The organism is Caenimonas soli (assembly GCF_013155545.1).
Taxonomy (GTDB): Bacteria; Pseudomonadota; Gammaproteobacteria; order Burkholderiales; family Burkholderiaceae_C; genus Ramlibacter; species Ramlibacter soli.
The window spans coordinates 1-53,447 of sequence record NZ_JABJVV010000012.1; the positions used below are offsets into that span (position 1 = coordinate 1).

General features: G+C 66.2%; 61 protein-coding genes. 29 read left to right on the forward strand and 32 right to left on the reverse strand.

Annotation, left to right across the window (positions count from 1 at the left end):
* The 3 genes from HNE04_RS18370 to kefF all read right to left on the reverse strand — a co-directional run.
* Positions 1–1,340 (reverse strand): PAS domain-containing protein (locus HNE04_RS18370; RefSeq protein ID WP_172222328.1); only part of this gene is annotated, 1,340 nt, incomplete at its 3' end.
* A gap of 151 nt (positions 1,341–1,491) precedes the next feature.
* Positions 1,492–3,333 (reverse strand): glutathione-regulated potassium-efflux system protein KefC, encoded by a 1,842-nt coding sequence (gene kefC / locus HNE04_RS18375; protein WP_172222331.1) that lies wholly within the window; start codon positions 3,331–3,333, stop codon positions 1,492–1,494.
* Positions 3,333–3,971 (reverse strand): glutathione-regulated potassium-efflux system oxidoreductase KefF, encoded by a 639-nt coding sequence (gene kefF, locus HNE04_RS18380; RefSeq protein ID WP_172222333.1) that lies wholly within the window; start codon positions 3,969–3,971, stop codon positions 3,333–3,335. Before kefF ends, kefC begins: the two co-directional genes overlap by 1 nt.
* 36 nt (positions 3,972–4,007) lie before the next feature.
* On the opposite strand from kefF, the gene HNE04_RS18385 reads away from it, so the two are divergent.
* Together HNE04_RS18385 and HNE04_RS18390 are read left to right on the forward strand one after the other, a co-directional pair.
* Positions 4,008–4,625, forward strand: coding sequence for a ParA family protein (locus tag HNE04_RS18385; RefSeq protein WP_172222336.1), 618 nt, complete (start codon positions 4,008–4,010; stop codon positions 4,623–4,625).
* A gap of 29 nt (positions 4,626–4,654) precedes the next feature.
* Complete coding sequence (locus HNE04_RS18390) at positions 4,655–5,110, forward strand: MaoC family dehydratase (RefSeq protein ID WP_172222338.1); 456 nt, start codon at positions 4,655–4,657, stop codon at positions 5,108–5,110.
* Between the two features lie 28 nt (positions 5,111–5,138).
* On the opposite strand, the gene HNE04_RS18395 is transcribed toward HNE04_RS18390, so the two are convergent.
* The 6 genes from HNE04_RS18395 to HNE04_RS18420 all read right to left on the reverse strand — a co-directional run bounded on the left by HNE04_RS18395 (position 5,139) and on the right by HNE04_RS18420 (position 10,533).
* Complete coding sequence (locus tag HNE04_RS18395) at positions 5,139–5,414, reverse strand: hypothetical protein (protein WP_172222341.1); 276 nt, start codon at positions 5,412–5,414, stop codon at positions 5,139–5,141.
* An 84-nt stretch (positions 5,415–5,498) separates the two neighbouring features.
* Entirely contained in the window at positions 5,499–5,894 is a 396-nt protein-coding gene (locus tag HNE04_RS18400; protein WP_172222343.1) for a cytochrome C oxidase subunit IV family protein, read from the reverse strand.
* Between the two features lie 15 nt (positions 5,895–5,909).
* A complete protein-coding gene (locus tag HNE04_RS18405; RefSeq protein WP_172222346.1) occupies positions 5,910–6,632 on the reverse strand; it encodes a heme-copper oxidase subunit III family protein in 723 nt (240 codons plus the stop codon).
* Positions 6,633–6,666: 34 nt separating this feature from the next.
* Complete coding sequence (locus tag HNE04_RS18410; RefSeq protein ID WP_172222348.1) at positions 6,667–7,365, reverse strand: cytochrome c oxidase subunit 3; 699 nt, start codon at positions 7,363–7,365, stop codon at positions 6,667–6,669.
* The gene (locus HNE04_RS18415; RefSeq protein ID WP_172222351.1) at positions 7,362–9,167 is read right to left on the reverse strand and encodes a cytochrome c oxidase subunit I; all 1,806 of its coding nucleotides are present in this window, start codon (positions 9,165–9,167) and stop codon (positions 7,362–7,364) included. Before HNE04_RS18415 ends, HNE04_RS18410 begins: the two co-directional genes overlap by 4 nt.
* A gap of 13 nt (positions 9,168–9,180) precedes the next feature.
* Entirely contained in the window at positions 9,181–10,533 is a 1,353-nt protein-coding gene (locus HNE04_RS18420; protein ID WP_172222353.1) for a c-type cytochrome, read from the reverse strand.
* Between the two features lie 144 nt (positions 10,534–10,677).
* Between HNE04_RS18420 and HNE04_RS18425 the strand changes: the two genes are divergently transcribed.
* Entirely contained in the window at positions 10,678–11,214 is a 537-nt protein-coding gene (locus tag HNE04_RS18425) for a hypothetical protein (RefSeq protein WP_172222356.1), read from the forward strand.
* A gap of 51 nt (positions 11,215–11,265) precedes the next feature.
* Here the strand turns inward: HNE04_RS18425 and HNE04_RS18430 are convergent, their stop codons facing one another.
* The 3 genes from HNE04_RS18430 to HNE04_RS18440 all read right to left on the reverse strand — a co-directional run bounded on the left by HNE04_RS18430 (position 11,266) and on the right by HNE04_RS18440 (position 13,108).
* Positions 11,266–11,781: a DUF1269 domain-containing protein gene (locus HNE04_RS18430; RefSeq protein ID WP_172222358.1), complete on the reverse strand. Its 516-nt coding sequence runs from the start codon at positions 11,779–11,781 to the stop codon at positions 11,266–11,268.
* Positions 11,782–11,915: 134 nt separating this feature from the next.
* A complete protein-coding gene (locus HNE04_RS18435; RefSeq protein WP_172222361.1) occupies positions 11,916–12,404 on the reverse strand; it encodes a tRNA (cytidine(34)-2'-O)-methyltransferase in 489 nt (162 codons plus the stop codon).
* Positions 12,404–13,108 carry a ComF family protein gene (locus HNE04_RS18440; protein ID WP_172222363.1) on the reverse strand — a complete coding sequence of 235 codons (705 nt, stop codon included), beginning with the start codon at positions 13,106–13,108 and terminating at the stop codon, positions 12,404–12,406. The genes HNE04_RS18435 and HNE04_RS18440 overlap by 1 nt, the downstream gene beginning before the upstream one ends.
* A gap of 26 nt (positions 13,109–13,134) precedes the next feature.
* On the opposite strand from HNE04_RS18440, the gene HNE04_RS18445 reads away from it, so the two are divergent.
* From HNE04_RS18445 to HNE04_RS18475, 8 genes are all read left to right on the forward strand, one after another.
* Positions 13,135–14,028: a methyltransferase domain-containing protein gene (locus HNE04_RS18445; RefSeq protein ID WP_172222366.1), complete on the forward strand. Its 894-nt coding sequence runs from the start codon at positions 13,135–13,137 to the stop codon at positions 14,026–14,028.
* Positions 14,029–14,097: 69 nt separating this feature from the next.
* Positions 14,098–14,574, forward strand: coding sequence for a DUF2244 domain-containing protein (locus HNE04_RS18450; protein ID WP_172222369.1), 477 nt, complete (start codon positions 14,098–14,100; stop codon positions 14,572–14,574).
* A gap of 57 nt (positions 14,575–14,631) precedes the next feature.
* Positions 14,632–15,792 carry a cytochrome c oxidase subunit II gene (gene coxB / locus HNE04_RS18455; protein ID WP_172222372.1) on the forward strand — a complete coding sequence of 387 codons (1,161 nt, stop codon included), beginning with the start codon at positions 14,632–14,634 and terminating at the stop codon, positions 15,790–15,792.
* A 20-nt stretch (positions 15,793–15,812) separates the two neighbouring features.
* On the forward strand, positions 15,813–17,531 hold the full coding sequence (gene ctaD, locus HNE04_RS18460) for a cytochrome c oxidase subunit I (RefSeq protein WP_172222374.1): 1,719 nt from the start codon (positions 15,813–15,815) through the stop codon (positions 17,529–17,531).
* A gap of 18 nt (positions 17,532–17,549) precedes the next feature.
* On the forward strand, positions 17,550–17,660 hold the full coding sequence (locus HNE04_RS28130; protein ID WP_235965162.1) for a cytochrome oxidase small assembly protein: 111 nt from the start codon (positions 17,550–17,552) through the stop codon (positions 17,658–17,660).
* Between the two features lie 7 nt (positions 17,661–17,667).
* Entirely contained in the window at positions 17,668–18,237 is a 570-nt protein-coding gene (locus HNE04_RS18465; RefSeq protein WP_172222377.1) for a cytochrome c oxidase assembly protein, read from the forward strand.
* Between the two features lie 82 nt (positions 18,238–18,319).
* On the forward strand, positions 18,320–18,502 hold the full coding sequence (locus tag HNE04_RS18470) for a DUF2970 domain-containing protein (RefSeq protein WP_172222380.1): 183 nt from the start codon (positions 18,320–18,322) through the stop codon (positions 18,500–18,502).
* Positions 18,503–18,550: 48 nt separating this feature from the next.
* Positions 18,551–19,432: a cytochrome c oxidase subunit 3 gene (locus HNE04_RS18475; RefSeq protein WP_172222382.1), complete on the forward strand. Its 882-nt coding sequence runs from the start codon at positions 18,551–18,553 to the stop codon at positions 19,430–19,432.
* A gap of 51 nt (positions 19,433–19,483) precedes the next feature.
* Here HNE04_RS18475 and HNE04_RS18480 read toward each other — a convergent pair whose 3' ends face one another.
* Entirely contained in the window at positions 19,484–19,705 is a 222-nt protein-coding gene (locus HNE04_RS18480) for a twin transmembrane helix small protein (protein WP_172222385.1), read from the reverse strand.
* 15 nt (positions 19,706–19,720) lie between these two features.
* Between HNE04_RS18480 and HNE04_RS18485 the strand changes: the two genes are divergently transcribed.
* The 6 genes from HNE04_RS18485 to HNE04_RS18510 are packed head-to-tail and all read left to right on the forward strand — an operon-like array spanning position 19,721 to position 24,612.
* Positions 19,721–20,461 carry an SURF1 family protein gene (locus tag HNE04_RS18485; RefSeq protein ID WP_328700360.1) on the forward strand — a complete coding sequence of 247 codons (741 nt, stop codon included), beginning with the start codon at positions 19,721–19,723 and terminating at the stop codon, positions 20,459–20,461.
* Positions 20,454–21,146, forward strand: coding sequence for a hypothetical protein (locus tag HNE04_RS18490; protein ID WP_172222388.1), 693 nt, complete (start codon positions 20,454–20,456; stop codon positions 21,144–21,146). Before HNE04_RS18485 ends, HNE04_RS18490 begins: the two co-directional genes overlap by 8 nt.
* Before the next feature lie 2 nt (positions 21,147–21,148).
* On the forward strand, positions 21,149–22,300 hold the full coding sequence (locus tag HNE04_RS18495; protein ID WP_172222390.1) for a COX15/CtaA family protein: 1,152 nt from the start codon (positions 21,149–21,151) through the stop codon (positions 22,298–22,300).
* Positions 22,297–23,205: a heme o synthase gene (gene cyoE, locus HNE04_RS18500; protein WP_172222393.1), complete on the forward strand. Its 909-nt coding sequence runs from the start codon at positions 22,297–22,299 to the stop codon at positions 23,203–23,205. Before HNE04_RS18495 ends, cyoE begins: the two co-directional genes overlap by 4 nt.
* 2 nt (positions 23,206–23,207) lie before the next feature.
* Positions 23,208–23,792, forward strand: a complete 585-nt coding sequence (locus HNE04_RS18505; protein WP_172222395.1) for an SCO family protein — start codon at positions 23,208–23,210, stop codon at positions 23,790–23,792.
* Positions 23,793–23,799: 7 nt separating this feature from the next.
* Positions 23,800–24,612 (forward strand): DNA alkylation repair protein, encoded by an 813-nt coding sequence (locus tag HNE04_RS18510; RefSeq protein ID WP_172222398.1) that lies wholly within the window; start codon positions 23,800–23,802, stop codon positions 24,610–24,612.
* Here the strand turns inward: HNE04_RS18510 and HNE04_RS18515 are convergent.
* Genes HNE04_RS18515 through rpoH form a run of 3 tightly spaced genes read right to left on the reverse strand, consistent with a single transcriptional unit; the run spans position 24,599 to position 28,337 of the window.
* On the reverse strand, positions 24,599–25,591 hold the full coding sequence (locus HNE04_RS18515; protein ID WP_172222401.1) for a Bug family tripartite tricarboxylate transporter substrate binding protein: 993 nt from the start codon (positions 25,589–25,591) through the stop codon (positions 24,599–24,601). The genes HNE04_RS18510 and HNE04_RS18515 overlap by 14 nt on opposite strands.
* Positions 25,592–25,646: 55 nt before the next feature.
* Complete coding sequence (locus tag HNE04_RS18520; RefSeq protein WP_172222418.1) at positions 25,647–27,359, reverse strand: sensor domain-containing diguanylate cyclase; 1,713 nt, start codon at positions 27,357–27,359, stop codon at positions 25,647–25,649.
* A gap of 45 nt (positions 27,360–27,404) precedes the next feature.
* A complete protein-coding gene (gene rpoH / locus HNE04_RS18525; protein ID WP_172222420.1) occupies positions 27,405–28,337 on the reverse strand; it encodes an RNA polymerase sigma factor RpoH in 933 nt (310 codons plus the stop codon).
* A gap of 208 nt (positions 28,338–28,545) precedes the next feature.
* Here rpoH and HNE04_RS18530 point away from each other — a divergent pair, with 208 nt between their 5' ends.
* Positions 28,546–28,995 (forward strand): hypothetical protein, encoded by a 450-nt coding sequence (locus tag HNE04_RS18530; RefSeq protein WP_172222423.1) that lies wholly within the window; start codon positions 28,546–28,548, stop codon positions 28,993–28,995.
* 6 nt (positions 28,996–29,001) lie between these two features.
* On the opposite strand, the gene HNE04_RS18535 is transcribed toward HNE04_RS18530, so the two are convergent.
* Positions 29,002–29,466, reverse strand: a complete 465-nt coding sequence (locus tag HNE04_RS18535) for an Mpo1 family 2-hydroxy fatty acid dioxygenase (protein ID WP_172222425.1) — start codon at positions 29,464–29,466, stop codon at positions 29,002–29,004.
* Positions 29,467–29,519: 53 nt separating this feature from the next.
* Here HNE04_RS18535 and cutA point away from each other — a divergent pair, with 53 nt between their 5' ends.
* A complete protein-coding gene (gene cutA / locus HNE04_RS18540; protein ID WP_172222428.1) occupies positions 29,520–29,852 on the forward strand; it encodes a divalent-cation tolerance protein CutA in 333 nt (110 codons plus the stop codon).
* On the opposite strand, the gene selD is transcribed toward cutA, so the two are convergent.
* Complete coding sequence (gene selD / locus HNE04_RS18545; protein WP_172222430.1) at positions 29,849–30,928, reverse strand: selenide, water dikinase SelD; 1,080 nt, start codon at positions 30,926–30,928, stop codon at positions 29,849–29,851. The genes cutA and selD overlap by 4 nt on opposite strands.
* A complete protein-coding gene (gene senB, locus HNE04_RS18550; protein ID WP_172222433.1) occupies positions 30,925–31,920 on the reverse strand; it encodes a selenoneine biosynthesis selenosugar synthase SenB in 996 nt (331 codons plus the stop codon). The genes selD and senB overlap by 4 nt, the downstream gene beginning before the upstream one ends.
* On the opposite strand from senB, the gene senA reads away from it, so the two are divergent.
* Genes senA through phnE form a run of 5 tightly spaced genes read left to right on the forward strand, consistent with a single transcriptional unit; the run spans position 31,908 to position 36,535 of the window.
* Complete coding sequence (gene senA, locus HNE04_RS18555) at positions 31,908–33,077, forward strand: selenoneine synthase SenA (RefSeq protein WP_172222435.1); 1,170 nt, start codon at positions 31,908–31,910, stop codon at positions 33,075–33,077. The genes senB and senA overlap by 13 nt on opposite strands.
* A 60-nt stretch (positions 33,078–33,137) precedes the next feature.
* Positions 33,138–34,004 (forward strand): putative selenate ABC transporter substrate-binding protein, encoded by an 867-nt coding sequence (locus tag HNE04_RS18560; RefSeq protein ID WP_172222438.1) that lies wholly within the window; start codon positions 33,138–33,140, stop codon positions 34,002–34,004.
* Between the two features lie 24 nt (positions 34,005–34,028).
* The gene (locus HNE04_RS18565) at positions 34,029–34,859 is read left to right on the forward strand and encodes a phosphonate ABC transporter ATP-binding protein (protein WP_172222441.1); all 831 of its coding nucleotides are present in this window, start codon (positions 34,029–34,031) and stop codon (positions 34,857–34,859) included.
* Between the two features lie 4 nt (positions 34,860–34,863).
* Positions 34,864–35,697: a PhnE/PtxC family ABC transporter permease gene (locus HNE04_RS18570; RefSeq protein WP_172222443.1), complete on the forward strand. Its 834-nt coding sequence runs from the start codon at positions 34,864–34,866 to the stop codon at positions 35,695–35,697.
* Position 35,698: 1 nt separating this feature from the next.
* Entirely contained in the window at positions 35,699–36,535 is an 837-nt protein-coding gene (phnE, locus tag HNE04_RS18575; protein WP_172222445.1) for a phosphonate ABC transporter, permease protein PhnE, read from the forward strand.
* Between the two features lie 44 nt (positions 36,536–36,579).
* Here the strand turns inward: phnE and ftsY are convergent, their stop codons facing one another.
* The gene (gene ftsY, locus HNE04_RS18580) at positions 36,580–37,638 is read right to left on the reverse strand and encodes a signal recognition particle-docking protein FtsY (protein ID WP_172222447.1); all 1,059 of its coding nucleotides are present in this window, start codon (positions 37,636–37,638) and stop codon (positions 36,580–36,582) included.
* 29 nt (positions 37,639–37,667) lie between these two features.
* Here ftsY and HNE04_RS18585 point away from each other — a divergent pair, with 29 nt between their 5' ends.
* The 4 genes from HNE04_RS18585 (at position 37,668) to coaD (ending at position 41,722) form a co-directional block, all read left to right on the forward strand.
* Positions 37,668–39,071 carry a M16 family metallopeptidase gene (locus HNE04_RS18585; protein WP_172222449.1) on the forward strand — a complete coding sequence of 468 codons (1,404 nt, stop codon included), beginning with the start codon at positions 37,668–37,670 and terminating at the stop codon, positions 39,069–39,071.
* A gap of 13 nt (positions 39,072–39,084) precedes the next feature.
* Positions 39,085–40,416: a M16 family metallopeptidase gene (locus tag HNE04_RS18590; RefSeq protein ID WP_172222451.1), complete on the forward strand. Its 1,332-nt coding sequence runs from the start codon at positions 39,085–39,087 to the stop codon at positions 40,414–40,416.
* 196 nt (positions 40,417–40,612) lie between these two features.
* Positions 40,613–41,179 carry a 16S rRNA (guanine(966)-N(2))-methyltransferase RsmD gene (gene rsmD, locus HNE04_RS18595; RefSeq protein ID WP_172222453.1) on the forward strand — a complete coding sequence of 189 codons (567 nt, stop codon included), beginning with the start codon at positions 40,613–40,615 and terminating at the stop codon, positions 41,177–41,179.
* Between the two features lie 42 nt (positions 41,180–41,221).
* Positions 41,222–41,722 (forward strand): pantetheine-phosphate adenylyltransferase, encoded by a 501-nt coding sequence (gene coaD, locus HNE04_RS18600; RefSeq protein WP_172222455.1) that lies wholly within the window; start codon positions 41,222–41,224, stop codon positions 41,720–41,722.
* Here the strand turns inward: coaD and HNE04_RS18605 are convergent.
* From HNE04_RS18605 to HNE04_RS18640, 8 genes are read right to left on the reverse strand one after another with little or no spacing between them, the layout of a single operon-like run.
* On the reverse strand, positions 41,670–42,410 hold the full coding sequence (locus tag HNE04_RS18605) for an alpha/beta fold hydrolase (protein WP_172222457.1): 741 nt from the start codon (positions 42,408–42,410) through the stop codon (positions 41,670–41,672). The two genes, coaD and HNE04_RS18605, sit on opposite strands and share 53 nt — an antisense overlap.
* Positions 42,407–43,624 carry a tetratricopeptide repeat protein gene (locus HNE04_RS18610; RefSeq protein ID WP_207717625.1) on the reverse strand — a complete coding sequence of 406 codons (1,218 nt, stop codon included), beginning with the start codon at positions 43,622–43,624 and terminating at the stop codon, positions 42,407–42,409. Before HNE04_RS18610 ends, HNE04_RS18605 begins: the two co-directional genes overlap by 4 nt.
* Positions 43,614–45,044, reverse strand: a complete 1,431-nt coding sequence (locus tag HNE04_RS18615; protein WP_172222460.1) for an amidase — start codon at positions 45,042–45,044, stop codon at positions 43,614–43,616. The genes HNE04_RS18610 and HNE04_RS18615 overlap by 11 nt, the downstream gene beginning before the upstream one ends.
* The gene (locus HNE04_RS18620; protein ID WP_172222463.1) at positions 45,035–46,525 is read right to left on the reverse strand and encodes an ABC transporter substrate-binding protein; all 1,491 of its coding nucleotides are present in this window, start codon (positions 46,523–46,525) and stop codon (positions 45,035–45,037) included. Before HNE04_RS18620 ends, HNE04_RS18615 begins: the two co-directional genes overlap by 10 nt.
* Positions 46,526–46,565: 40 nt before the next feature.
* Positions 46,566–47,402: an ATP-binding cassette domain-containing protein gene (locus HNE04_RS18625; protein ID WP_172222466.1), complete on the reverse strand. Its 837-nt coding sequence runs from the start codon at positions 47,400–47,402 to the stop codon at positions 46,566–46,568.
* On the reverse strand, positions 47,399–48,394 hold the full coding sequence (locus HNE04_RS18630) for an ABC transporter ATP-binding protein (RefSeq protein ID WP_172222468.1): 996 nt from the start codon (positions 48,392–48,394) through the stop codon (positions 47,399–47,401). Before HNE04_RS18630 ends, HNE04_RS18625 begins: the two co-directional genes overlap by 4 nt.
* Positions 48,394–49,269, reverse strand: a complete 876-nt coding sequence (locus HNE04_RS18635; RefSeq protein WP_172222470.1) for an ABC transporter permease — start codon at positions 49,267–49,269, stop codon at positions 48,394–48,396. Before HNE04_RS18635 ends, HNE04_RS18630 begins: the two co-directional genes overlap by 1 nt.
* Positions 49,266–50,216: an ABC transporter permease gene (locus HNE04_RS18640; protein WP_172222472.1), complete on the reverse strand. Its 951-nt coding sequence runs from the start codon at positions 50,214–50,216 to the stop codon at positions 49,266–49,268. Before HNE04_RS18640 ends, HNE04_RS18635 begins: the two co-directional genes overlap by 4 nt.
* A gap of 56 nt (positions 50,217–50,272) precedes the next feature.
* On the opposite strand from HNE04_RS18640, the gene HNE04_RS18645 reads away from it, so the two are divergent.
* The gene (locus HNE04_RS18645) at positions 50,273–50,536 is read left to right on the forward strand and encodes a YfhL family 4Fe-4S dicluster ferredoxin (protein ID WP_172222474.1); all 264 of its coding nucleotides are present in this window, start codon (positions 50,273–50,275) and stop codon (positions 50,534–50,536) included.
* Here the strand turns inward: HNE04_RS18645 and HNE04_RS18650 are convergent.
* The 4 genes from HNE04_RS18650 to HNE04_RS18665 form a co-directional block, all read right to left on the reverse strand.
* On the reverse strand, positions 50,533–50,925 hold the full coding sequence (locus HNE04_RS18650; RefSeq protein WP_172222476.1) for a hypothetical protein: 393 nt from the start codon (positions 50,923–50,925) through the stop codon (positions 50,533–50,535). The genes HNE04_RS18645 and HNE04_RS18650 overlap by 4 nt on opposite strands.
* Positions 50,926–50,947: 22 nt before the next feature.
* Positions 50,948–51,556, reverse strand: coding sequence for an aminoacyl-tRNA hydrolase (gene pth, locus HNE04_RS18655; RefSeq protein WP_172222478.1), 609 nt, complete (start codon positions 51,554–51,556; stop codon positions 50,948–50,950).
* Positions 51,557–51,633: 77 nt separating this feature from the next.
* A complete protein-coding gene (locus tag HNE04_RS18660; protein ID WP_172222480.1) occupies positions 51,634–52,377 on the reverse strand; it encodes a 50S ribosomal protein L25/general stress protein Ctc in 744 nt (247 codons plus the stop codon).
* An 84-nt stretch (positions 52,378–52,461) separates the two neighbouring features.
* Positions 52,462–53,439, reverse strand: coding sequence for a ribose-phosphate pyrophosphokinase (locus HNE04_RS18665; protein ID WP_172222483.1), 978 nt, complete (start codon positions 53,437–53,439; stop codon positions 52,462–52,464).
* Between the last annotated feature and the right edge of the window lie 8 nt (positions 53,440–53,447).

Below are 53,447 nucleotides of genomic sequence, written 5' to 3' on the forward strand. Positions count from 1 at the left end.
CCCTTGGCATGGCTCTTCTCGCTGATCAGGTTGCCGGTGTTGTCCAGCAGCCTTTCGAGCTCGAAGTCCGTGTGCTCCAGGTCCAGCTTGCCGGCCTCGACCTTGGAGAAGTCCAGGATGTCGTTGATCACGCCCAGCAGGTGCTGGCCCGAGGTCTGGACCTTGGCGATGTAGTCGCGCTGGCGCGCCGTCAGGTCGGTCTTGAGCACCAGGTGCGACAAGCCGATGATCGCGTTCATGGGCGTGCGGATCTCGTGGCTCATGTTGGCCAGGAAGTCCGACTTCATGCGGGTCGCATCCTCCGCGATCTCCTTGGCCCGCACGATTTCGGTGATGTCGATGCGAAAGCCCACCGTGTAGCCTTCGGGCGTGCGGCGCTCGACGATGCGCAGGACTCGTCCGTTGGTCAGCCGCTGCGTCAGCTGCGACGTGGGCTGATGGTGAATCGCCATGCGCTCTGCCACCCAGGCGTCCGCGCGCCCGATCGCTGCGTCGTATTGGCCGCGCTCTGCACCGGCGCGCACGATGGCTTCGAAGGTGGTGCCGGGCACCATGAAGTCGGCACACAGTGGATACATGTCGCGGTAGCGCTGGTTGCACAGGGCCAGGCGGTCGTCCTGGTCGAACAGCGCGAACGCATCTTCCATCGTATCGATGGAGCTGCGCAAAAGTTGCGCGCTTCGGATGGCTTCGGCCTGGGTTCGCTGGACGTTCTCGTCCGCGACCGCAACGCGCCGCAGGAACAACAGTAGCGCCCCCATCGCGGCCAGGACAACGACAACCCTGAGCGCCACGGCCAACTGAAGCAGGCGCAAGGTGGAATCACGCGCCTGCTGTCCCTCGCGCCGGTCTTCGAGCAATCGTTCACTGACTTGCGCAACCAGATACTGCAGCGCCTCGATTGCTTGCGCATCGGAAACGTCCGTCGTCGCGTCGACCTGCGCCGAACCGGCCCCGTCGCCGAGCATCCGCAACGCCAGCCGGTATTTGCCGGCGTACTCAACGAAGGTCCGGCGCAACTGCAGCAGCGCCGCGCGCTCGCCCGGCGCTTGAAGCATCTGGTCGAGCCGATCCAGGTCCCGGTTCAAGTCGGTCAGGTTGCGCTCGATGAGGGGCTCATAGCGCAGCCGGTCCCGCCGCGCTATCAGATTCTTGAAATTGTGGATGAAGCCGCCGTAGCCGATGCTGTCCCTGAGCCGGGCCAGCGTCATGCTGATTTCGGCCGTGCGCTCGGCATGGGCCTTGGATCGCGCATCCACATCCTGGAAGTGCGAAATCGACGTATGGCTGTACGCCAGCACGCCCGACAGCAGCAGGGCGCCGATCAGTACGATCAGCACCGCCCGGCGACGAAAACTTCTTTTGGCGTCTGTGCCTGCCCTGTCTTGGTTTCTCATTGTCGAGTCAAAATCTCATGAGACCATCGCGAGGGTTGCGACGGTTAAGCAAATTGCTTAAGGGGACTAGGGATTTGCAGCGCAGGGCGGGGCCCTAACCGCCCCAACCACGGGGCCGCTCGGGCTCCTCGCGCCGGCGTTGCTCGCGCTCGGCGCGTTCCTGCGCCATCTGTTCCTCGAGCTGCTGGCGTCCCTGCTTGATCACGGCGATCACCTTGGCCCGGTCCCTGTGATGCGGGTACATCTGTTCGAACAGCTGGAGGTTGTGGCGCCGGAACCGCATGGCCTGGGACCGGGCCTCGTGCGGGGCGAAGCCCAGCACTTCCAGCACCGTGCGGGCGCTGCGTAGGCTGGATTCGAACACTTCGCGTTCGACCCGGGTCACGCCGCGGTCGCGCAGCGCGTTCCAGTGCACCACGTCGCGCGCTCGCGCCACCAGCTCGAGATGGGGAAAGTGTTCGCGCGCCAGGTCGACGATGGCGAGCGACTGTTCGATGTCGTCGACGGCGACGACCAGCACCTTGGCCGTTTGCGCGCCGGCGATGCGCAGCAGATCAAGCCGCGTGGCGTCGCCGTAGAACACCTTGTAGCCGAACGAACGCGCCGCCTCGATCATGTCGGCGTCGTGGTCCAGCACGGTGGCGGCGATGCCCTGCGCGTTCAGCATGCGGCCGACGATCTGGCCGTAGCGCCCGAACCCGGCGATGATGATCGGCGCGTTCTGCGGCTGGCTGATCTCGTCCAGCTGGGGCGTGTTGCAGTTGGCATAGCGGGGCAGCAGCAACTTGTCGACGGCCACCAGCAGCAAGGGGCTGAGCAGCATCGACACGGCGACGGCGCCAACGAGCAGGGAGGAGGTCTCGGGCGAAATGACCCGGGCGCCCGCAGCGGCCTGGAACACGACGAAGGCGAACTCGCCGCCTTGCGCCAGCAGCAGGATGAACACCGGCCGCTCCTGCACCGGCAAGCCGATGCCGCGCGCGACGCCCCAGATCACCAGGGCCTTGATCGCAAGAAAGGCCAGCACGACCAGCGCCATGAGCCCCGGCGACTTGAGCAGCACCCCGAAGTCGATGCTCATTCCCACGGCGATGAAGAACAGGCCCAGCAGCAGGCCCTTGAACGGCTCGATGTCGGTTTCCAGCTCGCGCCGGTACTCGCTTTCGGCCAGCAGCACGCCCGCCAGAAAGGCCCCCAGCGCCATCGACAGGCCCACCAATTGCATCAGCGCGGCGATGGCCACGACCAGCAGCAGCGACGCCGCGGTAAAGATCTCGGGCGTGTTGCTCTTGGCGATCCAGCGCAGCAGCGGGCGCAGCAGCAGGCGCCCGCCCAGCACGATGCCGCCGACGACGGCGACAATCTTGGCCGCCTCGAGCCAGAGGCTGGCAGCGGCCGTGTCGTTGGCTTCGGACACGCCGCCCAGAAGGGGCAGCAGGGCAAGAATGGGGATGGCGGCGACGTCCTGGAACAGCAGGATGGAAAAGCCGGCCTGCCCGCTGGAGGTCGGCAGCAGGTTGCGCTCGCCCATCACCTGCAAGGCGATCGCGGTCGAAGAAAGGGCCAGTCCCAGCGCGGCAACCAGGCCGATCCGCCACGGCACGCCGGCCGCGATGGCGGCCGCGCATAGCAGGACGGCGCATCCGAGCACCTGGGCGCTGCCCCAGCCGAAGATCGGCCGGCGCAGGCTCCACAGGCGGCGCGGCTCCAGTTCCAGCCCCACCAGGAACAGCATCAGCACCACGCCGAACTCGGCGAAATGCAGGATGTCCTCGACGTTGCGCACCAGGCCCAGGCCCCAGGGCCCGATGGCGATGCCCGCGGCCAGATAGCCAATGATGGAGCCCAGGCCGAGGGCGCGCGACAGCGGCACGGCGATCACCGCCGCGCTCAGATAGATCAGGCTGTTGGTCAGCCAGGCCGGCGCGTGTTCCATCAGCGGGCTCCGCCGGCGCTCGGCCTGTCGGTAGTGGGCACTTCGCACTCTGGCAATGGCTCGAGCTCGTCGAGCTCGGGCCATTGCGGATAGCTGCGCAGGCGATCCTGGAAGACTTGCACGTGGCTGGCCACGGCCTCTTCGTTGGCCCGGCGGGCCCCGTGCAGCATGAGGGGCGGCAAAAAGCGCATGCCGCACAGCGCGGCGGTCTGCTCGTACGGCGGCAGGAAGGCGTCGAAGAAGTAGCGATTGTAGCTTTGCGGGTGGTAGGAGCTCTCGGGCCCGCCGGTGGTGGCTACCAGCCAAAGGTCTTTGCCTTTCAGGGCCGTGCCGCCCTGGCCATAGGCCCAGCCATAAGTGAGCACTTCATCCAGCCAGAGTTTGAGCAGCGCGGGCATCGAATACCACTGGATCGGGTGCATCAGCACGATCAGCGGCGCGCGCGCCGCCAGCGCCTGTTCGGCGGGCACGTCGATGTCGTAGTCGGCGTACCTCGCATACAGGTCGCTGACCTGCACGCCCGGAACGCTTCGAGCCGCCTCGAGCAGGCGGCGGTTGACCCGCGACTCACGCCAATTGGGGTGCGCGGCGAGTACCAGGACACCACTGGAAAGCCCTTCTGTTGTCAACTCATCCATACCGCTAACATAGCGCAAAGTGATAGGAGCCCCATCATGCCGGTTGTGGTCGTTGCCAATCCCAAGGGCGGAGTCGGGAAATCCACCATGGCTACCAATATCGCGGGCTACTTTGCCGGCAAGGGCCATTCGGTGATGCTGGGAGACGCCGATCGCCAGCAGTCCTCGCGCCTGTGGCTGGGCCTGCGCCCGCCGGCGGCCAGGCCGCTCAGCACCTGGGACCTGGGGCAGGGCAATATCGCCAAGCCTCCGAAGGGGACGACCCATGTGGTACTGGACACCCCCGCCGGCCTGCACGGCAAGAAGTTCGAGGAAGTGATGCAGCTGGCCGACAAGGTGGTCGTGCCCTTGCAGCCGAGCATCTTCGATATTTTCGCGACCCGCGCCTTCCTGGACGAACTGGCCGAGCACCGCAAGGCCAGCAAGATGCAGGTGGGCATCGTCGGCATGCGGGTCGACCCGCGCACCATTGCCGCCGACAAGCTGCAGGAATTCGTCGACAGCCTGGGCCTGCCGGTGCTGGGCTATCTGCGCCATACCCAGAACTACATCCACCTGGCGGCCCGCGGCCTGACGGTGTTCGACGTGGCGCCCGGCCGGGTGGAGCGCGATCTGGCCCAGTGGGAAGGCGTCTGTCGCTGGCTGGACAACTGAAGTCCAGGCCGCCTTGCTACATTGGAGGCATGAAAACCCTCCAGAGTCTTGCCGAACTGCCCGCGCTGGTGGGCCATGAAGTCGCCGTCAGCGACTGGCTCACCGTCACCCAGGAACAGGTCGACCTGTTCGCCAAGGCCACGGGCGACCACCAGTGGATCCACGTGGACGTGGAAAAGGCCAAGGCCGGCCCGTTCGGCGCGCCCATTGCACACGGCTTCCTCACGCTGTCGCTGCTCCCGAGATTCTTCGAAACCTCGATGGAGATCAAAGACAGCCGCATGGGCGTCAACTACGGCCTCAACAAGGTGCGGTTCACCGCGCCGGTGCCGGTGGGCAGCCGACTGCGCGCGCGCATGAAACTGCTGGCCTGCGAGGCCATAGACAACGACGGCGTTCAGATGACCTGGCTGGTGACCGTGGAGCGCGAGGGCAGCGACAAGCCCGTGTGCATCGCGGAGTCGCTGACGCGCCGCTATCCCTAGCGGCGCGTACCTGCGAACCGGCTGCCGGTCACATTTCCCCGCGCTGGATCCGACCCTGGCGTTGTGCCTCGATCGCGGCCATCCTGACCTGCTCGCGGCTGAGGCCCGACTTGGCAACGCCAATGAAGCCGGTGCCCCCGTTGCTGATCTTGTCGGCCTGACGGGCTTGCGCCTTGACCTGCGCGGATGAACTGCTCGAACTGATGCGGAGGGCGTACTGGGAGCCGTCGGCTTCATCGGCGTGCGCCGGGATGACCGAGACGGCGCTGAGCGCGGCGATGGCGGCGAATTGCTTGGCATTCATGGGAATGTTCCTTTCATGCGGGTTGAACATGCCCTCTTTACGCGCCGCGCCGGCGGCCGGATGTGTAAAGGAATGCGCCTGGTCCTAGTGGGCAGGCGGCGCCGGCTGCTGTGCCTCGGGGGCGAAGAACGTGCCGCGCGTCAGCCACGTGTAGTCGGCCTCCAGCGCTCCGATCCCCAGCAGCACCATCAGCAACAAGGGCGGCACCAGGATGGCGTAGATCAGCGCGAGCCGCTCCCACATCATGTGCATGAAGACGGCCACGATCAAGCCCGCCTTCAGCAGCATGAACACGATGATCAGCGACCACCGCAGCAGGCCCTGGACGTGAAAGTAGTCGACCATGTAGGACGCCGCGCTGAGGACGAACAGCAGACCCCAGATCTTGAAGTAGACGCCGAGCGGATGCTGCTGGCCCTGGGCGTGTGCAACGGGGTGCTCCCCGGCAGGCGCGGCATGTGAGTGGTCGGTGTTATCCATTGTGTTGCCCCTGTGCTACCAGAGATAGAAAAACGCGAAGATGAAAACCCATACCAGGTCCACGAAGTGCCAGTACAGGCCCAGGATTTCGACGATCTCGTAGTTGCCCCGGCGGCGGGTCAGGAAGCCCGGCCGCTCCCGATCGAGATCGCCGCGCAGCACCTTCAACGCCGTGATCACCAGGAAGATCACGCCGATCGTCACGTGCGTGCCGTGGAAGCCGGTGATCATGAAGAACGATGATCCGAACTGGGCCGCGCCCCAGGGGTTGGTCCAGGGGCGTACCCCTTCGTGGATCAGCTTGGACCACTCGAACGCCTGCATCCCGACGAAGGTGGCGCCCAGGATCGCCGTCGCAATCAGCAGGATGAAGGTCGTCCTGCGGTCGCGCCGATAGCCGAAATTCACCGCCAGGGCCATCGTGCCGCTGCTGCTGATCAGGACAAAGGTCATGATCGCGATCAGCAGCAGCGGAACGTTCCGCCCGAACATCGTCAGCGAGAAAACTTCGCTCGGATTGGGCCAGGGGACGGGGGTGGATATGCGCACCGTCATGTACGAGATCAGGAAACTGCCGAAGATGAAGGTGTCGCTGAGCAGGAAGATCCACATCATCGGCTTGCCCCACGGCACGCCCTTGAAGACGCGTTGATCCGAGGACACGTCTGCGACGACGCTTTGCCAGGCACCGGCCGGGGGCAGCGCTCCTGTCGTTGCGGGTGCTTCGTGCGTCGTCATGAGGTTCGGCTCCTTGGGTCTGCGGACATGGCGGTCACAGCGGCGCCGACGAGCAGATCGCCAGCCCTATGCCTTCCGACACGAGCAGCGCATACAGCACCACCCAGACGGCGAGCAGGAAATGCCAGTAGGTCGCGCACAGCTCGACGCCGAGCCTGACCTTGGCCGGGTCCGTTCCCCGCCACGCCCTGGCCGATGCGCGGGCCCATGCCACGAGGCCGCCGAGCACGTGCAGGCCGTGCACTGCGGTAAACAGATAGAAGAAGGCGGTGGCGGCACTGGTCGAGACGAAGTAGCCGGCGTCGCTGAATTGCTTCCAGACGAACAGCTGCCCGGCGAGGAAGCCGAAGGTCAGCAGGCCGCTGGCCCCCAGGCCGCGCCGCACGTTGCCCGGGTCGGCGCGCCGGGCGGCATACACCGTCCACTCCATCGCCAGACTCGCGCAGATCAGCAGCGCGGTGTTCAGCATCAGCAGCCTGGGCTGGGGCAGCGGCGTCCAGTCCGCGAAGCTCAGGCGCATCGCATAGGCGCTCACGAACAGCACGAACAGCGACGTGGCCACGGCGAGGAACACCCACAAGGCCGTCTTGACCGCGGGCCGGGCCCCCGCGACGCCGCGCACGTTGACAACTGCGGCCTGCGCCTGCCACGGCTGCACGTTGATCGTCTGCCGGAACAGCCACCACACGATGACGGCCATCATCAGGGTGAGGAAAACCAGGCCGATGGTCATGCCGGCACCTTTCCGCCGGCTTCGGGCCTGGCCCAGGCTTCGGCTGCGACGTCCGAAGGCGGGACGTTCTGCGGGATGAAGTCGGTCTTGAGGCCCGGAACGCCGTAGTCGTAGGCCCAGCGATAGACGGCCGGCAATTCCTTGCCGAAGTTTCCGTGCTTGGGCGGGGTGTGCGCCGTTTGCCATTCGAGCGTGGTGGCGTTCCAGGGATTGGGGCCGGCTGGCCTGCCCCTGAAGTAGCTGGCCACCAGGTTGTACAGGAACACGATCTGTGCGGCGCCCACCACGAAGGCGGCGATCGAGATCCATGCGTTCAGCAAGTGCGCCGAGTCGGGGATGAAGTTCGTGCCCCCTATGGCGTAGTAGCGGCGCGGGATGCCCATGAAGCCCAGGTAGTGCATCGGGTAGAAGATCGCGTAGGTCCCGATGAAGGTGATCCAGAAGTGGATCTTGCCCATCGTGTCGTTCAGCATGCGCCCGGTGACCTTCGGGTACCAGTGGTAGATGGCCCCGAACACCGTCAGCACCGGCGCGATCCCCATCACCATGTGGAAATGCGCCACGACGAACATCGTGTCCGACAGCGGCAGATCCACCACCACGTTGCCCAGGAACAGGCCGGTCAGGCCGCCATTGACGAAGGTGAAGATGAACGCGATGGCGAACAGCATCGGGACCGTGAGGTGTATGTTGCCGCGCCACAGCGTCAGCACCCAGTTGTAGACCTTGATGGCGGTGGGAACCGCGATGACCAGCGTGGTCGTGGCGAAGAAGAAGCCGAAGTACGGGTTCATGCCGCTCACGTACATGTGGTGTGCCCAGACGATGAAGCTCAGTCCGCCGATCACCAGGATGGCCCAGACCATCATGCGGTAGCCGAAGATGTTCTTCCTGGCGTGGGTGCTGATCAGGTCGGACACGATGCCGAAGGCGGGCAGCGCCACGATATAGACCTCGGGGTGGCCGAAGAACCAGAACAGGTGCTGGAACAGCAGCGGATTGCCGCCCGTGTAGCTCAGTTGCTGCCCCTTCGAGACGAGTGCGGGCATGAAGAAGCTGGTGCCCAGCGTCAGGTCCAGCAGCATCATGATGGCGCTGACGAACAGGGCGGGAAATGCCAGCAACGCCAGGATGGTCGCCATGAAGATGCCCCACACGGTCAGCGGAAGCCGCATCATCGTCATGCCGCGGGTGCGGGCCTGCAGCACGGTCACCACGTAGTTCAGGCCGCCCATGGTGAAGCCGATGACGAAGACCCCCAGCGAAACGAGCAGCAGGATGATGCCCCAGTGCGCTCCCGGCGTGCCTTCCAGGATGGCCTGCGGCGGGTACAGCGTCCAGCCGGCGCCGCTCGGCCCTCCGGGCACGAAGAAGCTCGCGACGAGCAGCAGCACCGCCAGCAGGTACAGCCAGTAGCTGACCATGTTCACGTAGGGAAACACCATGTCGCGGGCCCCGACCATCAGCGGGATCAGGTAGTTGCCGAAACCGCCCAGGAACAGCGCCGTGAGCAGGTAGATCACCATGATCATCCCGTGCATGCTGACCAACTGGAGGTAGGTGCTCGGGTCGATGAAGCTGACGCTGCCCGGAAAACCGAGCTGCAGGCGCATCAGCCACGAGAGCACCATCGCGACCAGCCCGATCCCGATCGCGGTGACCGCGTACTGGATCGCGATCACCTTCGCATCCTGGCTCCAGATGTACTTGCCGATGAAAGTCTTCGGGTGGTAGAGCTCGACCTCGCCGACCTCCGCAGGCGGTGCGAATTCCGATTCCTCGTGCGCAACGTAAGTAGTCATCGCCGTCTCCGCGTCACCGCGAGTTGATGTAGGCCAGGATGTCGCCGATCGCCGCATCGTCAGCCAGCATGCCGGCGATCAGCGCCATCTGTGCGCCGTAGATGTCCTGCGCATGCGCGCCGCGGACACCGTCCCTGAAATTCTTCAGCTGCGTGGCCATGTACCAGTCGCTCATGCCTTGCAGCCTGGGGGCATTGGTCGCCGCGAACCCGCGCCCGTCGGCGCCGTGGCAGGCGGCGCACGTCGCGTAGCGCTGGCGGCCCTTGTTCACATCACCCTTGATCGTTGTCGCCGCCGGCGCGTCCGGCAGGCTCGCGATGTAGGCCGCGACATCGGCGATCGCGGCATCGTCCGCGAGCGTGGCGGCCATGGGCGCCATCATCTTGCCGAACACGTCCTTCTCGTGCGTGCCGCGGGCGCCTTGCTTGAACAGCCTCAGCTGCCGCTCCAGGTACCAGGCGCCCTGTCCGCCGAGGCGCGGCGCATTCAGCGCGACGTTGCCCTCGCCGTTGGCGCCATGGCAGGCGGCACATGCCGCATACGAAGCCTTGCCGGCCACGGCGTTGCCGGGGGGCCGGGCGTGTGCCTGCGCATACGTTGTCTGGCGGTCCAGCCAGGCCTGGAAGGCGGCAGGCTCGTCCACCACGAGCCTGCCACGCATCGCGAAGTGCCCGACGCCGCAGAGTTCCTCGCACAGCAGGTCGAAGGACCCCGTTCGCGTCGGCGTGAACCAGGTATACGTGACCAGGCCGGGCACCATGTCCATCTTGACGCGCAGCTGGGCCACCGAGAAGTTGTGGAGCACGTCCTTGGAGCGCAGCAGCAGCTTGATCGGCTGGCCCAGAGGAACATGAACCTCGGGAGTCGCCAACAGCACGTCGTCACGGCCGTTCGGATCGGCTGGATTCATCCCGAAGGGGTTGGCGTCGCTCACGAAGCGGGAGTGCACGGTCCCCAGCTTGCCGTCCTTGCCCGGCAGGCGATAACTCCAGTGCCACTGCTGGGCCAGGACTTCCACAGTCTGGGCGTTCTTCGGCACGTGGATGACGTCCGCCCAGACCAGGAGGCCGGGGGCCAGCATGGCGGCCACGCCAACACCGGTGAAGACCAGGAGCCACCACTCGAGCTTCTTGTTCTCCGGCTCGTACGCTGCGCGCGCGTCCTCGCGGTGCCGGTAGCGGATCACCGCCCACGCCATGAACAGACTGATTGCCACGAACACGATCCCTGTCACCCAGAAGGTGATGGCGATCGTGGTGTCGATGGTGCCCCAGTTGGAGGCGATCGGCGTGAAGTACCAGGGGCTCAGGAAGTGGAACAGCACCGAGCCGAGGGCCAGGACGATCAATGCGATGGCGATCGGCATGGCTAGCGTGGCCCCGCCGCAGAGCACGATCTTTCACGCCTGATAGCTTCGCCCTTGCCAAGCAAGGGTTTTCGCTTTTCGGGGCGAGGGCGCAAGCCTATGCTCACTGTGTTGAGGGCGAGGGGCAGCATGGAGGTCTTCACGATGACTGCATCACCCAGCGGCAACCGCCGAATGATCACGGGCTTGTTCAGCGACGGCCAAAGCGCTGAACGCGCCTACCAGGCCTGCGTCGAGCGCGGCTATGCGACGGCCGAAGTGAACGTCGTCATGTCCGAGGACACGCGCAAACGACTCGTTTCCGATGACAGCGGGACCACGACGCAGCTGACGCGCAGGGAGGCGGAGGGCGGTGAGCTTGGAGGCCCGACGGGCGGGCGGGTCGAAATGCTGGTCACGATCTTCGCCGCCGTGGGCGCCGCATTGGCGCTGCCCGCCCTTGGCTTTGTCGTGGCGGGCCCTATCGCCGCGGCGCTGGCGAGTGCCGGCGCCGCCGGCCTCGTAGCCGGGCTCATTGGAGCGCTCGGCCATTGGGGCATTCCGCAAGAGCGCGTCCGCCTCTACGAAGCAGGCATCAAAGACGGCGGTATTCTGATGATGGTTGAAGCCCGCTCCGATGAGGATGCCCGGCAGATCGAGCAGCACTGGAAGGCTGTCGGTGGACGTGACGTTTCTTGTTGAACGGGCTGCGGTGGCCATGGGCGATTTCTTGTGCTGGCATCCTGTAGGGCGTCAGGGGGACGCCGGGGCATGGCGCTCCGTCCCCGCGAAATGGGCCTCCGGGTGCGCGGCCTGCAGCAGGGACGCCATGGCCTGCGCCTGCGACTGGCGTACATCGACCATCAGCAAGATTCCCCCTTGCGCAAGGGCGTTCTCGAATCGCTCGAGCCGGGGGCTGGGGATGGAGATGCCGATCATGCTGGACGACCAGGCGCCGACCGCGCCACCCAAAACCGCCAGTACGCCGGCGGCCTCCCACTGGGGTCCATCGCCGACGATCGGGAAATACAGGGCGACCAACAGGCCGGCGCAGATGCCTGTGACGCTGCCCAGCACCAGGCCCGTCTTCGCCGCATGGACCACGTCCGAGGTTTGCAGCACGTTGGCGGCGTGCAAGCCGGTCATGTCCAGGCCGTCGCGGCCCGCGAAATGGATATGCCGCGTCTCTACCCCTGCCGCCCGCAGGTCAGTCATCATCCGCCTGGCACTCGCCAGGTCGGGCAATAGCCAATAGGTACGCTGCTTCATGGGACCATCCTTCCGTCACGCGCGTGACACGGGGCAGACCATGGGCGACTTATACGCCTGAGAACAAGCGGGCGCAAGCGTGCCGGCCTGCAGTGCCGCCTGGTGCGGCTTGCGCATTGAACAGCTGAGGTGGGCTACGGCGAAGGCATGGCCGACCCGCCCGCACCGAAGCCGTTTTGGCGCCAGGCCTCGAACACGGTGACGGCGACCGCGTTGGAAAGATTCAGGCTGCGCTGGCCGGGCCGCATCGGCAGCTTCAGCCGCTGCTCCGGTGGCACCGAGTCACGCACTTCGGGCGCCAGGCCGCGGGTCTCGGCGCCGAACACCAGCCAGTCGCCCGGCCGAAACGCCATCTCGTGCACCAGCCGCGTGCCCTTGGTCGTGAGGACGAACAGGCGCGCCGGTTCGGGTTGCTGCGCATCGAGGAATTGCTGCCAGCCGGCATGGCGCCGGACATCGGCGTATTCGTGATAGTCCAGGCCCGCGCGCCGCATCAGCCTGTCTTCCATGGAAAAGCCCAGCGGCTCGACCAGATGGAGCGTGCAGCCGGTGTTGGCCGCCAGCCGGATGACGTTGCCGGTATTGGGCGGGATCTCGGGCTCGACCAGGACAATGTTGAACATCAGTGGGCCTCGTCCGTGCGGGCCAGCACCAGGGCCGTGACGCGTCCCGCGCCGGCTTGCCGCAGCACCTCGGCGGCCGTGAAGAGGGAGGCCCCGCTGGTCATCACGTCGTCGATGACCACCACACGCTTGCCGCGCAGCTGCGTTGCGCGCAGCGGATCGACGGCGAAGGCGCCCTGCACGTTGCCCAGGCGCGCCTGGCGATCAAGTGCCGCCTGCGCGGCGGTATGCCGCACCCGCAACAGCAAGCGCCCGTCGGTCTTGGGCGCTGCCAGGGCGCGGGCCAGCAACAGGGCCTGGTTGAAGCCGCGCTCGGCCAGGCGCTGCACGGACAGCGGCATCGCAACCACGATGTCGGCTTCTTCCAGTGCCGGTTCCACCCAGGGCGCGCTGCGCATCAGGGTGGCGAAGCCGCGTGCCCAGCCGGGCTGGCCATTGAACTTGTAGTTGGCGATCAACGCCGACCAGGGGAACTCGTACGAGACGGCGGCATGGCAGGCGTCCAGCGGCGGCGGCGCGCCCAGGCAGCGGCCGCATTGATGAATTCCCGCGGCGACCGGGATGGCGCAGCGCCGGCAGCGCGGCTGGGGCTGGGCGAAGCGGGCGACGCAGGCCTCGCACAGCGGCTGGGCGGGCCAGGCGTGGCAAACGGCGCACTGTCCGGGCAGGGCGGCCGCAAGCCCTTCGATCAAGTGCCGCATCATCGGATCAATATACTCGTTCGCACCTCATGGCCGACCAACGCCCGCCCACCATCGACCCCGTTGCCGCGCGGCACTGGGACAGCGCCGCGCCCGCGCGCTCGCCTTGGCTGCACGAGGAAGTGGCGCGCCGTATGGAAGACCGGCTCCAATGGATCCGCATGGCGCCCAAGGCCTGGGGCCACTGGGAGCCGGTGCGCGGCGGCCTGGAGGCGCAGGCGCTGCTGGAGCGGCGCTATCCCAAGGCCGAGTGCTTCGTGGCCGAAGGCCGGGAAAGCCGCGCCACGGTGGCGCTGGAGCGCGCCGCCAGGCCGTGGTGGCGGCGCTTGACGGGGCCCACGCTGCACCATGGGCCCCTGCCCGACGCCTCGGTCCAGATGCTCTGGGCCAACATGGCGCTGCACATGTCCGCCGATCCGCAGGCGCTGATAGCGCAATGGCATCGCGCGCTGGCAACCGACGGCTTTCTGATGTTCTCCTGCCTGGGGCCGGACACCTTGCGTGAGCTGCGGGCGCTGTATGCCGCGCTCGGCTGGCCGCCTCCGGCCCACGAATTCACCGATATGCACGATTGGGGCGACATGCTGGTCCACGCCGGCTTTGCCGAGCCGGTGATGGACATGGAGCGGATCACCCTGACCTGGGAGACGCCCGCGCGGCTGCTGGAGGAATTGCGCGAACTCGGCGCCAACCTCCACCCCGGGCGCTTCCCGGCCTTGCGCGGCCGTGGCTGGCGGGCCCGGTTCGAGCAGGAACTGGCCCGTTCGTTGCGCGGAGCCGACGGCCGGCTGGCCCTGACCTTCGAGATCATCTACGGCCATGCGCTCAAACCCGCGCCCAGGGTGCGAATGAGCGAGCACAGCGCCGTCTCGCTCGAGGACATGCGGGCCTTGTTGGGGGCCGACAAGCACCCGCGCCGATAGGCACCCCGCGGGCTCGGGCCCTAGGGGGAACCCGCGCTACAATGCCGGGTTGATTTTTGAGCGTCACCCGTGCCGAATCCGGTATTTCGTTTCGCCACTGTCGAGGGCCAGGCCATACGCTGGTTCTTGAAGCGCAACTGCTCGGTCACGCCGGCCCAATTGGGCTGGTTTTATGCCTCGCTGTGCGTCGTGTCGTTGGGAATAGCCACTTTTTTCTGGGTCCAGGGGGCGATACTGATCCTTCCGTTTGCCGGGGCTGAGCTGGCCGGTGTCGGGATCGCGTTCCTGGCCTATGCCCGGCATGCGAGCGATGGCGAGACGATTTCACTCGAGGGGCGCCGGCTGGTGGTCGAGTTGGAGAGCGCGGGACGCCTGCGCAGCGCTCGGTTCGACCGCGACTCGGTTCGCGTCGAACCCGGCGCGGGCGGGCGGTCGCTGATCGAGCTGTCCGGCCAGGGCCAGAGTGTGAGCGTGGGGCGCTATGTGCGACCGGAACTGCGTCCGGAGTTGGCGCAGGAGATCAGAAGGGCGCTGCGCGGGGTTTAGAGAAGGCCCGGCGAGGGCGGGTCAGGTTTTGATTTGAGGCTATAGCTAGTAAAAACCATGAAGAGCATTTCCAATAAATTGGCTTCGCTGCTGCTCGCCCTGGGCGCGCTCAGTCCGGCGGCCCATGCGGTCAACGACCTGCCCGGCGGCCCCGCGGTGCGCCAGCTCAACCTCCACCCTGCGGTGACCCGCATCGCGGTCGAGCAGGCCTGGCTGCACTGGTTCATGCTCATCGCCTGCATAGTGATCTTCATCCTGGTCTTCAGTGTGATGTTCTATTCCATCTGGAAGCACCGCAAGTCGCTGGGCCACAAGGCGGCCAATTTCCATGAATCCGTCACCGTCGAGGTGATCTGGACCATCATCCCCTTCCTCATCGTCATCGGCATGGCGCTGCCGGCGACCAAGGTGCTGGTCGCGTCCAAGGACACCACCAACGCCGACCTGACCATCAAGGCCACGGGCTACCAGTGGAAATGGGGTTACGACTACCTCAAGGGGGAGGGCGAAGGCGTTTCCTTCCTGTCCACGCTGGATGCCACGCACCGCGAAATCTCGAACGACGGCGCCAAAGGCCAGGTGCCCGACGACTACCTGCTCAAGGTCGACAACCCGCTGGTCGTGCCCGTCAACAAGAAGGTCCGCATCATCACGACGGCCAACGACGTGATCCATGCCTGGGGCGTCCCGGCCTTCGGCGTCAAGCAGGATGCGATTCCGGGCTTCGTGCGCGACACCTGGTTCCGCAGCGAAAAGGCCGGCGACTTCTACGGCCAGTGCTATGAGCTGTGCGGCAAGGAGCACGCCTACATGCCGATCCACGTGAAGGTGGTGACGGCCGAGCAGTACAGCCTGTGGGTGGACGGCGAGAAGAAGAAGCTGGCGGCCAAGCAGGACGACCCGAGCAAGGTCTGGACGCTGGACGACATCAACAAGCGCGGCGAAAAGGTCTATGCGGCCAACTGCGCCGCCTGCCACCAGGCCAACGGCAAGGGCGCCGGCCCCATCAAGGCCCTGGACGGCTCGCCTGTCGTGCTCGACGCCGACAAGGCCAAGCAGCTCCATATCGTGCTGAACGGCAAGGGTGCCATGCCGGCCTGGAAACAGTTGTCGGACACCGACATCGCAGCCGTGGTGAGCTACACCAAGAACACCTGGTCCAACAAGACCGGCCAGCTGGTGCAGCCGTCCGAAGTCCTGGCCCAGCGCGGCAAGTAATCGCATATTAGGAAATCAAGATGAGCGCCGTTCTAGACCCTCACGCCCACCCCCACGCCCACGACGACGAACACCATGCACACCCGCATGGCTGGCGCCGCTGGGTGTTTGCGACGAACCACAAGGACATCGGCACGCTGTACCTGCTGTTCTCCTTCTTCATGCTGATGTTCGGCGGCGCCCTGGCGATGCTGATCCGCATGGAGCTGTTCCAGCCCGGCCTGCAGGTGGTCAATCCCGAGCTGTTCAACCAGCTCACCACCATGCACGGCCTGATCATGGTGTTCGGCGCCATCATGCCGGCCTTCGTGGGCTTCGCCAACTGGATGATCCCGCTGCAGATCGGCGCGGCTGACATGGCCTTCGCCCGCATGAACAACTTCAGCTTCTGGCTGTTGATCCCGGCCGGCCTGATGCTGGTTGGCTCGTTCTTCATGCCCGGCGGCGCACCCGCCGCCGGCTGGACGCTGTACGCGCCGCTGACGCTGCAGATGGGTCCGTCGATGGACGCCGGCATCTTCGCGATGCACATCCTGGGCGCCTCGTCGATCATGGGCTCGATCAACATCATCGTCACCATCCTGAACATGCGCGCGCCCGGCATGTCGTTGATGAAGATGCCGATGTTCGCCTGGACCTGGCTGATCACCGCCTACCTGCTGATCGCCGTGATGCCCGTGCTGGCCGGCGCGATCACCATGACGCTGACCGACCGCCACTTCGGCACCACCTTCTTCAACCCCGCCGGCGGCGGCGACCCGGTGATGTACCAGCACATCTTCTGGTTCTTCGGCCACCCCGAGGTCTACATCATGATCTTGCCGGCCTTCGGCATCGTCAGCCAGGTGGTTCCCGCGTTCGCGCGCAAGCGCCTGTTCGGCTACGCCTCGATGGTGTACGCCACCAGCTCGATCGCCATCCTGTCGTTCATCGTCTGGGCGCACCACATGTTCACCACCGGCATGCCGGTGACGGGCCAGCTGTTCTTCATGTACGCGACCATGCTGATTGCCGTGCCCACGGCAGTGAAGATCTTCAACTGGATCGCCACCATGTGGCAGGGCTCGATGACCTTCGAGACCCCCATGCTGTTCGCGGTCGGCTTCATCTTCGTGTTCACCATGGGTGGCTTCACCGGCCTGATCCTGGCCATGGCGCCGATCGACCTGCTGCTGCAGGACACCTACTACGTGGTGGCCCACTTCCACTACGTGCTGGTGGCCGGCTCGCTCTACGCCATGTTCGCCGGCTTCTACTACTGGGTGCCCAAGTGGACGGGCGTGATGTACAACGAATCGCGCGGCAAGATCCACTTCTGGTGGTCGCTGATCGCCTTCAACATCACCTTCTTCCCGATGCACTTCCTGGGCCTGGCCGGCATGCCCCGCCGCTACGCCGACTACCCGATGCAGTTCGCCGACTTCAACGCGCTGGCCTCGGTGGGCGGTTTCGCCTTCGGCTTGGCGCAGGTCTACTTCTTCTTCTGGATCGTGGTGCCTTGCATGCGCGGCCAGGGCGAGCCCGCGCCGCAGCGTCCGTGGAACGATCCGGACGGCAAGGGCGCCGAGGGCCTGGAGTGGGAAGTGCCGTCGCCGGCTCCTTTCCACACCTTCGAGACGCCCCCGCGGCTGGACGCGACGGCCACCAAGGTGCTGGACGCCCGCGTGCACCCTGGGCGCCACGCGCCGGGCCTGCACATGCCGCCGCCGCAGCAGCAGCCTGACGGCAGCTTTCACTGATCGCCCGGAGCAGTGCACATGACCCCCGAGCAGAAGAAAAGCAATCTGCGCATGGCCCTGGTGCTGGCGTCGATCGCGGCCACGTTCCTGATCGGCTTCATAGCCAAGATGGTGATGCTGTCGCATTGAGCCGTCCATGAGCATCCGCGCCGAAAACGTCAAGATGGTGGGCAAGCTGGCCGTGGTCGCGGCCGGCATGTTCGCCTTCGGCTACGCGCTGATCCCCATCTACAAGCACATCTGCGAGGCCACGGGCATCAACATCCTGTCGCTGTCCGAGCGGCAGGTGCCCGGTGGCGGAAGCGCGGGCGCCGACGTGAAGCTCAACACCCAGGTCGACACCAGCCGCACCATCACCGTGGAGTTCGACGCCAATTCGCGCGGCCCCTGGGAGTTCAAGCCGGCGCAGCGGTCAATCCAGGTTCATCCGGGCCAGCTGGCAACGGTGATGTACGAGTTCCAGAACGTGCAGAACCGGCGCATGGCGGCCCAGGCCATTCCCAGCTATGCGCCCCACCAGGCCGCCGCGCATTTCAACAAGCTCGAGTGCTTCTGCTTCACCCAGTACGTGCTGGAGCCGGGCGAGAAAAAACAATGGCCGGTCGCGTTCGTGATCGACCCCAAGCTGTCGAAAGACGTGACCACCATCACGCTGTCCTATACCTTCTTCGAGGTAGGCGGCAAGACCCCGCCGGCGCCGATATGAACGTCGCACGGCCGCCCGAAGACGTGAAGGCCCCCTTGGGGGGCAGCGCAGTACACGCAGTGACAAGCGTGGGGGCACTGCTATGAACATCGTGCGCACCATCAAGGCGGTTGCCTGGTCGTTCATCGGCATCCGCAAGAACAGCGGTTACCAGGAAGACCTGAGCAAGCTCAATCCGCTCCACATCATCGTCGTGGCCCTCGTGGGCGTGGCGCTCTTCGTGGGCGGTCTGGTGCTGCTGGTCAATTGGGTGGTGGCGAAGTAGTCACAAACAGAATTCAAGATAAAAAGTATCGGGAAATCAGGAGTTCAAATGAGTTCAGCTGCACCGGGCACCACGCCTTACTATTTCGTGCCACAACCCTCGCGCCATCCTGTCATGGCGTCGTTCGGCCTGTTCTGGGTCATCCTCGGCGCGGGCCAGTGGATCAACGGCGCCGGATGGGGCAAGTACGCGCTGTTCTTCGGGCTGATCTGGCTGTTCGGCGTGCTGTTCCAGTGGTTCAGCGAGGCGATCGGCGAGAGCGAAGACGGGTACTACGGCCACAAGGTCGACCTGTCATTCCGCTGGAGCATGAGCTGGTTCATCTTCTCCGAAGTGATGTTCTTCGGCGCGTTCTTCACCGCCCTGTGGTGGATGCGTTCGCATTCGGTGCCGGCCCTCGGCGGCCTGGAGAATTCGCTGCTCTGGCCCGATTTCAAGGCCGTGTGGCCCACGCTCGCCGCCGGTGCCACGGCTTCCCCGGCCGGCATCATCGAGCCGTTCCAGACCATGACGCCGTTCTGGCTGCCCACCATCAACACGGCGCTGCTGCTGTCTTCGGGCGTCACGCTCACCATCGCCCACCACGCCCTGCGTGAGAACCATCGCGGCCGGACCATCATGTGGATGTGGATCACCGTCGTGCTGGGCGCCACCTTCATCGGCGTGCAGGGCTACGAATATTTCCACGCCTACCGCGACCTCAACCTCAAGCTCACGTCGGGCGCCTACGGCTCGACCTTCTTCATGCTCACCGGCTTTCACGGCTTCCACGTGATCGTCGGCATGTTGATGCTGCTGTTCATCACGCTGCGGCTGATGAAGGGGCACTTCACGCCCGACAGGCACTTCGGCTTCGAAGGCGCCGCCTGGTATTGGCACTTCGTGGACGTGGTGTGGCTCGGCTTGTACACCCTGGTGTACTGGATGTAACGGGCAACCCGCTAAAACAAGGGCCGCGATGCGGCCCTTGTCCTTTGTGGATTACTTGCCGACGGGTATGCCCGTCGGCTGGATATAACCGAACTTCCAGGCGAGCAGGATGCACACGAACAGCAGGATCGAGAACCCGACGCGGAACGCCAGCGCGCGGGCCATGTTGCTGGTCTTGGGCTTGCCGCCCTGGCCGTCTCGCATCATGAAGAACAGGGCCGAACCCAGGCTGCCGATGATGGCCACGAACGCCAGGAGCACGAGATATTTCATGAGGGCAATTATCCCGTGACCGGCACCCGCTCAGCGCGCTTCTGGCTGGTGACGTTCGCCGCCCTGGCCGCGCTCGCCGCCACGCTGGCCCTGGGTGCCTGGCAGATGAGCCGGGCGGGGCAGAAGCTCGCACTGGAGGCAGCCATGCAGGTGCGCGGCGCCCTGCCGACGATCGACCAGCAGACCCTCCTGGCCGCCGCCGCCGCGACCTCCAGCACCGCGGACCTGCTGCATCGACCGGTCATCCTGCGCGGCACCTGGCTGCCGCAGCACACGGTATTCCTGGACAACCGGCAGATGCGCGGGAAGCCCGGCTTCTATGTGGTCACGCCCCTGAAGCTCGAAGCAAGCCCCGCGGCGGTGCTGGTCGAACGCGGCTGGGTCCAGCGCAACTTCGTCCAGCGCGACAAGTTGCCGCCAGTCGATACGCCCCCGGGCGTGGTCGAGCTGCGCGGCCGTATGGCCCCGCCTCCCGGCAAGCTATACGAGTTCGGCGGCGCCGGCGGCGGCGCCATCCGGCAAAATATCGACTTGGCCCAGTTCCGGGCCGAAACGGGTCTGGCGCTGCTGGACCTGGCCGTGCAGCAGACCGGCGAGCCGTCGGAAGGCCTGTTGCGCGAGTGGCCCGAGGCCGCCAGCGGCGCCCCGAAACATTACGGTTATGCCTTCCAGTGGTGGGCCTTGAGCGCCTTGATCGCCATCCTTTATGTCTGGTTCCAGTTCATCGCCCCGCTTCGAAAGCTCCCGCATGCTTGACGAGCCCCTGGGCCTCACGGTGCATTCGCTTCCCCGTCCCCAGGACGCGCTGGAGGGGGACGGCCGCCGCACCCGCATGGGGCGCCTGAAGATGCTGGCCGTGCTGGCGGTCTGCGCCGCGCCGGTGGTGGCCTCCTACTTCACCTACTACGTGGTCCGCCCGGAGGGCAGGCGCAACTACGGAGAACTGATCGAGCCGCAGCGGGCCTTGCCGGCGTTCACCGCGACCTCGCTGGACGGCGCGGCGGTACCGCTGCGCTCGCTGCGCGGCCAGTGGCTTTTGGTCAGCGTCGCGGGCGGGGCCTGCGACACGGCTTGCGAAAACCACCTGTACCTGCAGCGCCAGTTGCGCGAGGGCCTGGGCAAGGACAAGGACCGCCTGGACTGGGTCTGGCTGGTGCCTGACGGCACCCCGCCTCGCCCGTCGCTGCTTCCCGCGCTGGCCCAGGCCACGGTGCTTCGAGTCGATGGTGCGCAACTGGGCCAATGGCTGGCCGCGGCGCCGGGCCGGCAGCTGCCCGATCACCTGTACCTGGTGGATCCGCTGGGCAACTGGATGATGCGATTCCCCGCCCTGAAGCCGGGCGAGGTCGACACGGCCGCGGCCAAGGAGATCAAACGCGACCTGGAGCGTGTGCTTCGCGCCTCGGCATCCTGGGACCAGCCCGGCCGCAACCGCCCCTGATCATGGACACCCAGCCGCTCTACGACCTGTCGCCCGCCTTGCGCCTCATGTTCATGGGCGTGGCGATCGCGCTCGGGCCGCTCGCCTGGGTGTGGCTGCGCAACAAGGGCCAGGCGCCGGCGCGGCGGCTGCAGGCCTTGACGCTCCTGACGCTGTTCCTCACCTTCGACCTGGTGCTGTTCGGCGCCTTCACGCGGCTCACGGATTCGGGGCTGGGCTGTCCCGACTGGCCGGGCTGCTACGGCAGCGCCAGCCCAAGCGGCGCGCAGGCCCAGATCAGCCAGGCCCAGGCCGCGATGCCCACCGGTCCCGTGACGCATGCCAAGGCCTGGGTCGAGATGCTGCACCGCTACTTCGCCACCGGCGTCGGCGTGCTGATCATGACGCTCGCCGCGGTGACCTGGCTGCAGCGCAAGCGGGGCGTTGCGGTCAGCCCCTGGTGGCCGACCGCAACGCTGGCCTGGGTGTGCTTGCAGGGCGCCTTCGGCGCGCTCACCGTGACGATGAAGCTTTTTCCGGCCATCGTCACGCTGCATCTGCTGGGCGGCCTGGTGCTGCTGGCGTTGCTATGCCGCCAGGCGGTGGCCTATGAGCAGGCGGCGCGCGCAGTCGGCCCGGTGCCGATCACGCCGGCGCAGCGCGCATGGCTGGCCGCGGCATTTGCACTGCTCTGGCTGCAGGTCGCGCTCGGCGGTTGGGTCAGCACCAACTATGCCGTGCTCGCCTGCACCGAATTCCCGACCTGCCAGGGCAGCTGGTGGCCGGCCATGGATTTCGCGCAGGGCTTCGAGCTGTGGCGCCAGCTGGGCAAGACGGGCGCCGGCGAGAACATCACCTTCGCGGCGCTCACTGCGGTCCATTTCGCCCATCGCTTGCTCGCCTACATCGTGGTCGCGGCGCTGGCCGTCGTGGCCTGGCGGCTGCGCCAAGGCCCGCTGCGGATCCAGGCGCACTGGATTGGTGGCCTGGTCCTGTGGCAGTTCGCCACGGGCCTCTCGAATGTAGTCCTGGGCTGGCCGTTGGTAGCCGCCATCTCGCACACCGGCGGCGCCGCTGCGCTGGTGGTCGTCCTGACCTGGGCCTTGTGCGAAAGCGCAAGCGCTCGCTCGGCCCTCATGGCGGCGCACCTGCCGGCACGGAAGCTTTCGACATGAGCGCAACCAAATCAGAACCGATGGGCCACCCCTTGGCGTCCAAGCTCCAGCAGTTCCATGCGCTGACGAAGCCGCGGGTCATCCAGCTGATCGTCTTTTGCGCGCTGATCGGCATGGTGCTGGCCGTGCCCGGGGTGCCGACGCTCGCCGATCTCCGGCTGGCCTTCATCGCCTGCCTGGGCATCTGGCTGGTGGCAGGCGCCGCCGCCGTATTCAACTGCCTGGTCGAAAAGGGCATAGACGCCAAGATGCGGCGCACCGCCTGGCGCGCCACCGCCAAGGGCGAGCTGAGCGACTGGCAAACCCTGCTGTTCGCGGCCGTCCTTTGCGCCGTCGGCTCCTGGCTGCTATACGTGTGGGTCAATCCGCTGACCATGTGGCTGACCTTCGCCACCTTCGTCGGCTACGCCGTGGTCTACACGGTCATCCTCAAGCCGCTGACCCCGCAGAACATCGTCATCGGCGGCGCTTCGGGCGCGATGCCGCCCGTCCTGGGTTGGGCCGCCATGACGGGCGACGTGGGACCGGAGGCGCTGATCCTCTTTCTCATCATCTTCCTGTGGACGCCGCCGCACTTCTGGGCCCTGGCCCTGTACCGGGTCGAGGACTACCGCAAGTCGGGCCTGCCGATGCTGCCGGTGACCCATGGCAACGAGTTCACGCGACTGCAGGTGTTCCTCTACACGCTGGTCCTGTTCGCGGCCTGCCTCATGCCCTTTGCCTACGGCATGAGCTCGTGGCTGTATCTCGCGGCCGCGGTGGTGCTGAGCTTCGGCTTCTCGCTCTATGGTTTCCGGCTCTGGCGCGAGTATTCGGACGCGCTGGCGCGCAAGACCTTCCGCTTCTCCCTGATCCACCTGAGCGTGCTGTTCGCGGCCCTGCTGGTGGACCACTACATCTTCTGACCATGCATCGACGCTTCGCCCTCGCATCCCTGGCCGCCTGCCTGCTGGCGGCATGCACCGAATCCAAGCCGCAGTTCAAGGCCATCGACGTCACGGGCGCCGACTATGCCAAGGACTTCCAGCTGACCGACCACAACGGCCAGCCGCGCAGCCTGAAGGACTTCAAGGGCAAGCTGGTGGTGATGTTCTTCGGCTACACCCAGTGCCCCGATGTCTGCCCCACGTCGATGGCCGAGTTGGCCGAGGCGAAGAAACTACTGGGCCCCGATGGGGACAAGGTGCAGGGCGTGTTCGTCACGGTCGATCCCGAACGCGACACGCCAGAGGTGCTCAAGGGCTACATGGCCAACTTCGACCCCAGCTTCCTGGCGCTGCGCGGCACGCCGGAGCAGCTGGCCGCCATGGCCAAGGACTTCAAGGTTTACTACAAGAAGGTGGAAGGCAAGACCCCCACCAGCTACACCATGGACCACTCCGCCGCCAGCCTGGTCTACGACACGCAAGGCCGCCTGCGCCTGTACACCCGCTACGGCAGCGGTCCCCAGGCCCTGGCTTCCGACCTGCAGTTGCTGCTCAAGCAAGCTTAGGACGGGCATGGTCCAGCACCTGCTCGCACGGCGCGGTGCTGCGCGAATTGCGCTGATCCCGCAGGAGGTGCTCGAAGCGCTGAACCAGGGCCTCATACCGACGGTCAACCTGAACGAATTCCTGGCGCTCGACCTGGCGCGCCTCACGCGCAACGTGGCGCGGCAGATCGGGTTGGACCCTGCGGCCGAGCGGCTGGCGGACACGCTCGACATGCTGGGCGCCTTCAGGCCCGTCAAGCGGCACGAGCATGTGGCGCGTGCTCTCTACGACATGGCCGAACCCCGAGCCGACCGCGATGCGATTGCCCACGCCCTTGCCATGCATCCCAGCGACGTGGCGCGTTCCTGGGCCGCGCAATGGATCATGTTCTCGGGCCTGCCGCTCGCGCGCAAGTTGCTGTCGGTGCGGCGCTTCGCCGCCGACTCGCATTTCGGCGTTCGCGAGATTGCCTGGATGTCGGTGCGCACCGACGTGGCGGCCATGCTGGATGAAGCCATCCCCTTGCTCCAGCCCTGGGTTCATGACGGCGACGCCAACATCCGCCGCTTTGCCAGCGAACTCACCCGCCCGCGCGGCGTGTGGTGCGCTCAGATCGAGATCCTCAAGGCCGAACCCTGGCGTGCGCTGCCTCTGCTGGAGCCGCTGAAGGCGGACGAGAGCCGCTATGTCCAGAACTCGGTGGCCAACTGGCTCAACGACGCGGGCAAGAGCCAACCCGAGTGGGTGCACGGGTTGTGTGAACGCTGGAGCGGTGAATCGACTTCCCCGGCAACGGCCTACATCGTGCGCCGCGCGTTGCGGAGCCTTATTCAGCCTTGATGCCGCGCATGGCGATCACGCCGCCCAGCAGGGCGGTGTCGGCCTTGATGCGGTTGGCCAGGCCTTCCGATGAACTTCCCGCTACCTGCCAGCCCTGCTGGAACAGCTTTTGCCGCACTTCCGGCGTGCGCGCGATCTCGCTGATCAGCGACGAAAGCTTGGCGACGATAGGCTTGGGCATGGACGCGGGGCCGGCGGCTGCGGTCCAGATTTCCAGCTGGAAGCCCTTGATGCCGCCTTCGTCGAGGCTGGCGAACTCCGGCACCAGGGGACTGCGATTGATGGAGGTGACGCCCACGGCTTTGAGCTTGCCCGCGCGGATTTGCGCCGCGGCCAGGCCCGGCGGCAGCAAGGACAGCTGGATCTGGCCGCCCATCATCGCGTTGATGACCTGCGGATTGCCGGGGTAGGGCACGTGCACCGCATTGATGTTGGTCTTGGTCTTGAGCAGTTCCATGCCGATATGGCCCACGGTACCGACGCCGGGCGTGCCATAGCTCCACTTGTCGCCCCCGTTGCGTGCCGCCAGGAAGAATTCCTGCGCGTTGTTGAAGGGCGCATTGGCGGGTGCCGTCAGCAGCAGCGGAGCGGTGCCTATCAGGCTGATCGGCGCGAAGTCTTTCAAGGGATCGAAAGGCGTCGCCGGGTTCAGCAGCTTGGCGATCGTCATGTTGCCGTTGATCATCACGCCGATGGTGTGATCGTCTTTCGCCTTCGCCACCACGTCGGCTGCGATGTTGCCGCCCGCGCCGGGGCGGTTTTCCACGATGACGGGCTGGCCCAGCGCCTTCGACAGGGGCTCAGCGATCGTGCGGGCCACCAGGTCGGGCGTGGAGCCGCCGGGGAAGCCGACCATGATGCGGAGCGGCTTGGTCGGCCAGGGCGCCTGGGGCTTGGTGGACTTCTGGGCAAGTGCGGCAGACGACACGGCGGCGAGGGCCATCATCACGAATGCGCGGCGCACAGGAAACTTCGACATGCTTGGTACTTCCTTGGAATGACGCCCCTTTGGGGAGCGGAACCCGCAATGCTAACTAGAAATTGAGCGGACGGATGAGCTTGCGGGCATCGGGCCGCATCGCATTCACGCTGTCGAGCAGCCATTTCACCGTCCCCGGGGAATCCAGGTCCTTGTCCGGCAGCAGCGCCACCGCGACATGGAATTTGAGCGTGGTTCCGGGTGGCAAGGCGTCGGACGACCGCAAGCCGCTGGCGATCACCTGTTGCGCGCGGCTGATCGCATTCTCCGTGCTGGTCGGGCCTTCCAGCAGCAGGGCGAACTCGTGCTCGCCGATCCGGGCCGCGAGGTCGATATCGGTGATGGCGCGCCGCAGAAGCGAAGCCGCCACCACCAAGGCCTTGTCGGCCGTTTCGCGGCCGAACTCCGACGCGATGCTTTCGAAGTTGGAAATCTTTACCGTCATCAGGGCGCAGGCGTGTTTGAGCGAGCGGCAGCGCACGAGTGCGCTATCCAGGCGCTGCAGCAGCGTACGGGCGTGGGCCAGGCCGGTCAGCGCGTCGGTGTGGGCCAGGGCAGCGGCGCGCACCTGCGCTTCGCGGCGGCGGGCGCCGCGCAGGCTGAGCGCATAAAACAGGATGGGCATCTCCAGTGCAGCGCCGATCGACAGGCCGTACCGGGTCAGCGGGCTGATGGGGATCAGGTTCATGCCCTTGGCAATCGGGAACACGGCCATGACCAGCACCGGCAGGAATCCCAGCGCGATCAACCGGATATGAGGGTCGTCGCCCTGCGTCCACACCAGGATGATCAGCCCGAACACCACGACCAGCGCCAGCAGCGTGAGCACCATCACCAAGGCGAAGGAGCCGCGCGAGACGATGAAGGTGTCCAGCGCCACGGCCGACAGCAGGGCGGCGATAAGGCTCCACACCAGCAGGTCAAGGGCCTTGGAAAACCGTGCCGGCTCGGTGACGGTGCGGGCGAACCAGAGTGCGGCGGCCGAGGAGACCCCTGGCAGCAGGAAGGTTGCGACCTCGTTCCATTTGAGCCAGTGATCCCACAGGTGCTGCGCGCCAATCCCCAGGTACGCCACCTGGCCCGCTGCCAGGAGGGCGACGTACACCGCATAGACGCCGAAGTTGCGGTCGCGGAATGCAACGGCGTTAGCGGCGGCCACGACGACGATCAGGCCCGCCAAGCCGAAATACGCGCCCAGCAGAAACTGCTCGAGTTCGCGTGATGCGACCAGCGTCGAACGATCCTGGATGACGATGGGGGTGGCGAAATCCACCCTTTCATGCTCGATGCGCAGCCAATACGGGACCGGCTTGCCGGCGACCGGGGATAGCTCGAAGGTGGGGAAACGGCCCCGCATCGGCCAATCGGACACAGCCTTGGTGTCGCCGGCTTCCTGCTCCACCCAACGCCCTTCGGGAGACCGGTAGAACAGCTGCACGCGGTCGATGCCCGACGACTTCAGGCTCAGAAACCAGGGCTTCTCGGCGGTGTTGAGGGCCTCGAAGCGGATCCACAAGGCCTTGCCGTCGATGCGATGGGTGGCGCCGGGCTGGCGCACGGCCCAGGGCAGGCTGTCGCCTGCGGCTTCCATCTGATCGGGCGTCCGCACGCCCCCGGGATCGATCCAGTAGCGGCTGCGCCCCTCCAACGACACGTCATGCGTCTGGGGCGATAACGCGATGACATCCTGGGCGAGCGCGGTGCCCAGACTTAGCAGCCAAAGCGCCACCCCCGCCGCGAACGACCAGATTATTTTGGAACTCCTCACTCAGCCATTGTTGCAGCATTTCGCCCCAATGGCTGGGTTACGAAGTTATGCGTACGCGGCGAGCGCCTTCTTCATCTTCTTCATGGCGGCGGATTCGATCTGCCGGATGCGCTCGGCGCTCACGCCGTATTCGGCTGCCAGGTCGTGCAGCGTCATGCCGCCGGAGCCGTCGTCGTTGACCTTGAGCCAGCGCTCCTCGACGATGCGCCGGCTGCGGGGATCGAGTTCCTCCAGCGCCGCGGCAATGCCATCGCTGGCCAGCACGTCGCGCTGGCGCGATTCCATCACGCTGGTGGGCTCATGGCTGGCGTCGGCCAGGTAGGCGATCGGGCCGAAGGCTTCGTCGCCATCATCGCCCGGCGTGGGGTCCAGCAGCACGTCGCCGCCGGCCATCCGGGCTTCCATCTCGATGACTTCTTCGCGCTTGACGTTGAGTTCGCGCGCCATGACGTCGATCTGCGCGTCGGTCAGGCTGTCGCGGTGGGTCTGCGCGTCCGCTTCGTCCTTGAAGCCCTGCTTCATCGAACGCAGGTTGAAGAACAGCTTGCGCTGGGCCTTGGTGGTGGCCACCTTTACCATGCGCCAGTTCTTCAGGATGTATTCGTGGATCTCGGCCTTGATCCAGTGCAGCGCGTAGCTCACCAGGCGCACGCCCTGGTCGGGGTCGAAGCGCTTCACGGCCTTCATGAGGCCGATATTGCCTTCCTGGATCAGGTCGCCGTGCGGCAGGCCATAGCCCAGGTATTTACGGGACACGGACACCACCAGGCGCAGGTGCGACAGCACCAGCTTACCGGCGGCTTCCAGATCGTTCTGTTCTTTGAGTTTCCGGGCGAACTCCTGCTCCTCCTGGGGAGTCAGCATCGGCAGGCGGTTCACTGCCGAGATGTACGCATCGAGATTGCCCAGCGAAGGAACAACCGCCCACGGGTTGGCCATCGCCAGTGCCGTGCCAGGGGCTCCAATAGAGGTGGACATGCCAGAAATTCCTTTCATCGAATTGCTATGCTAGCACTCTCTTAGAGGGAGTGCTAAGACATGAGTTCAAGAACCAGCATACGACAATGAGGGTATTCCCGGGTATCAAAGGGTGCTTGCGCCTGTCGCTTTGTTAGTCGTTTCCCGCTAGCATCTGAAACATATAGTAACAAGCGCGGGATGTTCCCGGTGCAGGGCCGGAGACAGTATGAAAAACATGATCAGCCGGGTCTTCTCCAAAAAGGGAGAGCCGTCGCAGATGCCGCCCGCCAACCCGGTGGTCTCTTCTGAACTGAGCCACAGCGACATCGAAAATTATTACTTGCGTATTATTATTGACTGCCTGCGTCGTATGCTGGTGCCGATCGACAGTATCGAGGTCGGCATCAAGCGTTCCGGCACCGGGCCTGGCGGGGTGCCCGCCTTTGCCGGCTATGTGCGCATCACGAAATGGGACCCGGTTGTGACGCCCGTGCTCTTGCAGAACATGCCCGTGATCGATGCGCGCATCCGCAAGGTGGCCGAGGCCTCGGTGATCCTCGAGCACACCCACTTCACGGGCCTGTGGTTCCAGGCCACGAGCAGCACCGAGGGTTCGCCCAAGACCTTGCTGGGACTTCCCTCCCAGTTGATCCACCTGCCCGGCGCCATCGGCTGAGTTTTTCTACCAGCGCATGCCGAGCTTGGCGAACAGCTTGCTCAGCACGAACAGCGGGCCCACCCAGAGGTAGCGCAGGTCCTCGAAAAACGAGGGCTTCTTGCCTTCGATCTTGTGGCCCACGAACTGGGCAATCCACGCGGCCACAAAAATGGCCGCCGACACCGGCAACACCAGGCTGCCCATGGCATGGACCAGGGCCAGGCCGATGGCAGAGAGCGCCGCCATGGCCACCAGGAACACCAGCGACAGCCGGGCGTAGTAAACCAGGCTGGCCGCAACGAAGCCGATTGCCAGCCAGGGGTGGACCGCCCAGAGCAGTCCCAGCAGGCTCAGCATGATCAGCGGTATGGCGACGAAGTGGATGCGTTCGTTGCGCGGATTCTGGTGGCTCTCGCCGTAGTGAGCCAGCAAGCGATCGACTTCGCGTTCGGCCGCCGACGCGCCGGCGCCCTGGGTAACGGTGTCCATCGATATCTCCTGTCTTTTTTGGAACAATGGGCTCATTCTGAGAGGCCCGTTCCATGCAAGACTGTGAAGAACTTAACATTCTGAGCGTCACCACCACGGTAGGTTCCCTGGAAACCGCAAGAGTCCTGGCGCGCGAAATCCTGTCGCAGAAGCTGGCGGCCTGCGTCCAGCTCGACCAGGGGATCATCTCGCTCTACCGCTGGAAGGGCGAGCTGTGCGAAGAGCCGGAGGTGCGGCTCACGATCAAGTCGTCGCCGGAGTGTGAGGCGGCACTGCGAGAGCTGCTCACACAGCACCACCCCTACGAGCTGCCGCAGTTCCTGGTCCAGCGCATGAGTGCCAGCGAGGGCTACGCGCAGTGGGTCCGCGCCGAGGTAGCCGCCTAGCGCACCAGGACGCCCGGCCGCGTGCCGGAAGGCCCCATCTCGCCGATCACGGCCGCGTCGCCGAAGCCATGGCGGCGGAAGATCGCCAACACCTCATCGGCCGCGGCGGGGGTGCAGGACACCAGCAGCCCGCCGCTGGTCTGCGGATCGGTGAGCAAAGACTTGGCCACGGGATCGAAGCCGGCCGGCAGTTCCACCGACGGGCCGTAGCCCGCCCAGTTGCGGCCCGATGCACCGGTGACGTGGCCCGCTGCCGCCAGTTCGGCGACGCCCTCCAGCAAGGGAACCTTGCGCCAGTCGATGCGGACTTCCAGGCCGGCGCCGCGCGCCAGTTCGAGTGCATGGCCCGCCAGGCCGAACCCCGTCACGTCGGTCAGGGCGTGAACGCCCGCCAGCGCCGCCAGCTCAGGGCCCGGCGTATTCAGGCGCGTGGTCGTCTCGATCATGCGGCGGTATCCGTCGGCATCCAGCAGCTCCTTCTTCAGGGCTGCGGAAAGCACGCCAACGCCCAGCGGCTTGCCCAGGATCAGCACGTCACCCGCGCGGGCATCGGCGTTGCGCTTGACGCGCTTGGGATGCACCAGCCCGAGAGCGACCAGGCCATAGATGGGCTCGACCGAGTCGATGGTGTGGCCGCCCGCGATCGGGATGCCCGCCTCGCGGCAAACCGATTCACCGCCTTCGAGGATGCGCCCGATGGTGGCCGTGGACAGCACGCTGATCGGCATGCCGACCAGGGCCAGCGCCATGATCGGCTTGCCACCCATGGCGTACACGTCCGAGATGGCATTGGTCGCGGCGATGCGGCCGAAGTCGTACGGGTCATCCACGATGGGCATGAAGAAATCGGTGGTGGCGATCAGCGCCTGCTCGTCGTTGAGGCGGTACACGGCCGCATCGTCGGCGGTTTCTATGCCCACCAGCAGCTCGGGGGGCAGCGGCATGCGGGCCGTTCCCTTGAGGATTTCGGACAGCACGCCCGGGGCGATCTTGCAGCCGCAGCCGCCACCGTGCGACAGAGAAGTCAGGCGGGGCTCGGCAGCGGTGGCCGCGGAAGGGTTCAATGGCGCGTTCATGACGGTTCCTGAAGGTCCTGGAGAAGCTGAAGCAATGCGCGCCGCTCCGTTTCGGGGGCGAACAGGGGCGCGCGCAGCGAGCATTGTGCGCGCAGCCGCTCCAGCAGCGGCGGGGCGGGGTCATTGGCGGCACGGGCCTGGTCCTCGCGGCAGCGCACCAGCAGGGCGGCCAGTGCCGGGGCGTTCCCGTGTTCGAAGTAGCCTTCGTAGTCAGGACCCAGCATTCCGACGTTGCCGGGAATGCGCGAAGCCAGGACCGGCGTGCCGCTGCGAACGGCTTCCATGATGACGTGGGCACCGCCTTCCGCCGCGCTGGTGTGTACCAGCACGTGGGCGCGCTGGATCGCCTGCCTGGCCTGAGCGTGCGGCAGGGGGCCCAGCCAGCGGTAGCCGGGGCATTGCGCCTGCGTTGCGGTGGCCTGCTCGGCCCACACCGGCTCTTCGGCTTCGCCGATATGGTCGATGCGGATGTCGTCCCTTTCGCTCAGCAGGCGGGCGGCCTGGAACAGGGTCTCGGGGCTCTTCACCTGGCGCAGGTGGCCCACCATGGTTGCCCTCAGGCGCGCCGCGCTTTTGCGCAGCGGCGCACGGGCGGTGGTGGACTGGTAGATGACCCGGGTTTTCTCACGGAGTCGCGCGGACAGCGCGGCGGCCCCGAGCTCCTGCAACACCACGAGGCGCTGGGCGGCCTCCACGGAACGCTGCGCCTCGCGGTCGTTGGCAAGGTCGCCGTAAAGGTCGGTGCCGGTGAGCACGACGACCAGCCCCCGGCCGGGATGCGCCTGGGCCCAGGCTTGGATAGCATCCGCGGACCGCCGCGCGTGCAGTGCCAACATGAAGGCGTCTTCGCCGTTTTCGTCCGGCCAGTGCTGCACGATGCGCACTCGCCAGTGTGGGCTCAGCAATTGCCGCCAGCGCCGGGCGGTCTGCCAGTTGCCGTTGTTGGCAGCGGCCAGTGCCGGGCTTACGATGACGACTGATGGACGAAGCATCCCACGGTTATAGCGCGGCGCAGGCATTGCGCAGCGGCGATCGCGCTGCTGTGAGGCATGCGCTCGTGGCGGCGCGCGAGCGCACGCTGGCTATCGCGGATGCGTACGCAGCCGCCCTGGATCCCGTTGGCATGCGGGTGCCATACCAGCCCACACTCAATCCGCCGCTGTGGGAGTTGGGCCATATCGGCTGGTTCCAGGAATACTGGATAGGGCGCAACCGCGAGCGTGATCGCGGGGTCGAGTGCGACCCGGCGCACGCGCGGGGTCCGTCGCTGCTGCAGGCGGCTGACTCTTTCTACGATTCGAGCACGGTGGCCCATCGCAGCCGCTGGGAGCTGCCGCTGCCCGATGCGGCTGCCACCCGGCGATACCTCGCTGAAGTCCATGCGCAGACCTTGGATCTTCTGGACCAGCTGCCTCCCGCCGCCGGTGACGCCGAACTCTATTTCTTCCGGTTGGTGAGCCTGCATGAGGAGATGCACGCCGAAGCGGCCTGCTACATGGCGCGCACGCTGGCCGTGCCTCTTGCGATGCCCGCATCTGCCCACGTGCCGGCGCGCGGTGAGGTGGAGGTGCACGCGCAAACCTTCCGGCTGGGCTATGACGGGCCGGGCTTCGCCTTCGACAACGAACTGCAAGCGCACGAGGTCCGCATCGACGCTTTCAAGATCGACGCCCAGCCCGTGTCATGGACCCGCTTCCTGGGCTTCGTACAGGATGGGGGCTATGAGCAGCCGCAATGGTGGGACGAACCCGGCTGGGCCTGGTTGCAGCAAACGGGCCGCCCCGCGCATGAAATACAGGTGCATCAGCGGGCTGATGCGGCCGTGCACCTGAGCGCCCACGAGGCACGGGCATGGTGCCGCTGGGCGGGGCGCCGCTTGCCCACCGAAGCGGAATGGGAGTGCGCCGCCGTTGCAGTCCCCGGTTTCTCGTGGGGCCAGGTCTGGGAATGGACCGCCTCGGCATTCCAGCCCTATCCGGGCTTCAAGGCCCATCCCTACCGCGACTATTCCGCGCCCTGGTTCGGCAGCCGCCTGGTGCTGCGCGGCGCGTGTCCGGCCACCTCGCCGCTCCTGGCGCATCCGCGTTATCGCAATTTCTTCGAACCGGATCGCAACGACGTGTTCGCCGGATTTCGCAGCTGTGCCTGACCGGCGCTGTCACTTGGGGTGTAATCGGCGCCAGTTCCCGTTACTTTTTTGAGGCAACCCATGTTCTCCAATTCCTTTCCTATCGCGCGGCGTGTCCTGTTGGCCCTTGGCTTGTTCGCGCTCGGCGCCGCGGCGCAGGCTCAACAGGTGTTCCGCGTCACGGCGATTCCCGACGAGTCGCCCACGGAACTCGCGCGCAAGGCCGCGCCGCTCATGAAATACCTGGAGCAGCGCCTTGGCACGAAGGTGGAGTTCACACCGGTGACCGACTATGCCGCCGCGGTGGAAGCGCTGGCCAACAAGCAGGTCGACCTCGCCTGGTTCGGTGGCTTCACCTTCATCCAGGCCCAGCAGCGTTCCGGCGGAAAGGCCGTGCCGCTGGTACAGCGTGAAGAAGACGCGAAATTCAAGTCGGTCTTCATCACCACCGACGACAGCATCAAGACGCTGGCCGATCTGAAGGGCCGCAACGTCAGCTTCGGCTCGCAGTCCAGCACCTCGGGTCACCTCATGCCGCGCAGCTTCCTGCTGGCCTCGGGCCTCAACCCGGATCGCGACTTCAAGCGGGTGGCCTACTCCGGCGCGCACGACGCTACCGTGGCGGCGGTCGCCTCCGGCAAGGTCGACGCAGGCGCGCTCAATATCTCGGTATGGGAAAAGCTGGTTGCAGACAAGAAGGTCGACCCCGCCAAGGTCCGCGTCTTCTACACCACGCCGGCCTATTTCGACTACAACTGGACGGTGCACGCCGACATGGCTCCCGCCCAACGCGCAAAGTTGGCCAAGGCATTCACGGACTTGAGCAAGGACACGGCAGAGGGCCGCGAAATCCTGGAGCTGCAGCGCGCGACGCGATTCATCCCGACCTCCGTCGACAACTACACCGGCATCGAAGCCGCGGCGCGCAGCGCCGGCTTGCTCAAGTGAGCTGAGCCCGCCGCCTCCGCCCCCATGAAGCTCAGCCTGGACCGTGTGTCCGCCCGGCATCCGGCCGCGCGTCCCAACTCGCCGGCGGCATTGCAGTCGCTGGAGCTGGAAGTGGCGTCCGGCGAGCAGGTGGCGGTGATCGGCCCTTCCGGTGCGGGCAAAACCACGCTGCTGCACGTGCTGGCCTGCGCGTTGCGGCCAACGGCGGGCGCCGTGCGACTGGACGGGCGCGACCCCTGGCAATTGCCGCGCAGTGAACTGCAGCGACTGCGCGGCGAATTTTTTCTGGCGCCCCAGGTGCCGCCCTTGCCACCGCGGCAGCGCGTCGTCACGGCGGTGCTGGCCGGGCGCCTGCCGCATATCAGCCTGGCGCACAGCCTGCGGAGCCTGTTCTATCCCACGGGCATCACGCAGGCCGATGCCGCGTTGGCTCGCTTCGATCTTTCCGACAAGCTGTTCGCCCGGGTGGATCGCCTGTCTGGCGGCGAGCGCCAGCGGGTGGGCTTGGCCCGCGCGCTGCTGGCACAGGCGCGGCTGCTGCTGGTGGACGAACCGCTGTCCGCGCTGGACCCGTCGCGCGCCGCGCAGGCCCTGGCATCCCTGACCCAAGCCGCCGGCGAAACCGCTGCCACGCTGGTCACCACCATGCATGACGTGCCTATGGCGCTGCGCACTTTCCCGCGCATCGTGGGCTTGCGGGATGGCGCGCTGATGTTCGACCTGCCCGCTGCCGAAGTCACGGCCGAGCGGCTGCACGCGCTGTACGAGCAAAAACTGGACGAACTGCAGGGAAACGCCGCCCTGGACGAACCGCCGGCGCCCGCGCCGCTGCCGGTCCAGATGCACTGCCGTTAGGCCCATGACGAACGCCGCACGATTGGCGAACCAGCGCGATCCGGCTTGGGCCGGACGCGTCTTCTGGCTGCTGGCCGCGGGTGTCGTGCTGTGGCCCTTGCTGGTCCTGGCCGAGTTCAAGCCCTGGCTCCTGGTTTCGCCCGCCAGCATGAAACCCGCGCTGCGCTTTCTCGCGGACTTCGTGCCGCCGCGAATCGATGGCCCGTTTCTCTGGCTGGTCGTTCGGGAGACCTGGCGCACCGTCGCCATCGCCACCGCCGGTTTGGCGCTGGCGCTGGTCATCGCTCTGCCTCTCACCTTGCTCTCGGTGCGGGTGCTCTCGATCTCCGGGCTCGCCGGCCGCATGGCTGCGGCACCGGCAATCATGCGGTGGGCTGTGCGCGGCCTGCTGATCGTGCTGCGCAGCGTGCCCGAGCTGATCTGGGCCCTGGTGTTCGTGCGCGTGGTCGGTCTCGGCCCGACCGCCGGCGTGCTCGCCATAGCGCTCACCTACGGCGGCATGCTGGGCAAGGTGTATGGCGAGATCCTGGAAAGCGGCGAGGCGCACAGCACCATCTCGCTGCTGCGCAATGGCTCCGGCAGGCTGCAGGCCTTCTTCTATGGCCTGCTGCCCACCAACGCCGCGGAGCTCACCAGCTACACCGTGTACCGCTGGGAATGCGCGATCCGGTCCTCCGCGGTGCTCGGCTTCGTCGGCGCCGGCGGGCTGGGTCAGCAAATGGATTCGTCGATGAAGATGTTCAACGGCGCCGAGGTCAGCACGATGCTCCTGGTCTTCGTGGCACTGGTGGCGTTGACCGACCGCCTGAGCGCCTGGCTGCGCAAGGCGCTGGGCTGATATGGACAGGAAGCCTTCCAGGACCGCGGCCAACGAGGTGTATCGCCTGCCCCCGCCCATCTTCGACGCCCGCTGCAAGGCCTGCTGGATGGTCGTGGCGCTGGCGCTCTTGGTGGTGCTGAGCTTTTGGTCACTCGATCTGCAGTGGGCGCAGTTCTTCTCGCGCGATGCGACGGCCCGCATGGGCCGCTTCATGGCCGAGTTGCTGACGCCCGAAACTGACAGCGTCTTTCTGGCCAAACTGTTGCCCGCCACGCTCGAAACCCTGGCCATGTCGGTCGTCGGCACGCTGCTGGCCGCAGGCTTCGGCCTGTTATTGGCCTTGCCTGCTGCCAAGACCTGGCCGGGCGACAAGGCCCGCTGGCGCGGCGCGAGCCGGTTGCTGCTCAATGCGCTGCGCAGCGTGCCCGAGCTGATGTGGGCGGCTCTGCTCCTCATCGCTGCGGGCCTGGGCCCGTTCGCCGGCACCCTTGCGCTGGCGATCCACACCACCGGCGTGCTGGGGCGGCTATTCGCGGAGGCGATCGAGAACGCACCGGAAGGGCCGGGCTTCGCCTTGCGCGTGCGCGGGCTCGGCGAGGGCCGGATATTCCTCTACGCCAGCCTGCCCCAGATCATCCCGCAGTTGCTTAGCTACACCTTGTATCGCTGGGAGAACAACATCCGCGCCGCCGCGATCCTGGGTGTGGTCGGCGCAGGCGGCCTGGGCCAGATGCTGGCCTTCCACCTTGGCCTGTTCCAGATGGCGGAGACCAGTTCGGTATTGGCGGCAATGCTGCTGCTAGTGCTGCTGGTTGATGCCGCCAGCTACGCGGCGCGCCGGCTGATGTCGCGCTAAGCCCTTGCATTCGGTGGTCCGCGCGTCGCGGCAGGCGGTACCCGTCAGGCCAGCAACGCCAACGCGAATTCCCGCGCGCTGAAGGTTTCCAGGTCTTCCAGCTTTTCGCCGACGCCGATGAAGTACACCGGCACGGGTTTTTCCTGGGCGATCGCGGCCAGCACGCCGCCTTTGGCCGTGCCATCGAGCTTGGTGACGATCAGGCCGGTGAGCTGCAGGGCATCGTCGAAGGCGCGGACCTGGGCCAGCGCGTTCTGGCCGGTGTTGCCGTCGATCACCAGCAGCACTTCGTGGGGTGCGGTGGGTTCTGCTTTCTGCACCACCCGCCTGATCTTGCGCAGTTCTTCCATCAGGTGCAGCTGCGTCGGCAGGCGCCCGGCCGTGTCCACCAGCACCACGTCCTTGCCCCGCGCGCGTCCCGCCGTCACGGCGTCGAAGCTCACGGCGGCTGGGTCGCCGCCCTCCTGGCTGACGATTTCGACCGTGTTGCGGTCGGCCCAGATGGCCAGTTGCTCGCGCGCCGCGGCACGGAAGGTGTCGGCCGCTGCCAGCAGCACCGAGGCGCCCTCGTTGGCCAGGTGCTTGGTGAGCTTGCCGATCGAAGTGGTCTTGCCGGCGCCGTTGACGCCGGCCACCATGATGACCGTGGGCTTGAATTCGCCGATCACCAGGGGCTTTTCAAGCGGCCGCAGCAGTTGCGTGAGCGAATCGATCAGGATGTTTTTCACCTGCACCGGCCGCGTCGCGCCGCTGGCCTGCACGCGGCGCTTGACCTCGTCCAGCAGGTGCTGCGTGGCCTTGACGCCCGTGTCGGCCATCAAGAGCGCGGACTCGAGTTCCTCGTACAGATGGTCGTCGATCTGCGCGCCGGTGAACACCAGCGAAATGCTGGAGCCGGTCTTGCGCAGGCCCGAAGTGAGCTTGTCCAGCCAACGCTGGCGCTCCGGTGCGACCGGCGCCGGAACCGGGATCTCGATCGGCTGCACCAGGGCGCTGCCGATCAGGCTGCCGCCTTGGGCCGGTGCTTGCGGTGGCAGCGGAGGTGCCGCGACGGGCGCGGGTGCCGGCGTGGGGGCGGGCTTTTTCCTGAAGAAACTGAACATTGCTGCGCTTTTTAGAATCACACGATTCTATGAAACACCCCTTGCGACGCTTTCTCTGGAATTTTTGCCTCTTACTGCCGCTTTCGTTTGCACCGCCCGGGGTGACGCAAACCGTTCCCAAATCCGAACAGTTCAAGCTCGACAATGGCCTGACGCTGATCGTCAAGCCGGATCGCAGGGCACCCACGGCGGTGCATATGCTGTGGGTGCGCGTGGGTTCCATGGACGAGGTCGATGGCACCAGCGGCGTGGCCCATGTCCTGGAGCATATGCTGTTCAAGGGCACCCGCGACCTCAAGCCCGGTGAGTTCTCGCGTCGAGTTGCCGCGCTCGGCGGGCGGGAAAACGCCTTCACCACGCGCGACGTTACCGGCTATTTCCAGCAGATACCCGCCAACAAGCTCGAAGAAGTGATGAAGCTGGAGGCCGACCGCTTTGGGAACAACCAGTGGCCGGATGAGGAATTCAAGCGCGAACTCGAAGTGGTCAAGGAGGAGCGGCGCCTGCGCACCGAGGACTCGCCCCGTTCCTTGATGTGGGAAGTGCTGAACGCCACGGTGTTCCAGGCATCGCCCTACCGGCGTCCCGTCGTCGGCTGGATGAGCGACTTGGAAGCCATGACGCCGCAGGACGCGCGCGACTTCTACAAGCAATGGTACGTTCCCGCCAACGCCGTGGTGGTGGTGGCGGGGGATGTAGAGCCCGCGCAGGTGCTGCGCCTGGCGCAGAAGTACTATGGGCGCATTCCCGCCCGGGCTGTGCCGGCGCGCAAGCCGCGGATCGAACCGCAGCAGGCCGGCGCGCGCCGGGTCGAATTCAAGTCGCCGGCGGACCAGGCCTATGTGGCCCTGGCCTTCAAGGTGCCGCAGCTCACTACGTTCGAGCCGGGCCCGGACAACGACGACGCGCTCGCCCTCACGGTGCTGGCGGCTGTCCTCGATGGTTACAGCGGGGCCCGGCTGGACCGGGCGCTGACCCAGGGCGCGGACAGGGTGGCCGACAGCGCAGGTGCGGGCAACGGCTTGTGGGGCCGGGGTCCCCAGCTGTTCACGCTCGATGGCGTTCCCGCCCCCGGCAAGACGCCGGAGCAACTCGAAGCCGCGCTGCGCGCCGAAGTGGTGAAAGTGGCGCAGGGCGGTGTGAGCGAGGCAGAACTCAATCGCGTCAAGACGCAATGGATCGCCAGCGAGGTCTTCAAGCTCGATTCGGTCAATAACCAGGCCCGGGAACTCGCCGGCTACTGGATCCAGGGCCTGCCCCTGGATGGGGCCGACCGCTTGATCCAGCGGCTGCGCGGTGTCACCGCGGAGCAGGTGAAGGCCGTCGCCGCCAAATACTTCGGCGATGACCAGCTCACCGTGGGCGTGTTGCGGCCTCAACCGGTGGATCCGAATCGCAAACCGCGCACGCCCCCGCCGGGCCTGCGCCACTGAAAGGGCTATCGCGATGACAACAAGAATTCTGGGCCTGGCCCTGCTGCTGTGCTGTGGGCCGGCGCTGGCGGCGATCCCGATCCAGCACTGGACGCAGCCCAGCGGCGCCAAGGTGTATCTCGTGCAGAGCCCTTCGATCCCCATGGTGGACGTCCGCATCGAATTCGACGCCGGGGGCCGCCGCGAGCCGGCGGACAAGGCGGGCTTGGCCGGTGTCACGGCCGGCATGATTTCCAAGGGCGTCGAGGCGCGCAACGGCGAGCCCGCGTTGGACGAGAACCAGCTCGGCGAAGCCTGGGCCGATCTGGGAGCCGGCTTCAGCGCAGGCGCGGGTTCGGACCGCATGAGTTTCTCCCTGCGGTCGCTGACTTACCCCGACTTGTTGCCCAAGTCGATTCATTTGGCGGCTAGGCAGATGGGTGAGCCGGCCTTTCCGGAAGCGATCTGGCAGCGCGAGCGGCACCGGCTGGCCGCCTCGATCCGCGAAGCCAACACCCGCCCGGCCACCCTGGCCGGCCGCGCCTACGCGGCCGCCGTGTACAGCGGCCACCCGTATGGGCACGAGATGACCGAGGCCACTCTGGAGCGCATCGGCGTGCAGGACATGAGGAACATGTACCGCCTGATTGAGCCCTGCCGGGCCAAGGTGAGCATCGTCGGCGCCGTGACCCGGACCCAGGCCGATGCCATGGTCACGAGCCTCCTGTCGCGCCTTCCTGCGGCTGCTTCGGGGCGCTGCGAGCCGTTGCCGCCCGTAGCCGAGGTTCCGCCGCTGGCCGAGCCCTTGGTCAAGGCGATCCCGTTCGCGTCGGCCCAGGCGCATGTGCTGATAGGCCAGCCCGGACACAAGCGCAACGATCCCGACCACTTTGCCCTGCTGGTGGGCAACTACACCCTGGGTGGCGGGGGATTCGTCTCAAGGCTGTCCCAGGAAGTGCGCGAGAAGCGCGGCCTGAGCTACAGCGTCTACAGCCATTTCTCGCCGGGACTGCATGCGGGCGCCTTCACCGTGGGGCTCCAGACCCGGCCCGACCAAGCGGCGCAGGCGGTGCAGGTGGCGCGCGAGGTATTGGCCCGGTTCGTGGCCGAGGGCCCCACCGAGGCCGAGCTCAAGGCTGCCAAGGACAACCTCATCGGCGGCTTTCCGCTGCTCATCGACAGCAACCGCAAGCTGCTGGACAATGTGGCCAATATCGCCTGGAACGACCTTCCGCTGGATTATCTCGACACCTGGGTCGCCCGGGTGCAGCGCATCACGGTGGCCGACGTCAGGGCTGCTTTTGCCCGAAAACTCCAGCCCCAGCGCATGGTGACCGTGACTGTGGGGGCCGCCGCGCCGAGCTGATCCTTAAAAAAAGTTGCTTGACCCCCTGTCAAACTTGACAGGGGTTGCCACCACGGCTTGCTTTTTGAGTATCAAAATCGGCGTATCGCTGTCACACGATCGGTGTCCCTGAGTGGGCACTGTGTAGTTCGAAGAAGCCGGGCTCCCTATGGGTCCCGGCTTTTTCCATTGGCGCCCGGTACTTTAAGCTTGGCGGATGAAAACCAAAGCCACGCACGAGGTGCGCATCATCGGCGGCCAATGGAAGCGCACCAAGCTGCCCGTGCCGGACAAGCCCGGCCTTCGCCCCACGCCTGACCGAGTGCGCGAAACCCTGTTCAATTGGCTGGGCCAGGATCTCACCGGCTGGCGATGTATCGATGCCTTTGCCGGCACCGGTGCACTTGGCTTCGAAGCTGCGTCCCGCGGCGCTGCCGATGTGTTGCTGGTGGAGCAGGATGCCGAGCTGGTTTCCCTCCTGCGCGCAGCCCAGGCCAAGCTGCAGGCCCACGCCGTCAACGTCGAGCGGGCCAATGGCCTGACGGTGCTGGCCCGGCTGCAACCTGCCAGCATCGACCTCATCTTTCTGGACCCGCCGTTCGACGCCGGCATTTTCGAGAAGGCCTTGGCCGGGGCTGCTCGTGCTTTGGCGAGCGAAGGCCTGATCTACCTGGAGGCGCCCCATGCATGGGCTGACGACAAGCTGGCGCCTTTTGGGCTGGAAGTCGCGCGCCATCTGAAAGCTGGGGCCGTTCATGCGCATTTGTTACGCCGCGCTGCATAATGCACTGCAACAAAGGCGTTACTGCCCGTTGAGGAGACATTCATGGCCAAAGGCGTGATCGCCGTCTATCCCGGCACTTTCGATCCCATGACCCTGGGCCATGAAGACGTGGTCCGGCGCGCCATCCAGCTGTTCGACCGCGTGATTGTCGCGGTCGCTGCGGGCCATCACAAGAAGGCCATGTTCACCCTGCAGGAGCGCATCGAGATGGCGCGCGTGGTGACCGAGCCCTTCAAGCAGGTGGACGTGGAAAGCTTCTCGGGTTTGCTGCGCGACTTCGTCGTCGCGCGCGGCGGCAAGGCCATGGTTCGCGGCCTGCGCGCGGTGACCGACTTCGACTACGAGTTCCAGCTGGCCGGCATGAACCGCAGCCTGATGCCCGACGTGGAAACCGTGTTCCTCACGCCCAGCGACAAGTACCAGTTCATCAGCAGCACCTTTGTTCGCGAAATCGCAGTGCTGGGCGGCGAGGTCGACAAGTTCGTTTCGCCTACCGTGCAGCAGAAGTTGATGGAGAAGGTGCGCAGCCTCGGTCGGGAATAGCCTCCAGCCATTCGAGCAACCGGGCATTGACCATCCCGGGCTTTTCCATCGTCAGCATGTGGCCGCAGCGCGCGAGCGTCACGAGCCGGGCGCCCGGCACCAGCCGTGCAATTTCCTCGGAATTCTCCGGCGGCGTCAGTTGATCGGAGTCCCCGCACATCACCAGCGTGGGGCAGCGCAGTAGCGGCAGATGCAAGCGCGCGTCGGGTCTTGCGATGACCGCGCGGTTTTGCCGGATCAACTGCCCGGCCCCCGCGCGCATGACGAATTCCAGGTAGGCCGCGACCAGGGCGGCGTCACCCGCCTGGTCGGCATGAAAAGCAAAGCCCACGTTGGCTTCGATGACCTCGGCGGCCCGGCCCTGCGCGAAAAGCTCGATGGCGTTCTCGCGCAGCGTGCGCATCTCCTCGGATTCGGGCCGGGCGGTGGTTCCCAGCAGCGCCAGTCCGGCGATCCGCTCGGGCGCCTGGCGGGCCGCTTCCATCGCCACCATGCCGCCCATGGAGGCGCCGCACAGGATCAGGTCGCCCTCCTGTTCGGCCAGCAATGCGGCCGCCATGTCCGGGATGCTGCCGTAACGCATGTGGACGTCGGTCACCGCGGCGCCCCGCGCAGCCAGCGCGGGGAGTTGGGCCTGCCACATCACGGCGTCGCCGGCCAGGCCGGGTATCAGGACCAGTCGGCTCACGACAGCCTGCCGCTTCGAGCCAGGGCGTGGCGATGCACCTGCGTAAACAGATCCCGTTGCGCGTGGCTGCCGCCGATTTCAACCAGGCGGGGCAGGGCGCGGCCCAATTCATCAGCGGCACGGTGGAAGTCGCTCCGGGCATGGGCCAGCAGACCGCGGCTGGCCGGCAGGCAGACACTTTGCCAGGCGTCCGCGCTCGGGCCGGTGAGGCTGGCGGCGTGGGTTTCGATGTTGCGCATCAGGATGTCGGCTTCATCCCGCCCGGCGCGTGCCAGGCCATAGAGATACTGCATGTCGAGAAACGGCAATACATGGTCGTGCACCCGCGGCGCCAGATAATTGCCCAGGTCCTGCCAGCGGTTGCCCACATCCACGCCCACGAGTTCCAGCCGGGCGAGCAGCGATATCGCGTTGATCTGGTCCTGCGAATAATCCTTGGCCACGCCCCAGACACGGTTGTCGTAAAGGTTCAGCACCTCCGCGTGGCGATCCATCGCCAATGCAAAGAGAGCTTGGTGCCACCAGTTGTGCGTGACCATGAAGGAGTTGAGCCCGGTCCAGGTGTCGCTCACATCCGCCATGAACGCATGCCCCTCGTCGATGCGGCCCTGGGTGAGCATCACGTGGGCCAGCGCGTGGTGAGCCCAGGGCTCCTTGCGGCACATGGCAATCCCTTTTCGCGCGGCGGCCTCGGCCTGCTCCAGCTCGTGGCACTGTTCCCAGGCAAACGCCAGCATCCCGTACAGGTAGGGCACATCGCCCGCAGCAGGCAGCGCCGCCAACGCCATGCGCAGCATGTCCGGCGAATTGCCGATGTTGAACAGGTGATAGTGGCCCAGCTTGATCGAGGCGAGATCGCGGGGATACTCGCGCGCCTGTTCCTGGTGCAGGTCGATGGCCCGCTGGATGTCCCCCTCCACCCAGGCCGAAACGGCCTCGATGAAGCGCTGCTCGCGCGGCGTGCAGCGGCGCTGGGCGGCCAGCGCGCGGTCCATGAAAGGACGGGCATTCGCGGGCGCGTCGCGCGTTTCCGCGAACATGTGCACGGCCGCCGCGCAGGCCTGGACCATGGGACTCGTGTCGAGCGTCGCTCTGTCGAGCACGTTGATGGCCCGCGCTTCGCACGCGATGAAGCCCACGACAAAGTCGTTCAGGCCGCCGAGGCTGGCCTCGCTTTCCAGAGTGACTTCGTTGCCGAGACTGTCAGTCCACATGGTGCAGCGCTTCGGACGGCGGCTGCGGCCACGGCCGCTGGCCGTCCCTGATCAATTCGAACGCGCGCGAGACCTGCAGCACGCCCAGGTCGTCGAAGCGCTGGCCCGCGATCTGCAGGCCGATCGGCAAACCATCGCGGGTGTAGCCGCAATTGATGGAAGCGGCCGGCTGCTCCGACATGTTGAAGGGCACGGTGAAGCCTATGTGCTCCAGCGGCCGCATGGGGTCATTGGTGGGCGAGGGCAACTCGGCGGCGAACGCCGGCACCGGCGAAGTCGGCGAGATCACGTAGTCGAAGGCGCGGCAAGCGTCCACCGTGGCAACCCGTGTCGCGTGGAACTGGCTGAAGGCCTTGAACACCGCCTCGCCGCCCATGCCGGCGGCACTGTCGGCCCAGCGCTGGATGTAGGGCAGGACCTTGGCCTTTCCGTGCCCCGGCAGGGCCTTCAAATCCGCGTACGAGCGCATCCGCCAGAAGTGATCCATGCCATCCAGCATGGGCTGGGTCATGAAGGGGCGCATGGGCGCGACCACGGCGCCTGCGCGTTCGAACAGGCGCGCGGCCTGCTCGACCGCCGCGCGCACTTCGGGCTCCACCGCCAGTCCGCAGCCGGCCTCCAGCAGCAAGCCGATGCGCAGCCCCTTGAGTTTTTCAACGCCCTGATCGAACTGGCTCCAGGCGATGTCCTGGAACGGCAGGCTCATGCTGTCGCGCGCATCGGGCAGGGCCAGCACCTGCATGAGCCAGGCAGAGTCGGCGACGGTGCGCGTCATCGGTCCGGCGGCGCGGCCCATGTAAGGGGGCGATATCGGGATGCGGCCCAGGCTGGGCTTGAGGGTGAAGATCCCGCACCAGGAGGCGGGCAGCCGCAGCGAGCCGCCGATGTCCGTGCCTATGTGCAAGGGCCCGTAGCCCGCGGCCGCGGCGGCGCCGGCGCCGGCGCTGGAGCCCCCGGGCGTGCAGCGCAGATCCCAGGGATTGCGCGCCAGCTTGTGGAAGCTCGAGAGGCCGGACGAGAGCATGCCGTAGTCGGGCATGGTGGTCTTGGCGACCATCACGCCGCCGGCTTCGCGCACGCGGGCCGCCGGGGGCGCGTCCGCAGGCGCAGGCGACAGCGCCGTCGCGGCGGTTCCGAGCGGCGTCGGATCGCCCTCGGTAGCGATGTTTTCCTTGATGGTGATGGGCACGCCGTCCAGGGGGCCCAGCGGCGCCCCGCGCAGCCACCGCGCCTCGCTGGCGCGCGCCTGCTGCAGCGCGAGTTCGGGCCGCAGCAGGTAGAGCGCCTGGAGATGCTGCTCCCAGCGCTCGATGTGGCCGAGCACGGACTGCGCGACCTCCACCGGTGAAAAATCCCGCCGCCGGTAACCTGCAATCAGGTCGGCGGCCGAGAGCTCATGCAAGGCTGCGGTCAGGCCCACGACAGCGCGGACACGTCGTTCACGAAGATCGGCATGTCTTTCCACAGGCCCCTGAGGTTCTTGTTGGCGACCGTCACCCACTGCGGCTGGTACAGGAAGGCATGGACGCTGTCCTCGGCCAGCAGGCGCTGGATCTCGCCCACCAGCTTGGCCCGATCGGCCGGGCGCGGCGAGGTCTTGTACTTGTTGTACAGGTCCTTGAACTTGGGCGACTGGTAGCCCCAGTAGTAGTCCGGCTTGTCGAAGTTGCCCAGGTCGAACGGCTCCACGTGCGAAACGATCGTCAGGTCGTAGTTCTTGGCGCCGTAGGTTCCGCTGAGCCATTGGGCCCACTCCACGTTCTGCAGCTTGGCCGTGATGCCGACCTTCGCGAGCTGCGAGGCGATCACCTCGCCGCCCTGGCGGGCGTAGGGCGGCGGCGGCAGCGTGAGCGTCAGCTCCAGCGGCGTGGTGACACCGGCTTCCTTGAGCAGGGCCTTGGCCTTCTCGGGGTTGTACGGGTTGACGCTGGTCGTGTCGACATAGCCGAACGCGCCCGGCACATAGTGGCTGCCGATGGGAACGCCGTAGCCGTCGCCGGCGCCCTGGATCACCGCCTTGCGGTCGATCGCCGCGGCGATGGCGCGCCGCACCCGCACGTCGTCCAGCGGCTTCTTCTTGTTGTTGATCGCCAGGATGGTCTTGGCCCGCGAGCCCGACAACAGCACCTGGAACTTCGGGTTGTCGGTGAACTGCGGCACGCTGCGCGGCGTGACACGCGGGAACACGTCCACGTCGCCGGCAAGCAGCGCCGCCACTTGAGCGGCCGGGTCGGCGATGAAGCGGAAAGTGACCCGGCGAATCTTGGCGGCCGAGGGATTGCGGTAGCCGTCCCACTTGCTCAGGGTGACGGAGGATCCCTTGGTCCAGCTGTCGAGCTTGTAGGGCCCGGTGCCCACTGGCTTGGTCGCGTTGGTGTCGGCGCTCTTGGGCTCCACGATGATCGCGGTGGCCTGTCCCATCAGGAACAGGAAGTCGGGATCGAGCTCCTTGTTGACGATCACCAGCGTGTGGTCGTCGACCGCCTGGATCGCGTCCATGCTGGAGAAAGTTCTCTTGTCCTTGTTGGTACTTTTTTCGGCGCCCGCGCGCTGGAACGAGAACTTCACGGCCTGTGCGTTGAAGGGCTCGCCGTTCTGGAACTTCACGCCGCGCCGCAACTTGAAGGTGTAGGTGCGCAGGTCGGGCGAAACCTCCCAGCCTTCGGCCAGCAGCGGACTGACGGTGCCGTCCGAATTGATCTTGGTCAGGGTTTCGTAGATGTTGTACTGCGTGATTTCAGCAATGGCCGACGCGGCGCCGGCGGTCGGGTCCAGGCCCGGCGGCTCCAGGGTCATGGCCAGCACGACGGAGTCCTTGCGGTTCTGGGCCAGGGCCTGCGGCAGCGCCAGCGGCAAGGAGGCCAGGGCGGCGGTGGTGAGCACGGTGCGGCGGTTCAACATGACGGTAACTCCAGGCTGAGAAAGGATTTTTCGATTTGCATCATCCCCGAGTTTGCCGAGAAATGGCAAGAGGGGTTTGCCGCTTGGGTTCCGCTTCGGGGACGGCCTCCAGCAGGGCGCGGGTGTAGGGATGTTCGGCCGCGTGGAACAGCCGTTCGGGCGGACCCTGCTCCACGATGCGTCCCTGCCAGAGCACGGCCACGTCGTCGCACAGGTGGTGCACCACCGCCAGGTCATGGCTGATCAGCATGTAGGTGATGCCGAACTCGGCCTGGAGGTCCTGCATCAGGTTGAGCACCTGCGCCTGCACGGAAACGTCCAGCGCACTGACCGGTTCGTCCGCGACGATCAGGCGCGGCCGCGTGATCAGCGCGCGGGCGATCGCGATGCGCTGGCGCTGGCCGCCCGAAAATTCATGCGGGTACTTGCCCAGGTCATTGGTGCGCAGGCCCACCGAGGCCAGTGCATCGGCGGCGCGTTGGTGCTGCTCCGCACGGGTCGTATCGCCTTGCGCGGCCAGCGGCTCGCTCACGATGCGCTCGACGGTCTGGCGCGGGTCCAGCGAGCCGTAGGGGTCCTGGAAGACCATCTGGATATCGCGCCGGGCCTGGCGCAGTTCTTCGCGCGGCAGCGCATGCAGATCGCGCCCCAGCAGCTTCACGCTGCCGGAGGTCGGCTTGTCCAGCGCCATCACCAGACGGGCCAGGGTGGATTTGCCCGAGCCCGACTCGCCGACGATCCCCATGCTGCGCCCGGCCTCTATCGTGAAGCTCACGCCGTTCAAGGCATGGACCTTGGGCGGCGGGCCGAACAGCTTTTCTCGCGGCATCGCGTACTCGCGCACCAGGTTGTCGACCTGCAGCAGCGGGCCGTTCATGCCGCCACACCTTGTTCTTTCGCGGCCGCAACCGCGTCCAGGCGGATGCAGCGCGCTTGGTGGCCGGGCTCCACGCGGACCGGCGGCGGCACCGTGACGTGGCAATCGGGAATGGTGAACTTGCAGCGCCCGGCGAACGGGCAGCCGGGCGGAAGGTCGATCAGTTCGGGCACCGTGCCGGGGATAGTGGCCAGCCGCCGGCCTTTTTGCGAGCGCAGGCCGGGCCGTGCCGCGAACAGGCCCAGCGAATACGGGTGTATGCGGTTGGCGAACACCGAATCGGTCGGCCCGCTCTCCACGACGCTGCCTCCATACATCACCAGCATGCGGGCCACGTTTTGGGCGATCACGCCCAGGTCGTGCGAGATCAGCATCAAGGCCATGCCGCGCTCGGCGACCAGGTCGCTGATGAGTTCCAGTATCTGGCGCTGTACCGTCACGTCCAGCGCCGTGGTCGGCTCGTCGGCGATCAGCAAGTCGGGCCCGCAGGCCAGCGCCATGGCGATGGTGACGCGCTGCCGCTGGCCGCCGGAGAACTGGTGGGGGTAGGCGTCGATGCGCCGCGCCGCATCGGGAATGCCGACGCGGTCGAGCAACGCGATCGCTTCCTTGCGGGCGTCGGCCGCAGACAGCCCGCGGTGCAGGCGCAGCGGCTCCGCCACCTGCCGGCCGATGGTGTGGACCGGATTCAGTGCCGTCATCGGCTCCTGGAAGATCATGCCGATGCGGTTGCCGCGAATCGCGCAGAGCTCGCGGTCGCTCTTGCCCGTGAGTTCTTCGCCGTCGAAGCGGATGCTGCCGGTGACCTGTGCGTTGTCGGGCAACAGGCCCATGAGCGCCATCACGCTGATCGATTTGCCGCAGCCCGATTCGCCGACCAGTCCCAGGGTCTCGCCGCGCTCCAGCGAAAAGCTCATGTCGCGCACGGCGTAGGCCGGGCCGCGGTGGGTCTGCAGCTTGACGTGGAGGTTGTTGACTTCGAGGAGTGCCATCAACGCTTTCTTGCCAGGCGGGGATCGAACAGGTCGCGCAGGCCGTCGCCCAGAAGGTTGAGCCCCAGCACCGCCAGAGCGATCGCGACGCCGGGGTAGACGGCCAGCATCGGCGCCTGGAACAGCAGGGTCTGTGCTTCGCTGAGCATGCGGCCCCAGGACGGCTGGGGCGGCTGGGTGCCCAGTCCCAGGTAGGACAGCGCGGCCTCGGCCAGGATGGCGATGGCGAAGCGGATGGTGGCCTGCACGATCAGCACCGACAGGATGTTGGGCAGCACATGCTCCATCGTGATGCTGAACGATCCCTTGCCGCAGGCGCGCGCCGCTAGCACGAACTCGCGCGACCAGACAGCGTTGGCGGAGGCCCGGGTAATGCGTGCGAACGTTGGGATGTTGTAGATGCCGATGGCGATGATGGCGTTGACCATGCCCGCGCCGAACACCGCCGTGAGCATGATCGCGGACAGGATGGCGGGGAAGGCGAAGCCGAAATCGGACAGCCGCATGATGAGCTCTTCCACCCAGCCGCGGCGGGCGGCGGCGAGCAAGCCAAGCGCGGTGCCTACGATCAGGCCGATGCTGACCGCGATCACGCCCACGATGATGGAAGCGCGCGCGCCGACCAGCAGCAGCGATGTGATATCGCGGCCATAGGGGTCGGTCCCCAGCCAGTGGCTGGGCCCGCGAGGCATCAGCTTGGCCGCCATGTCCACTTCATAGGGCGAATGCGGCGTCCAGAACAGCGACAGGGTGGCGGCGATGAGCAGCAGCAGGCTGAGCAAGGCGCCCACCGCAAAACTCGGATGCCCAAGCGCCCGCTTCCAGAAACCCGGCGCGTGCAGTAGCGGTGGCGTCGCGACGGGGATAGCGCTCATATATCGCTCGCTTTCACGCGCGGATCGATCACCGCGTACAGCACGTCGACCACGAAATTCACGATCACCACCATGGCCGCCAGCAGCATCACGCAGTTGCGCACCACGATCAGGTCACGGTTGGAGATCGACTGGAAGATCAGCCGCCCCAGACCGGGCAGGTAGAACACGCTTTCCACCACGATGGTGCCGGCCAGCAGCTCCGCGAATTGCAGGCCCATCACCGTGATGACGGGGATCATGGCATTGCGCAGCACATGGCCCCACAGCGTTGCGCGCCGCGAAACGCCCTTGGCGCGCGCCGTGCGCACGAAATCCTCACGCGACACCTCGAGGACGGCGGATCGTGTGATGCGCGCGAGGATCGCCGACTGCACCACGGCCAGCGAAACCGCCGGCAGCAGCAGCGCCTTGATGCCCTGCAGGATGCCTTCCTCCCAGCCGGGGAAGCCGCCGGCCGAGAACCATTTGAGGTGAACCGAAAACAGCAGGATCAGCAGGATCGCGAACCAGAAGTTCGGGATGGCGATGCCGATCTGCGACAGGCCCATCACGCCGACATCGCCGAGCTTGTTGTGGCGCGCCGCCGCATAGATGCCGGCCACGAGCGCCAGCACGGACGTGATGGCCATGGCCATCAGCGCCAGCGGAACCGTCAGGGTGAGGCGCTCCAGCACGAGCTCGGAAACCGGCGTGCTGTAGGCGTAGGACAGGCCCAGATCGCCGACCACCAAGCCGCTGACCCAGTTCCAGTAGCGCTCGACAGGCGGGCGGTCGATGCCCAGCTTCTCGGCCAGGGCTTGCACCACCTCGGGCGAGGCATCCGGCCCCATCAGGATCTGGGCGGCGTTGCCCGGCAGGATCTCCAGCACCAGGAACACCACGACGGATGCGCCTACCAGCGTCGCAATCAGGGTGATGAGGCGCTTGAACAGGAAAACACTCATGAAGCCGCCGATAATGCCAGAAGTGTGAGGGAACGTCCCTCGTGGAGTACTTCGGCATGGCATTGATGATTACCGACGAGTGCATCAACTGCGATGTGTGCGAGCCCGAGTGCCCGAACCAGGCCATCTACCTGGGGCCCGAGATCTATGAGATCGATCCGGCCAAGTGCACGGAATGCGTGGGCCACTTCGACGAGCCGCAGTGCGTCCAGGTCTGCCCCGTGGCCTGCATTCCCATCAACCCCGCCCATGTGGAAAGCCGCGAAACCCTGTGGCAGAAATACCAGCGCCTGACTGCGCAGGCGCAGGGCGGCGGCTAGACGGCGGTTTTCGCCTTCGCTTTGGGCTTCTTTAGCTTGCCCGGGGCGGCGCCGGGTTTCTTCGGAGCGGCGGCCTTGAAGTGCGCGAGTTTCTTCAGCTTGCCGGCTGCAGCCTCGTCTTTCGCCGGCGGGATATAGGCCTGCACAGGCTTGGCTTCTTCTTTCAGCCTGGCCTTTTCCATGGCGTCGGCCGTCTTCGCGTCGCGCTGGGCCGCCAGGGTGGTTTGCGACCGCTGGGCGGCGCTGCGCTCGTCCTGGGCCTCCACCACGGTGCCGCCGGGACAGGGCTGCTGGCTGTAGCTGTCGCCGCAGCGGTAGATGTTCTGGGCCGCGGCGGGCACCAGCCACGCGGCCGCCAGCAGTACGAATAGGGATGGTTTCTTGTACATGTCGTCTCCTCCTTGATCGTTGTCAGACGCCTTCGGGCCGCGGCGGCTTGGGTCGCGGGGGCTTGCTGGTGTGCACCAGCAGCGTCGCCTTGTCCATTTCGCCGGCCAGCATGGCGGGCACCGCCTTGAGGGTGCGGACCACGCATTCCTCGATGGCGGCGCGCTGCTCGGCATCGGGCTTTTTCAGAACCCAGTTGATCACCTCGGCCTTGACGCCCGGATGGCCTATGCCCAGCCGCAACCGCCAGTAGTCGCCCGTTCCCAGCTGGGCGTGGATATCGCGCAGGCCGTTGTGGCCGGCGTGGCTGCCGCCGAACTTGAGTTTGGCCTGTCCCGGGACCACATCGAGCTCGTCGTGGGCCACCAGGATTTCCTCGGGCTGGATCTTGAAGAAGCGGGCCAGCGCGGCGACCGACTTGCCCGACAGGTTCATGAAGGTCTGCGGCTCCAGCAGCCAGAGAGTCTGCCCGTGCAGCGTGGTGCGCGCCAGCCGCCCGTGGTAGCCCTTGTCGGGCACCAGCGTCAGCTTGAGTTCGCGCGCGAGCGCTTCCACCCACCAGAACCCGGCGTTGTGGCGGGTGGCTTCGTACTCGGCGCCGGGGTTGCCCAGGCCAACGAACAGTTTGATCATGGAAGAGGATTATCCGGGCTGCTGAAAGACAAACGGCCCACCGAAGTGGGCCGTTTACAGCCGGGCCTGTGAAGAAATTACTTCTTCTTGGCGGCAGGGGCCTTGGCTGCAGGTGCCTTGGCGGCAGCACCGCCCTTGTCACCGGCCTTGTCGCCACCCTTGGCGTCGCCGCCCTTGGCATCCTTGCCTGCAGCGGGCTTGGCCGCTTCAGCGGCGGGCGCGGCGGCGGCAACGGGTGCATTCGGGTCGACGGCTTCTTCGCCACCGATCGTCACGACGGAAACCAGCACCGGGTTCGGCTTGCCACGCGTGATGGCGGTCACGCCCTTGGGCAGCGTGATCTCGTTCAGGTGCAGCGACATGCCCTTCTTCAGGCCGGACAGGTCGACTTCGATGAACTCGGGCAGATCGGCGGGCAGGCAGGAGATGTCGATTTCGGACATCACGTGGTTGGCCACGCAGTTCTCGAACTTGACGGCTTGCGATTCCTCGGCCTTCACATAGTGCAGCGGCACCTTCATGTGCAGCTTGGTCTTGGCATCCACGCGCTGGAAATCGATGTGCTGCACGAGCTGCTTGTACGGGTGCATCTGCACGTCGCGCAGCAGGACCTTGCCGGTCTTGCCGGCCAGTTCCATCTCGAGGATGGAGGAATGGAAGGCTTCCTTCTTCAGGGCGTGCCACAGCGCGTTGTGATCGAGCTCGATCAGCTGCGGCTGGCCTTCGCCACCGTAAACGATGCCCGGGGTCTTGCCCGTATTGCGGAGACGGCGGCTCGCACCCGTACCCTGCTTTGCGCGCTCAAAAGCGACGAATTTCATAACTTACTCCAAAAAGAATCCACCGCGACCAGTGCGATTCCGGTTTAACAAGGGCCCGGCGGAAAGCAGGGCCTACTTAATGCCTCAGAACAGGTTTTCCTGGTCCGAGAACAAACTCATCACCGACTCACCCTTGGCGATGCGCTGGATCGTCTCGGCGATCAGCGGGGCCACGGTGAGCTGGCGGATTTTCTTGCAGCCGCGCGCGCTGTCGGACAGCGGGATGGTGTTGGTCACCACCACTTCGTCCAGCGCGCCGCCCTTGGCGATGCGGTCGATCGCGGGGCCCGAGAAGATCGCGTGCGTGCAATACGCATAGACCTTCTTGGCGCCGCGTTCCTTCAGGACCTCGGCCGCCTTCACCAGCGTGCCGGCGGTGTCGATCATGTCGTCCATGATCACGCAGTTGCGCCCGTCGATCTCGCCGATCACGTGCATCACCTCGCTCACGTTGGCCTTGGGCCGGCGCTTGTCGATGATGGCCAGGTCGGTGTTCAGCTGCTTGGCCAGGGCCCGGGCCCGCACCACGCCACCCACGTCGGGCGAGACCACGATCAGGTCTTCGTAATTCTTTTGCCGCACATCGGACAGCAGGACCGGGGACGCATAGATGTTGTCCACCGGGATGTCGAAAAAGCCCTGGATCTGGTCGGCGTGCAAGTCCATGGTCAGCACGCGCGACACGCCCACGGTCTGCAGCAGGTTGGCCACGACCTTGGCCGAGATCGGAACGCGCGAGGAACGCGGGCGGCGGTCCTGTCGGGCATATCCGAAATAGGGGATCACCGCGCTGATGCGTTCGGCCGAGGCGCGCTTGAGCGCATCGACCATGATCAGCAATTCCATCAGGTTTTCGTTGGTTGGCGCGCAGGTGGACTGGACCACGAACACGTCGCGCGCCCGCACATTGGTGTTGATCTCGACAGTGACTTCACCGTCGGAAAAACGGCCCACACTGGCCGCGCCAAGCGAAATGCCCAGGTGGTCGGCAATCTCCGCAGCCAGGGCGGGATTGGCGTTGCCAGTGAACACCATGAAATCGGGATGCGGAATAACCTGCATTGACGGAC

Bases quoted from the DNA above. Each gene is read 5' to 3' on its own strand.
- kefC (WP_172222331.1), bottom strand. From the start codon at position 3,333: ATGGAACACGCGCCGGCCTGGCTGACCAACAGCCTGATCTATCTGAGC.
- kefF (WP_172222333.1), bottom strand. From the start codon at position 3,971: ATGGATGAGTTGACAACAGAAGGGCTTTCCAGTGGTGTCCTGGTACTC.
- HNE04_RS18385 (WP_172222336.1), top strand. From the start codon at position 4,008: ATGCCGGTTGTGGTCGTTGCCAATCCCAAGGGCGGAGTCGGGAAATCC.
- HNE04_RS18390 (WP_172222338.1), top strand. From the start codon at position 4,655: ATGAAAACCCTCCAGAGTCTTGCCGAACTGCCCGCGCTGGTGGGCCAT.
- HNE04_RS18395 (WP_172222341.1), bottom strand. From the start codon at position 5,414: ATGAATGCCAAGCAATTCGCCGCCATCGCCGCGCTCAGCGCCGTCTCG.
- HNE04_RS18400 (WP_172222343.1), bottom strand. From the start codon at position 5,894: ATGGATAACACCGACCACTCACATGCCGCGCCTGCCGGGGAGCACCCC.
- HNE04_RS18405 (WP_172222346.1), bottom strand. From the start codon at position 6,632: ATGACGACGCACGAAGCACCCGCAACGACAGGAGCGCTGCCCCCGGCC.
- HNE04_RS18410 (WP_172222348.1), bottom strand. From the start codon at position 7,365: ATGACCATCGGCCTGGTTTTCCTCACCCTGATGATGGCCGTCATCGTG.
- HNE04_RS18415 (WP_172222351.1), bottom strand. From the start codon at position 9,167: ATGACTACTTACGTTGCGCACGAGGAATCGGAATTCGCACCGCCTGCG.
- HNE04_RS18420 (WP_172222353.1), bottom strand. From the start codon at position 10,533: ATGCCGATCGCCATCGCATTGATCGTCCTGGCCCTCGGCTCGGTGCTG.
- HNE04_RS18425 (WP_172222356.1), top strand. From the start codon at position 10,678: ATGACTGCATCACCCAGCGGCAACCGCCGAATGATCACGGGCTTGTTC.
- HNE04_RS18430 (WP_172222358.1), bottom strand. From the start codon at position 11,781: ATGAAGCAGCGTACCTATTGGCTATTGCCCGACCTGGCGAGTGCCAGG.
- HNE04_RS18435 (WP_172222361.1), bottom strand. From the start codon at position 12,404: ATGTTCAACATTGTCCTGGTCGAGCCCGAGATCCCGCCCAATACCGGC.
- HNE04_RS18440 (WP_172222363.1), bottom strand. From the start codon at position 13,108: ATGATGCGGCACTTGATCGAAGGGCTTGCGGCCGCCCTGCCCGGACAG.
- HNE04_RS18445 (WP_172222366.1), top strand. From the start codon at position 13,135: ATGGCCGACCAACGCCCGCCCACCATCGACCCCGTTGCCGCGCGGCAC.
- coxB (WP_172222372.1), top strand. From the start codon at position 14,632: ATGAAGAGCATTTCCAATAAATTGGCTTCGCTGCTGCTCGCCCTGGGC.
- ctaD (WP_172222374.1), top strand. From the start codon at position 15,813: ATGAGCGCCGTTCTAGACCCTCACGCCCACCCCCACGCCCACGACGAC.
- HNE04_RS28130 (WP_235965162.1), top strand. From the start codon at position 17,550: ATGACCCCCGAGCAGAAGAAAAGCAATCTGCGCATGGCCCTGGTGCTG.
- HNE04_RS18465 (WP_172222377.1), top strand. From the start codon at position 17,668: ATGAGCATCCGCGCCGAAAACGTCAAGATGGTGGGCAAGCTGGCCGTG.
- HNE04_RS18470 (WP_172222380.1), top strand. From the start codon at position 18,320: ATGAACATCGTGCGCACCATCAAGGCGGTTGCCTGGTCGTTCATCGGC.
- HNE04_RS18475 (WP_172222382.1), top strand. From the start codon at position 18,551: ATGAGTTCAGCTGCACCGGGCACCACGCCTTACTATTTCGTGCCACAA.
- HNE04_RS18480 (WP_172222385.1), bottom strand. From the start codon at position 19,705: ATGAAATATCTCGTGCTCCTGGCGTTCGTGGCCATCATCGGCAGCCTG.
- HNE04_RS18490 (WP_172222388.1), top strand. From the start codon at position 20,454: ATGCTTGACGAGCCCCTGGGCCTCACGGTGCATTCGCTTCCCCGTCCC.
- HNE04_RS18495 (WP_172222390.1), top strand. From the start codon at position 21,149: ATGGACACCCAGCCGCTCTACGACCTGTCGCCCGCCTTGCGCCTCATG.
- cyoE (WP_172222393.1), top strand. From the start codon at position 22,297: ATGAGCGCAACCAAATCAGAACCGATGGGCCACCCCTTGGCGTCCAAG.
- HNE04_RS18505 (WP_172222395.1), top strand. From the start codon at position 23,208: ATGCATCGACGCTTCGCCCTCGCATCCCTGGCCGCCTGCCTGCTGGCG.
- HNE04_RS18510 (WP_172222398.1), top strand. From the start codon at position 23,800: ATGGTCCAGCACCTGCTCGCACGGCGCGGTGCTGCGCGAATTGCGCTG.
- HNE04_RS18515 (WP_172222401.1), bottom strand. From the start codon at position 25,591: ATGTCGAAGTTTCCTGTGCGCCGCGCATTCGTGATGATGGCCCTCGCC.
- rpoH (WP_172222420.1), bottom strand. From the start codon at position 28,337: ATGTCCACCTCTATTGGAGCCCCTGGCACGGCACTGGCGATGGCCAAC.
- HNE04_RS18530 (WP_172222423.1), top strand. From the start codon at position 28,546: ATGAAAAACATGATCAGCCGGGTCTTCTCCAAAAAGGGAGAGCCGTCG.
- HNE04_RS18535 (WP_172222425.1), bottom strand. From the start codon at position 29,466: ATGGACACCGTTACCCAGGGCGCCGGCGCGTCGGCGGCCGAACGCGAA.
- cutA (WP_172222428.1), top strand. From the start codon at position 29,520: ATGCAAGACTGTGAAGAACTTAACATTCTGAGCGTCACCACCACGGTA.
- selD (WP_172222430.1), bottom strand. From the start codon at position 30,928: ATGAACGCGCCATTGAACCCTTCCGCGGCCACCGCTGCCGAGCCCCGC.
- senA (WP_172222435.1), top strand. From the start codon at position 31,908: ATGGACGAAGCATCCCACGGTTATAGCGCGGCGCAGGCATTGCGCAGC.
- senB (WP_172222433.1), bottom strand. From the start codon at position 31,920: ATGCTTCGTCCATCAGTCGTCATCGTAAGCCCGGCACTGGCCGCTGCC.
- HNE04_RS18560 (WP_172222438.1), top strand. From the start codon at position 33,138: ATGTTCTCCAATTCCTTTCCTATCGCGCGGCGTGTCCTGTTGGCCCTT.
- HNE04_RS18565 (WP_172222441.1), top strand. From the start codon at position 34,029: ATGAAGCTCAGCCTGGACCGTGTGTCCGCCCGGCATCCGGCCGCGCGT.
- HNE04_RS18570 (WP_172222443.1), top strand. From the start codon at position 34,864: ATGACGAACGCCGCACGATTGGCGAACCAGCGCGATCCGGCTTGGGCC.
- phnE (WP_172222445.1), top strand. From the start codon at position 35,699: ATGGACAGGAAGCCTTCCAGGACCGCGGCCAACGAGGTGTATCGCCTG.
- ftsY (WP_172222447.1), bottom strand. From the start codon at position 37,638: ATGTTCAGTTTCTTCAGGAAAAAGCCCGCCCCCACGCCGGCACCCGCG.
- HNE04_RS18585 (WP_172222449.1), top strand. From the start codon at position 37,668: ATGAAACACCCCTTGCGACGCTTTCTCTGGAATTTTTGCCTCTTACTG.
- HNE04_RS18590 (WP_172222451.1), top strand. From the start codon at position 39,085: ATGACAACAAGAATTCTGGGCCTGGCCCTGCTGCTGTGCTGTGGGCCG.
- rsmD (WP_172222453.1), top strand. From the start codon at position 40,613: ATGAAAACCAAAGCCACGCACGAGGTGCGCATCATCGGCGGCCAATGG.
- coaD (WP_172222455.1), top strand. From the start codon at position 41,222: ATGGCCAAAGGCGTGATCGCCGTCTATCCCGGCACTTTCGATCCCATG.
- HNE04_RS18610 (WP_207717625.1), bottom strand. From the start codon at position 43,624: ATGTGGACTGACAGTCTCGGCAACGAAGTCACTCTGGAAAGCGAGGCC.
- HNE04_RS18620 (WP_172222463.1), bottom strand. From the start codon at position 46,525: ATGTTGAACCGCCGCACCGTGCTCACCACCGCCGCCCTGGCCTCCTTG.
- HNE04_RS18625 (WP_172222466.1), bottom strand. From the start codon at position 47,402: ATGAACGGCCCGCTGCTGCAGGTCGACAACCTGGTGCGCGAGTACGCG.
- HNE04_RS18630 (WP_172222468.1), bottom strand. From the start codon at position 48,394: ATGGCACTCCTCGAAGTCAACAACCTCCACGTCAAGCTGCAGACCCAC.
- HNE04_RS18635 (WP_172222470.1), bottom strand. From the start codon at position 49,269: ATGAGCGCTATCCCCGTCGCGACGCCACCGCTACTGCACGCGCCGGGT.
- HNE04_RS18640 (WP_172222472.1), bottom strand. From the start codon at position 50,216: ATGAGTGTTTTCCTGTTCAAGCGCCTCATCACCCTGATTGCGACGCTG.
- HNE04_RS18645 (WP_172222474.1), top strand. From the start codon at position 50,273: ATGGCATTGATGATTACCGACGAGTGCATCAACTGCGATGTGTGCGAG.
- HNE04_RS18650 (WP_172222476.1), bottom strand. From the start codon at position 50,925: ATGTACAAGAAACCATCCCTATTCGTACTGCTGGCGGCCGCGTGGCTG.
- pth (WP_172222478.1), bottom strand. From the start codon at position 51,556: ATGATCAAACTGTTCGTTGGCCTGGGCAACCCCGGCGCCGAGTACGAA.
- HNE04_RS18660 (WP_172222480.1), bottom strand. From the start codon at position 52,377: ATGAAATTCGTCGCTTTTGAGCGCGCAAAGCAGGGTACGGGTGCGAGC.
- HNE04_RS18665 (WP_172222483.1), bottom strand. From the start codon at position 53,439: ATGCAGGTTATTCCGCATCCCGATTTCATGGTGTTCACTGGCAACGCC.